The organism is Terrimonas pollutisoli (genome assembly GCF_029360765.1).
GTDB lineage: Bacteria > Bacteroidota > Bacteroidia > Chitinophagales > Chitinophagaceae > Terrimonas_B > Terrimonas_B pollutisoli.
Genome location: NZ_JARKNA010000015.1, coordinates 57,672 through 115,342, shown reverse-complemented (window position 1 = coordinate 115,342; position 57,671 = coordinate 57,672). Strand labels below are relative to the sequence as shown.

Genomic DNA, 57,671 nt, shown 5'->3' with positions numbered 1-57,671 from the left:
AAAAGAAAAAGGCCATTGGTGTAAGAGTAATTGATGCCAATACAAAAGAAGCCACTGAGTTTTTTGCCAAAATAATTTTTGTCAACGCCTCTGCCCTAAACAGCAATCTTATTTTACTCAATTCGACTTCCAATCGTTTTCCGGATGGCTTGGGTAACGATAATGGATTGTTGGGAAAATATATTTGCTTTCACAACTATCGCGGCAGCATGGGTGCCCGGTTTGATGGCTTTCTTGATTCCTATTATACACCTGGTCGGCCTGTTGAATGTGTGATCCCTAATTTTCGCAATCTTAAAAAACAAGAAACAGATTTCACAGGAGGTTACGTCATATTTTCAGCAGCATCACGGGAGAAAAAGTTTTATGGAAGCCCGGAGGGCATTGGTGCTGAATTCAAAGAGGGGCTTTGCGAACCAGGTGGATGGACGATTTATATGTACATGCAGGGTGAAACAATTCCTAAAGCAACCAATCAGGTCCGGTTGAGCACCGATCAAAAAGATCAATGGGGAATTCCATTACTTATCACTTCAGTTGGCTACGATGATAATGATGAAAAACTATTAAAGGATTTTATGCAGGAAGGCGTGGCCATGTTGGAAAAAGCCGGCGCAAAAGACATTAGCACCTATGATTCGAAACAAGCTCCGGGTCTTGATATTCATGAAATGGGTGGCGTGAGAATGGGTAATGACCCCGCTACTTCATTATTAAATAAGTGGAACCAGTTGCATGCCTGTCAGAATGTTTTTGTCACTGACGGAGCTTGCATGACGAGTACCGGCAATCAAAGTCCTTCCATTTTGTATATGGCATTAACCGCAAGAGCGGTTGATCATGCATACAATGAATTAAAAAAAGGCAATTTATAACTGATTCAATTTACGGGAATGATAAAACAAACAATTTTAGCAGGGTGCATTTTGATAAACAGTGTTGTTGTGTTGGCGCAACAAAAAACATATTGCAACCCCATCAATATTGATTATGGTTATACTCCGATTCCCAACTTCAGTGAATGGGGACGACATCGGGCTACGGCAGATCCTGTCATAGTCAACTATAAAGGCGACTATTATTTATTCTCTACCAATCAATGGGGCTACTGGTGGAGTAATGATATGCTGAACTGGAATTTTATTTCAAAAAAATTTCTTCGTCCATGGAATACCGGCACTTATGATGAACTCTGTGCACCTGCAGTAGGTATAATAGGTGACACCATGCTGGTATTTGGTTCTACTTATACAAGCAAGTTTACCTTGTGGATGAGCACCAATCCCAAAGCCAATGAATGGAAACCACTGGTTGATTCCTTTGAAATAGGTGGTTGGGATCCTTCTTTTTTTACCGACGATGACGGAAGGCTTTATATGTATAATGGAAGTAGTAATAAATATCCCATGTATGGTATTGAGCTGAATCGGAAAACATTTCAGCCAATCGGTACCCGCAAAGAAATGTACCTGCTCGAGCATTGGCGATATGGCTGGCAGCGTTTCGGCGAATACATGGACAATACTTTTCTCGATCCGTTTATTGAAGGATCGCATATGACAAAATATAAGGACAAGTATTATTTGCAATACGGTGCACCTGGTACGGAGTTTAGCGGTTATGCAGACGGATTGCTGGTGGGTAGTGGTCCTCTTGGCCCTTTTGAAGCCCAATCTGACCCTCTAAGTTTTAAACTGGGAGGCTTTGTAAGGGGGGCAGGACACGGAGCCACTTTCCAGGATAATTACAAAAAGTATTGGCATATTTCTACTACCGTAATCTCCGTGAAGAATACTTTTGAAAGGCGACTTGGAATATGGCCCGCGGGTTTTGATAAAGATGATGTGATGTATTGTAATACAACCTTTGGCGATTACCCGCATTACGGCCCCCATCCTAACCTTCCCCCCAAAGGGGAAGGAACAGCTAACTCACAGCCCTCGCTTATACAAGATGCTGCCAATAATAAAAACTCTCCGAAAAGCGGGGTTAGTGCGATGGTCTCTTCCCCTTCGGGGAGGCCGGATGGGGCTTTTACCGGATGGATGCTGCTTAATTATAATAAGCCTGTACAGGTTTCGTCCACGCTGGGAGGATATGTTGCCAATCATGCGGGAGATGAACTTGCAAAAACTTACTGGAGTGCAGTGTCAGGAAATAAAGGCGAGTGGATTCAAACAGACCTGGGGAATGTTTCTACCGTCAATGCGATCCAAATCAACTATGCCGACCAGGATGTAGCCTTTCCTAAAGAAATGGACACAATTTTTTTAGGAAAGACGATTGGTACATTTCATCAATACAAACTGTCTTATTCAATCGATGGTAAGAAATGGAAGATGCTGGTTGATAAAAGCAATAACAAAACAGATGTGCCGCATGAATATGTAGAACTGGATAAGCCAGTACAGGCAAAATTTATCAGGTTGGAGAATATTCATATGCCGGCCGGCAAATTTGCTATTAGCGGATTTAGGGTTTTTGGTAATGGAAACGGCGAAAAGCCGGACCCTGTGCAGGGATTTATCGTGCTGAGAACAGAAAAAGATAAGCGCAGCGCTTTCATCAAATGGAAACCGGTTGACAATGCATTCGCCTATAATATTTATTACGGCACTCACCCGAACAAATTGTATAACAGCATCATGATACATGCCAACAATGAATACTGGATGAAAGCGATGGATTCGCAAAAAACCTATTACTACAGTATTGAAGCGGTGAATGAAAACGGCGTATCTGAAAGAACAAAGACGATAGAAGTTAAATAAGTTTGAAGCAGACAAATTTTTGAAGAATGCGAAAGATAAAAGCTTTATTGCTACTGTTTTTATGTTCCGGGGCTTTAATCGCACAGGATCAAAAGCCTGCTTTCTGGAATGATATCCAGGCTTTCAAAAAGACGGACTCCCTTTCTTTTCCGCCAAAAAATGCGATTCTGTTTGTGGGAAGTTCATCATTCACCCGCTGGACAGATGTGCAGCAATATTTTCCATCACATCCAATTATTAACCGCGGCTTCGGTGGGTCAACATTGGTGGATGTAATACGATTTGCGGATGATATCATCTTTCCATATCAGCCCAAACAGATCGTTATCTATTGTGGTGAAAACGATATTGCTTCATCGGATACGGTGACGGCAAAAATGGCACTCGATAGATTTAAAACTCTTTTTCAACTGATCCGTTCAAAGCTACCGGACGTTCCCATTTTGTTTGTTTCGTTTAAGCCAAGTCCATCCCGCTGGGAGATGCGGGATCGCATGACAAGAGCCAATGAACTCATCAGGAAATTTTTAAAGAAAAATAAAAATACAGTATTTGTAAATGTGTGGAACCCGATGCTTGGTCAGGATAAAAAGCCAGAACAGGAATTTTTTGTGGAAGACAATTTACACATGACGGCCAGGGGATATGCTATCTGGCAAAAACTCATCGAACCACATTTATTGAATTGATAAAATCAACCAGTATGAAATTGCTATACAAATTAACCATTGGCCTGCTCGTCATCATTTCATTGAATGTATCAGCGCAGTCTTCGCAGGATGCAAAGATGAAAGCCTTTATCGACGGACTGATGAAAAAAATGACACTGGAAGAAAAGCTCGGTCAGTTGAATTTACCCGGTGCTGGTGATATCACTACTGGCCAGGCAAGCAGTTCTGATATTGCCAAAAAAATTGAACAGGGAAAAGTGGGTGGTTTGTTTAATATAAAATCGGTGGCCAAAATCAAAGAAGTACAAAAGCTGGCGGTTGAAAAAAGCCGGTTGAAAATACCCATGTTGTTTGGTATGGACGTGATACATGGTTATGAAACTGTGTTTCCGATACCGTTAGGTATGAGCTGCGTGTGGGATATGAAATTAGTAGAGCGCAGTGCGCAGATTGCCGCCCGGGAAGCCAGTGCGGATGGCATTAACTGGACTTTTTCTCCCATGGTTGACATTTCCCGTGATCCACGATGGGGCCGTATTTCTGAAGGCAGTGGTGAAGATGCTTATCTCGGTTCGCAAATAGCGAAAGCAATGGTCAGAGGTTACCAGGGAACCGATCTTTCCAAAAATAATACAATCATGGCTTGCGTAAAACACTATGCACTATATGGCGCTGCTGAAGCTGGGCGTGATTATAATACAACGGATATGAGCCGCCAGCGGATGTTCAATGAGTACTTTCCTCCTTATAAAGCGGCAGTAGATGCCGGAGTAGGATCTGTGATGGCATCGTTTAATGAAATAGATGGTGTGCCGGCAACCGGGAATAAATGGTTGCTGACAGATGTGCTTCGCAGGCAATGGGGCTTCAAAGGTTTTGTTGTTACGGATTATACCGGCATTAATGAAATGGTTGACCATGGCATCGGCGATCTGCAGACCGTTTCTGCAAGAGCATTGATGGCGGGTATCGATATGGACATGGTGGGAGAAGGCATTTTAACCACCACTCAAAAATCATTGAAAGAAGGTAAGGTAACGATGGCACAGATCGATGCAGCATGCCGGAGAATTTTGGAAGCAAAATATAAACTGGGTTTGTTTGATGATCCTTACCGCTATTGCGATGAGAACCGTGCAAAGACAGAAATTTTCACCGATGCTCACCGGAAAGAAGCAAGAGCGATAGCGGCTGAAAGTTTTGTATTATTAAAGAACCAGGGCAATATCCTGCCATTGAAAAAAAGCGGCACTGTCGCATTGATAGGGCCATTGGCCGATGCAACAGAGAATATGACGGGAACATGGAGTGTAGCAGCGAATTTTTCAAAATCCATTTCTGTGATCAAGGGGTTGACGGAAGTAGCCGGCAGCAATGCGAAAATTTTATATGCCAAAGGTTCTAACCTGGACGAAGATAGTTTGATAGAAGAAAGAGGAACCATGTTTGGTAAATCTTTGAAAAGAGATCGTCGACCAGCCAGCGAAATACTACAGGAAGCAGTTGCTATAGCCAACCAGGCTGATGTGATTGTTGCCGCATTGGGCGAAGCTGCGGAAATGAGTGGTGAAGCCAGTAGCCGCACTAACATAGAAATACCAGCCATTCAAAAGGAATTACTAAAGGCTTTATTGAAAACGGGCAAACCGGTGGTATTAATGTTGTTCACGGGCCGTCCACTGGCGCTGAAATGGGAACAGGAGAATGTGCCCGCTATTTTCAATGTTTGGTTCGGCGGATCAGAAGCCGGTTATGCGATTGCTGATGTATTGTTTGGTGATGTAAATCCATCCGGGAAATTGAGTACCACTTTCCCGCAGAATGTGGGACAGGTGCCCATTTTTTATAATCATAAAAATACCGGACGGCCCTTGCCGGAAGGAAAGTGGTTCCAAAAATTCCGCTCTAACTATTTAGACGTTTCAAATGATCCGCTTTATCCATTTGGTTACGGCTTAAGCTATACCAGTTTTTCTTACAGCGACATAAAGCTGAGCAGTTCCTCCTTAAGTGCAGGGAAAAAGATTAGTGCCGCTGTTACTGTCACCAATACTGGCAACAAAGATGGAAAGGAAGTAGTGCAGTTATATATCCGTGATTTGGTAGGCAGCAGTACGAGACCAGTGAAAGAGTTAAAAGGGTTTCAAAAAATTGAATTGAAAGCCGGGGAAGCCAAAACGGTTTCATTTGATATTTCGGTTGACGATCTTAAGTTTTATAACTACGACCTGAAATATGTAGCAGAGCCCGGAGATTTTAAAGTCTTTATTGGCGGTAACAGCCGCGACGTAAAAGAAGCGGATTTTAAATTGAACTAAGTGTTGGACAAAGGGCAAAATTATATGTATGCATAAGGTCAGCTACTTTTTATTGGCTTTTATTTTGTTTCATCATTCCGCAGTTGCACAGGCGCCCAAACAAAAGCCGATGAACATCATCTTCATCCTTGCAGATGATCACCGTTATGATGCCATGGGATTCATGAATAAAATAAAGGGATTAGAAACTCCGGGCATGGATCGCATGGCCAAAGAAGGTGCTCATATAAAAAATGCCTTCGTTTCAACGGCATTGTGCTCACCCAGCCGTGCGTCTATATTGACGGGTCAGTATGCTCATACGCATACCGTGGTAGATAATGAAGCTGTTTTGCCCCGCAATCTTGTATTTTTTCCATCCTATATGCAGAAGAAGGGTTATCAAACAGCTTTCATGGGTAAATGGCATATGGGCAATACGGATGACCAGCCGCAACCGGGATTTGATTACTGGCTTAGTTTCCAGGGGCGGGGTGTTTACAATAATCCAACGTTTAATATCAATGGTAAACGCGTAAAACAACCGGAAGGAAGTTATGTGACCGATCTGCTGACTGATTATGCTATTCAATGGATGGATGGGCGAAATAAGAACAAACCATTCTTTCTTTACCTGTCACATAAAGGAGTGCATGCGGAGTTTTACCCGGCCAAAAGACACGCAAATAAATATGCTAACATACCTGTGGTTTGTCCATCGTCTATGTATTTAACAGCAACCGACAGTAGTAAAACATACGGTATTGTTACAACTCCGCACACAAAAGTGAATTATCGTGATATCCCGAAATGGGTACGCAATCAACGCTATAGTTGGCACGGGGTCGATTACATGTATCATGGTTTTATACAGTTTGATGAGTTTTATCGCCGGTATCTTGAAACTCTGCAAGCCGTAGATGAAAGTGTTCAAAAGGTACTCGAATGGGTTACTGCACAGGGACTGCAAAACAATACGATGGTTGTTTACATGGGCGACAATGGATTTTCATTTGGTGAGCATGGATTGATCGACAAGCGGCATGCTTATGAAGAATCCATGCGGGTGCCATTGTTGGTTTGGGCGCCAGGTACGATAAAACCAAATTCAGTGGTGGAGCAGATCATCATGAATGTTGATTTAGCGCCGACCTTTTTAGAGCTGGGAGGTATTAACAAGCCTGGTCAAATGCAAGGTTTTTCTTTTGCCGATATACTGAAAGGAAAAAATAGCCCGTGGTCAAGAGATAAGGTATTTTATGAATATTACTGGGAGGCGGCCTTTCCGCAAACACCAACCATGTTTGCTATTCGCACTGATCGTTACAAATACATTTATTACAATGGTGTTTGGGATATTAATGAATTATACGACCTGCAGGCTGATCCCTATGAAATAAACAATCTTATACGTGATACCAGCTATCAAAAAACTGGAACAACCTTGCGAACTGAGCTCTTCAACTGGCTGCAGCAAACCGGCGGATTACAAATTCCTTTAAAAAAAGCTGCCGGCACGAGGTTCGATAATTTATATAAAAACACCTATTAATACCGATATAAGAACGACGTGATTCTCTTAACATATAAATTTTGCCGATGCTCCAAAAATTCGTTTCTATGCAACTACGATTATTTATAATTACTATCATAGGTTTGATAAGTATATATGGAGGCTGTTCGAAGGACAAGGGTAGCACTGGCGGAACAACACCAACGCCACCCGCAGGTATAAACGAAGTTGATTTTTGGCTGACAAAAGGTGATCAAAGCATCCTCCTGCAAAAACAGGCCGGTGTTTTGGCCTTTAATACAGTTGCTAACTCAAACCCCGAAATAACAGTTGATACCACCCTGCGATACCAATCTGTGGATGGATTTGGCTATACACTAACCAGCGGGAGTGCGACATTGATTTATAGTCTGCCCGCAAATTCCAAAGCCAGTTTACTACAGGAGCTTTTTGGAAAAGATGCGAACTCAATTGGCATCAGCTACCTTCGAATAAGTATCGGTGCTTCTGATCTGAGTGCATCGGTTTATACTTATGATGATATGCCTGTGGGGCAAACGGACCCTGGCTTGGCCAACTTTAGTCTCGACCCGGATCGTGCAGGAGGCACAGGGCTAATTCCCTTGCTGAAGGAAATTCTAGCCATCAATCCAGGCATCAAAATTTTGGGAAGTCCCTGGACGCCGCCTGTTTGGATGAAAGATAATGGTAGTTCTATAGGGGGAAGTTTAAAAGCAGAATACTATGATGTATATGCCCAATACTTTGTAAAATATGTACAACAAATGAAAGCGGAGGGCATAACCATTGATGCGATTACACCACAAAATGAACCACTGCATCCGGGTAATAATCCCAGTTTATTGATGACAGCAGAGCAACAAAGAGATTTTATAAAAAACAGTTTGGGACCGGCTTTTCAAGCGGCCAATATTTCCACAAAGATTATTGTGTATGATCACAATTGCGATAAACCGGAATACCCGCTAACGATATTAAATGATGCTGCTGCCAAAGCTTTTGTAGATGGCTCGGCTTTTCATTTGTATGCAGGCGATATCAGCGCCTTGTCCACGGTTCGCAATGCACACCAGGATAAAAATGTTTATTTCACAGAACAATGGACATCGTCAACCGGTGGGTTTGAAGGTGATTTGAAATGGCATATAAAAAATATCGTTATCGGTTCCATGCGGAACTGGAGCCGGATTGCACTCGAGTGGAATTTGGCCAACGATCCTAACTTTGGTCCGCACACACCCGGTGGTTGCACACAATGCAAAGGTGCTTTGACGATCAGCAGTTCTGTTTCAAGAAATGTATCTTACTATATTATTGCACATGCTTCTAAATTTGTGCCCGCCGGATCCGTAAGAGTAGCCAGCAACAATTATGGAAGTCTTTACAGCGTAGCTTTCGAAACACCTGAGAAGAAAAAGGTTTTGATCGTATTAAATGATGGTAGTTCGGCAACAACTTTCAACATCAAATTCAAAGGCAAGTGGACATCACCGGTATTGCCGGCAAATAGTGTGGGAACATTTGTCTGGTAGTCGTAGTAAAGAAGTTTTACGAAAATAGATTTATCTCGTGGCACAGTTCCGTGCTGACTTTTAGAAAAAATTTCGGACATGCAACCGCTTGGCAGATTCAAAAACAGTTCAACAAATAAATATGACTATGAAAACTAATAAGCTGACACCGATGATTTATACTACCGATCTGCAAAGAACGGTGGACTTTTACGTGCAGATACTTGGATTTACCTGCTTAGCAAACGAACCTGATTACGGTTGGGCAAGGGTGCAACTTGACAATGCAGACCTGATGATTAGCAAACCAAATGACCACATACCATTTGACAAATCCACTTTTACAGGGTCTTTTTATTTCAACACAGACAACGTTGATGAAATTTGGAATACGGTAAAAGATAAAGTAAAAATTTGTTATCCGATTGAGAACTTTGAATATGGCATGAGAGAATTTGCAGTTTATGACAACAATGATTACTTGATACAATTCGGACAGGATATTGTTGAAACTGTAAGGTAACACAGACTCTTCTGATCATCTTTCATCAAAATCAACCACCACTTTATCGGTTTTGGGATGCGACTGACAGGTAAGTATATAACCTTCTTTAATTTCTTCATCTTCCAATCCCCAGTGTACTTCCATTTCCACTTCGCCTTCTACCAATTTGGCTTTGCAGGTGCAGCAAACACCACCTTTGCAGGCATAAGGAAGGTCAGCCCCTTGTTTTAAGGCTGCATCCAGGATGGCTTCGTCACTAAAGCCCAAATCAAAATCAAATGCTCTGCCATCCAACTTAACGGTTATTTTGCTCTTTGGTGACTCAGCAGGGAGTTCCCTTTTTTCCCCTTTCACTTCTGACTTCTTCGCTCCGGGTGTCGTAAACAATTCAAAATGGATATTCTTTTTATCCAGTCCTTTTTGTTCCAAAAACTCTTTGGCAGCAAAGATCATTTCTTCGGGACCGCAGAGAAATGCTTCATCCATGCGGGAGTAATCAACTAGTTTTCCGAGCTCCACCAGCTTATCCATATTTATGCGGCCATAATGGAGAGGAATATCTGTCCTTTCGCGGCTCAGGATATTAATGAAATTGAAGCGCTGCAGGTATTTATTTTTTAAGCTTTCCAGTTCTTCAAAAAAAATAATAGACGACCTGTTTCGATTGCCATATACCAGTGTAAAATGACTATGCGGTTCTGCAGCCAATGTTGTTTTAATTAATGAAAGAACAGGAGTGATGCCACTGCCGGCTGCAATAGCGAGATATTTTTTTTTATGGAGTGGGTCAAGCTCGGTATAAAATTTTCCGACAGGCTCCATTACTTCCAGCAGATCACCGTCCTTCAACCGGTCGTTAGCAAAAGTAGAGAACTGGCCGCCCGATACTTTTTTGATGGCTACTCTTAGTTCATTATCAAAAGGACTGCTGCATATAGAGTAAGTTCGCCTTACTTCTTCATTGCCACCGCCTATTCTCATGGTCAGGCTTTGTCCTTGCTTAAAGCGAAAATTTTCTTTTAGCCGTTCAGGAATATCAAACACCACTGACACGCATTCGGGAGTTTCTTTCCTGATTTCTTTTATACGGAGAGAGTGAAAATGAATGGACATCAATCAACCTTGTTTACGCAAGCCATCGATCATGATCATGACCATATTGTCTTCCAGCTCTGATGCGCTGATCTTCGCTTTGGACCGGTGCCATGATTCGATACCGCTAACGGCGTGCAGCATGATCAAAACAGCAGTAGGGGCATCAATTCTACGGATTTCATTTTTTTGCATACCCTCTTCAATGATGGAAGCAAATCTTTTCCGGTAAGTGCTACGCTGGTTTTGAAAATTGGAGAGATAAGGTTCTTCGAGGTGCTTCCATTCCCGGTCACTTACATACACTTCTTCATATCGCTCCACCATTTGCTGGATGTGAAACCGTAAAAGCGTTTCGATCTTTGAAATCGAATTTTGCTGGCTGGCTTCAATCAATGCCATATTGGTGTTAAACCGGTTTGCTACATCGAAACAGAGGGCTTCCAATATTTCGTTTTTTGAGCGGATGTGATTATACAAGCTGGCAGCTTCAATACCAACTGTTTCGGCAAGGTCACGCATTGATGTGGCAGCAAATCCTTTTTGGCGAAACATGGCAGCCGCTTTCTCGAGAATCAGTTCTTTTTTGGACGCTTTGCGTCGCTGTGCTTTGGCCATACCCAAAGATAAGTAGTTGATGGTAATTGAAGTCAATAATGGCAATTGAAAGTGGCTCTCCGGCTTTATCCGGAGTTTTGGCATTATTGCCAATTCTCAACCCCTCTTTGCCGTATTTGCTGTAATATTGCCCGCTGAAATTTTTTATTCATTCTTAATAATTTAACCGCATGTCCCTGATCGCCGTTGGTACCATGGCCTTTGACGCAATAGAAACCCCTTTTGGCAAAACCGATAAAATTGTGGGCGGATCCGCTACTTATGTTGCTTATGCAGCAGCCAATTTTGTAAAGCCTGTACAACAGGTTTCCATTGTTGGGTTTGATTTTCCACAAGAAGAAATGGAAGAGCTGAAAAGACGTGGTGTTCAATTGGAAGGAGTGGAGATCGTACCGGACAAAAAATCGTTTTTCTGGAGCGGCCGCTATCATGAGGATATGAACAGCCGGGACACACTCATTACCGACCTGAATGTGTTGGCGGATTTTAATCCTGTTATTCCGGATTCATACCAGGGTGCCGAGTTTCTGATGCTGGGAAACCTGGTGCCGGCAATCCAGCTGAATGTAATTAAACAACTGAAGCAAAGGCCAAAGCTGATTGTCATGGACACCATGAACTTTTGGATGGAGTCCGCAATGCCTGATTTGGAAGAGGTGTTGAAACATGTAGACCTGCTGATGGTAAATGATGCGGAAGCCCGCCAGTTGACCGGCCAGTTTTCTCTGGTGAAAGCCGCCAAAACTATTTTGACCATGGGCCCGAAATACCTGATCATTAAAAAAGGAGAACATGGAGCCTTACTTTTCCATGGCGATAACGTCTTTTTTGCTCCTGCTTTACCGCTGGAAGATGTGTTTGACCCAACAGGAGCCGGTGATACTTTTGCCGGTGGCTTTATTGGTCATTTGGCAAAGACGGGTGATATCTCTTTTGAAAATATGAAGAGAGGAATTATCGTGGGCTCCGCGATGGCAAGTTTTTGTGTAGAAAAATTTGGCGCCACAAGATTGAAGGAGATCACCAAAGAAGATATTGAAAGAAGGATACAGCAGTTTAAGGAGTTGGTTAATTTTGAGATTGAGCTGGTGTAGGAAAACAATTTGATAAAGTATTATGAAGCCTGGTACTAACCGGGCTTTTTTGTTAAATTTGGAAAAATGTGAAGCATGCAGGTGTCATTGCAAAATATAGTGTGGCAGGAGGGAAAACATTTTGTAGCTCAATGCCTGAATGTTGAAGTTTCAAGTTTTGGCGAAACAAGAGAGGAGGCTTTGGCAAACCTTACAGAAGCATTGGAATTGTATTTTGAAGATGTCTCTCCGGACCAGATTCAGCAGGTTGAAAACCCAGAGATAGTGGCTACATCTTTTGATCATGCCTAAACTGATAAAATCAGGCGTACATCAATTTACCTTTAGGTTCAGGAATAGATCTGCCAAGAGATTGAGCTGTTTCTATCCATTCTGCAATGATCATTTGCACATTTTCCAAAGCTTCGGCATAAGTTTTCCCGTCTGCCGCACAACCTGCTAGTTCAGGCACTTCGGCTATAAAAGCATTATCTTCTTTGCTCCAGTATAAAATAATCTCGTATTTGCTATTCATCTTTTGCAGGTACTAGTTTGTATTTAATAAGTAGTTCTCTTACTTGTTTGACCTGGTAAGGTTTTGCTTTGTTATTTTCAGGCTGCAGGTTTATTATTTTTGTTACTCCGTCCTTAAATATGGTGACTGCCTTTGGTCCGGTTATTAAAACCTAATGTTTCAAGCAGGTTACATAAATCCTTAAATTCGATATTCCTGTCTGAAACTCCAGAAAGAACTTTCTGTACCAACTTATCAAATTTACTCATTTCGGCTCTGGATTTTAAGACTTAGTTTAATTTTCGTACCAGCACCACTGTATTCTTAAACCTCTCTTTCTTTCCCCGCAGGTTGAATATTTCAGTAAATAAAATATAAGTGCCAATGGGAAGCTTTAAGCCCTTATCATTCAGTCCATCCCAATTCCAGTATCCTGTTATCGCCATCGTTCCATTGCGAACAAGATTTCTTACCGGCCGACCTGCTGCATCAAAAATAGTGATATTGGCAACATAGCCCGGCTCGCTGATTTTATAATGGATGGAAGCGATATCATCGAAACCATCATTATCCGGTGAAAAGACTTTGGGTGTCACCTGAATGGTTGCTGAAATAGCCTGCTGGTTTTTGAATTGAGAATTTTTATAACCCGGTGTCCCAAAACCAGCCGTGGAAGCTGCCGAATGCCAATTGTCTGCATATTGAGATGCACCATCCGCATCTACTCTTTCCAAAGAAATGCCTTCTGCGTTATCGATTAATTTAAAGTGCCAATCGGCTGAATAGTTAACCTCATCAATTACCTCGCCTTGTTGATTTAATACCACCACAAAACCTTCGTCATCCGGAAAAGAGGGTAGCGACGAAACGCCAAGAACTGCATCCGGATTTTGAACAAGATAATTGAGTGCGAGGTTATCCGCATCTTCCGTGATTACAATATAATCGCCTGGAAAAAGATAAAAAGGACTGATGCTTAACTGGGTTATGGAGTTAATCCCGCCACTGTTATTTCGGTTTGAGACATATAGCTTAGCGGCATCTACAATTTTGTTGCTCTTGTTATACAATTCAACATAGTCATAACCAGTCGAACGGGGATTAAACAAAATCTCATTAACAATAATATCGCCGGCAATAGCGTCTACCGGCAGGCCAAACTTCGCTGTGTTTTTTACACTTATTGTATTGCCCTTACAATCGGTAATGCTGTTGACGGTGGCGACATAAACTTTATCTTGTTCAATAGGATTGATTGTTTTTAACATTACCTGGTAAAATGATGGTGATAAAACTTCTGCACTGCTTAGAGCGAGACCTCCATCCATCCCATAATTGGCCAGCGAAATACCACTCAAACTATCAATGGGTTCATTAAATGAAAGAATGATTGTTGAGTTATCTTTTACAAATGCATTTATTAACTCCGGCGACTGCTGGTCATTATTCACCGCATCAACTGAATTGATCGTTCCGGGAGTTCCACCTTGTGTATTGATACTTGCTTTCCAGTTAGAGATACCAGAGCAGGGATTATGCGGATCAATCATTTCGAGTGTCCAACCACCTTGTTTTTTTAATTCGTTTTGGTACCAGCCAGCTTTATAACTTACTGCATGAATGATCGTACCATCTGAAGATTTCAGCACTACTTCTTCGCCGTCATTATCTAATGAGGGGAAACTGGTCACCGAAATGGTGTTCCCAAAGGTTGACATTGCTGCAACAGCGCTGCCGGTACAAATGATTACTATACTATCGGGTTGTAGTAGAAAATTGGGAATCGGTCCACTTTGACCATTGCTGTCACCTATACGCCAGCCCTGCAGGTTAATGGGCAGAGAACTTGTATTTTTCAATTCAACCCATTCGTTACCCGGTAATCCAATTGATGGCGAAGGGTCAGCCATTATTTCATCTATTACTACATCATAGCGGTTTTGGGCAAATACAACAGTTGTAAGTAAAAGAATAAGGCTAAGCAGCAGCGAAGATTTCATGAGCCCTAATTTAATCAATCCCTTTTTAGAAAAATAGCCAGGAAGAATTTGGACTTAATGAAATGGCAACCTATTTTTGCGCAGCATGAAAATGATGAAGCATACAAAACGCATAAAGAAACATTCCTGATGGAAGGTTTGCGGCGTTATGTATGTAACCATATAAAAGTTTAGCAGGCCTTCCATCCGGAAGGCCTGCTTTTTTATGGCATGTAAAATTTGAAGACATTTTTATTAAATAACAAAAAACCTTCTCCCATGGGAGAAGCTGGGGGAACCAAAAAATGAAAGTTGCAGTAGTAGGGGCCACTGGACTAGTAGGCACCAAAATGTTACAGGTATTGGCTGAAAGAAATTTCCCGGTAACGGAGCTGTTGCCGGTTGCATCTGAAAGATCAGTTGGGAAAGAAATTGAATTCAAGGGAAAGAAATACAAGGTCGTTAGCATGACCGATGCTATTGCTGCCAAGCCTGCTGTAGCATTATTTTCTGCCGGCGGCGGCACTTCATTGGAATGGGCTCCCAAATTTGCAAAAGCCGGGATCACGGTTATTGATAACTCATCTGCATGGAGAATGGATGCGACAAAAAAATTGGTGGTTCCCGAGATCAATGCGGATGCACTGACCAAAGAAGATAAGATTATTGCGAATCCTAACTGCTCCACTATTCAAATGGTAGTGGCATTAAATCCGCTGCATAAAAAATATGGTATTAAAAGAATCGTGGTGAGCACTTATCAGAGTGTTACCGGAACCGGTGTAAAAGCCGTGAACCAATTGATGAACGAACGCAACGGTGTGCAGGGGGAAATGGCTTACAAATATCCAATTGATCTGAATGTGATTCCTCAAATCGATGTTTTTCTGGATAATGGTTATACCAAGGAGGAAATGAAAATGGTGAACGAAACAAAAAAGATCATGCGGGATGATAGCATCCGCGTTACTTCAACCACCGTTCGTATACCGGTAATGGGTGGTCACAGTGAAAGCGCCAACGTTGAGTTTGCTAAAGATTTTGATTTGAATGAAGTGACCTCTTTACTTTCTTCGGCGCCAGGCGTCGTTGTAGTGGATGATACAGCAAATGCAAAATATCCAATGCCGATGGATGCGCATGAAAAAGACGAAGTATTTGTAGGAAGATTAAGAAGAGATGACACTCAGCCCAACACGTTAAATATGTGGATCGTAAGCGATAACCTCAGGAAAGGCGCTGCAACCAATGCAGTTCAGATCGCTGAATACCTGGTAGAAAAAGGATTATTGTAAAAAGAAAAGACCAGCCTGGCTGGTCTTTCTCTTTTTTATCTTCTTTTTTTGTAAGGAAAGTATCTTCCAAAATTATCGGTGATATTTTCTATGATTACATTGGAGGGATTATCCCAGTCGGCTGCGGCTTTATAATTGTTATTCCAAAGCGTGACGCTATTGCTCACCACACTACAGTAAGCATAAATATCTTCAGTCTTACCTAAGCTGCGTGGAATCGGTAGTTTATTGCCCAGCGGCGTTTGTCGGATAACATCACGTGCAATAGTTACCCCATACGAAGCATAGTCGCTCATATAACGTTTCTTTCTTACCTGCATTCTTACAATTGCATCTACGTCCAGCAGATCCGCCAGTTTTTTATCATCCATTTTCCAGGAATCACGTAATGAAATGTGATTTTCATCCAGGGTTGCCATTGTTTTATTGACATCCTGCACGCCAACAGACATATAATATTTTCTTGAATTAGCATATTGAAGAATATTACTGTAAAGCGATAACTGGAAAGCCCGGCTTTCCTCTTCTTCAATTTTTGCAATTTGCTCTTCTGTCAATTGCTCAGGCTTCTTACCGGTCAATACAATTTCAGAGGGCAATACTGCAATGATTTTGTGCCCGGCTGTTTGCTGATCAAAAAAGGAAGAAGTATAATGTTTGCGGCTGCAGGATACGGAAATGATAAGGGTGATAGAGAGCAGAAAAGGTATAGTTTTTTTCATAAGGTTGAGTTATTTGAAAACAAAATACAAACCCGTATGAAGGGTTGCAATTCACTTAACGATTTATTTAGATATTAAATTGTGAAAAGATAGTAATGATTGTCCTGATTAGTTGAAAATCAAGTATTGGGGTGAATAACCATTGTGCCTATTTAGCCCTAGTCATAGACTTTAAGGTTCTATTTTCAAAATTTATCACTGTACACACTTAGAGCTGCTCTCAAACTGAAGATGTTGAGGATCTTAAAGATAGCTGAGAACACGACAAAGGGCAATTCCCAAAACTGTATTTCAGGTCTGTTGGGCTTCTTAATAAAAAAAAGAATGCCTTATTTAGCAAGTGGCATTCTTTCTTCTTATCAAATCCGGAGAATTTGTTCTTAGTTCTGTTTTACCAACTCTGCATCGATAGCCAGCTTCACATCATCACTTACTACAAGTCCACCAGCCTCAGTAACTGCGCTCCAGGTAAGACCGAAGTCCTGGCGGTTGATCTTTCCGGTAATTTCAAAGCCGGCAACAGTTTGTCCGTAAAGATTATTTTCAATGCCACCAAAGTCGACATTTAATGTCAAAGGCTTAGTGGTATTCTTTATAGTCATATCGCCTGTTATCTTATACTCACTTCCGCCTTTAGGCACTATTGCCGTTGATTTAAAGCTAAGTTTTGGATGACTGGCTGCGTCAAAAAAGTCTGCCGATTTCAAGTGGCCATCTCTTTGCTCATTGCCAGTAGTAATGCTGTCGATATCAGCAGTAAAGGAGATTTGTGTATTTGTCAAATCTGCGGGGTCTCCTTCCATTTTGCCTTCAAACGAATTAAATTTTCCAGAAACGGTAGAGATCACCAGGTGTTTTACTTTAAACCCGATCTCAGAGTGTGCGGTATCAATTGTCCAGGTTGCCATATGTTTTTATTTTAGACTGTAAAATTAATGTTTAAACATTGATATACAAAAACTATATTGTTAATTAAAAGAAAATCCCGGGCACAAGCCCGGGATTTCAAAAATGAATAGCCTGTTTTTATCCTTCAATGCTTTGATTTATAAAGGCTAACATGGGCTGCAATGTTTCAAAGGCCGTTGATACCTTTTTTAAAAGTTCTTTCGAACCGAGTTCTGCATCCTTTATGGGTGTCATCGCAACAAAGCTTTTCATTTTCAAAAACTCCGCGGCCGGGTTATCCGGATCATATCCTTTCGGAACCCTGGTCAGGACATATTCTGCATCTTTCGACAATCCGCCATACACCTCTTTGAATTTTTTTGAGCCAATGATCTTCTTAAATGCATCGAGGTTATAATCGATCTCTTGCCTCACTTTTTTTAGTTCCGGTGGCATTGGCATCCAGAGACCCCCACCTACAAAACTTTGACCCGGCTGGCAGTGAAAATAGTAACCCCCTAATAAAGACTTTTTTCCGCCCTGGTTTATGTAAGCTCCCATATTGTTTTTATAAGGCGATTTGTCTTTTGAAAATCGGACATCACGATTAATACGGAAAGTGCAGTCCTTTGCTTTGAGGTGACCAATCGCCGGATCTTTTTTTGCATGCTTATCAATCACCGTTTGAATGAACTGCGCAAAATCATTTTTGGCATCTTCATATTGCTGGCGGTGCGCATCAAACCAGGGCTTATTATTATTCCTACTCAGATCTTTCAAAAATTTCACCGTTGAAACTTGTAACATGATTTTAGCTTTTAATTATTTTTAAGAACTCCGCCTCCGAAATGATTTTGACGGTATTTATCTTTTTTGCTTTTTCCAATTTACTGCCGGCATCTTCACCTACTACCAGGTAGTTCAGCTTGCTGCTTACGCTGCCGACTATTTTACCGCCATTTTTTTCTACCATTTCCTCTGCATCGCTTCTTTTAAGCGTCGGCAATGTGCCGGTAAACAAAAAGCTCAATCCTTCGAGGTTGCCTCCTGAGGCATGCTCCTTTTTTTCATTTTTTAGTTGCAGTCCAATGGATTCCAGCTTTTGCAGCATACTAATATTGTCTTCATTACTGAAAAAATGGACAATGCTACCGGCTACTTTGGGGCCGATGTCTTCAAGGTTCAACAGATCTTCCAACGAATACTTTTTCAGATCGAGTAAATGGTGAATAGCCTGTGCCAACGTTTTTGCGGTTGTTTCGCCGACAAAACGGATTCCTAACCCGAATATCAACCTGTGCAAGGGCTGTTTTTTTGAATTATCAATGGCTGATTGCAGGTTATCAATCGATTTTTTACCAAAGCCTTCCAGTCTGCCGATCTTTTCAAAATCCAATTCGTAAATCCCTGGGATATCTTTCAGCAAACCCATTTCATAAAACTTTCTCACATTGGCCTCACCAAAACCCCGGATATCCATGGCATCTTTACTGACAAAATGGATAATGCGTTCCACCACCTGGGCAGGGCATTCTATATTGATGCACCGCCACACTGCTTCACCTTCTTCCTTGAATAATTGGCTATCGCATACCGGGCAGGTCTTGGGAAATTCGATTTTGGTTTCTTTGCCTGTTCTTACATCCGCCAGGGATTTTACAATATATGGAATTACATCGCCGGCTCTTTCTACAAGCACCGAATCGCCGATCATCAGGTCTTTTTCTTTAATAATATCTTCGTTAAAAAGAGAGATAGAGGAAACCGTGACACCACCGATAGGAACGGGTTGAATTTTTGCCACCGGCGTGATGGAACCTGTTCTACCAACCTGGAATTCGACATTCAACAATTTACTGGTAGCCTGTCTTGCCTTGAATTTATAAGCAATAGCCCATCGGGGGTGATGCGCTGTCATGCCCATTTTATCCTGCAGGGCTACTTCGTTCACCTTGATCACCATCCCATCTATTTCGTAAGGAAGATCATCTCTTTTTGATTCAAAAGCGGTACAGTAAGCTATAACATCGTCTATTCCTTTTAAAACTTTCTTTTCCTGTTGTGGACTTCTGAAACCGCATTCCCATAACATCTCCAAAGAACCGGAATGTGTTTGCAATTGCTGAGGAATAATTGCTTTGGGTAGTAATGTCACATCACTGATATTGTACACAAAAGCTTCAAGGCTTCTTTTGCTTACTTCTTTTGGATCTTTTATTCGCAGGGTCCCCGAAGCTGCATTCCGGGGATTCGCTAATGGCGGCAGACCTTGTTCAATCAGCTGCTCATTGTATTTTGCAAAATTCTTCTTATTGATCAGCACCTCGCCCCGTATTTCAATCTGCTGTATACCATATTGCGAAAATTTGGCGGAAAGAGGGATACTCCTGATCTGCCTAATATTGGTAGTTATATTATCTCCTTCCACGCCGTTACCGCGGGTGGCTCCACGAACCAGGAAATCGTCTTCATATATCAGGGAAATGCTGCCGCCATCAAATTTTGGCTCTACACAGTATTCAATTTCTTTCAACCCGGTAAGCTCTCTTGCCTTTCTGTCAAAGTCAATCAGATCTTCAGAGTTATATGAATTGTCAAGGGAAAGCATTGGAACAAGGTGTTGAACCGTCGGAAAATCCTTGGTTAATCCTTTTGCCACCCTTTGCGTAGGAGAGTCGGACGTGATGAGCGACGGATCTGATTCTTCCAATTTTTCAAGGGCTTTATATAATTGGTCGTATTCAAAATCTGAAATAAGGGGATCATTCAGGATATAATACCGGTATTCATGGAAGCGCAATACATTTCGCAAATCCTCAATTTCGTTACTGTCTATCGAATCGGTCTCCAATCTCTTAATAAATCCCGTTGCCTGTTTCTGAATTTTTAATGTTGCTTCTTTTGAATACATACCCGCTTGTTTGGTTGTAAAGTTAGGAAGCCGGTCTTAATGAGATTTCGCGAAAACCTGGACAAGAAAAATTAATGTGTTATAAGTACATATTTGTACCTTCGATTTATATATACGCCAAAACGAGCTTTATGAAACGATTGCTGCTGGCCATAGTATGGCTTCATTGTGTTCTCCTTGTTCATTCTCAGTTGTTGACCTGGACTCCCGCCTTCCCCAAGGATGATGATAATATTACCATAACTGTCGATGCATCAAAAGGCAACCAGGGGTTAATTGGTTTTTCCGGAAATGTTTATGTGCATATCGGGCTTATTACAAGCAGCAGCACGAACGCAGGTGATTGGAAATATGTTCGTTTCACGTGGGGCATGGCTGATGTCGCTGGGCAGGCTACCGCTGCCGGCACTAATAAATGGTCCTATTCAATAAATAATGCCCGAACTTTTTTTAATGTAAATGCGGGAGAAACAGTCAAGGCCATCGCCATACTTTTCAGGGATGCTGCGGGTAACAAGGTGCAGCGAAATGCTGATGTTTCGATTGATAATGGTAATATGTATGTGCCTGTGTACGATAGCAACGTTGCTGTTCGCTTTACTGTTCCTGTTTTTCAGCCTGAATACATTCCCAAACCAGAACCTTTTACTAAAACGGCCGGCGATAATATTGCACTGACCGCTACTTCGAATAAGCCGGCTACTCTGAACCTGTACTTGAACGGGACGTTGATACAAACTGCAGCTTCGGCTACAACTATTTCCGCGAATCCAACTATAACAACAGGCGGTAACACCGTGATATATGCGGAAGCTATCGATGGCTCTTTGATCAAACGGGATTCTCTAAAGTTTTTTGTGGCCGGCGGGGTTGCCATTGCGCCATTACCGGCTGAGGTTAAGGACGGCATTAATTACAATGCTAACAATACAGAGGTCACACTAGTATTATATGCACCAGGGAAGAACAGGGTATCGGTGATAGGTGAGCTTGCGGGAAACAATTGGGATGAACAAGCAAACTACCAGATGAATAGAACTCCTGATGGAAACTACTGGTGGATCACTATCAAAAATCTTACACCGGCGCAGGAATATGCTTTTCAATATTTGGTGGATGGTACGTTGAAAATAGCCGATCCATATTCGGAAAAAATTTTATCTCCCGAAGATCAATATATCGATGCAACCACTTACCCGGGATTAAAAGTTTACCCAACAGGGCTTACAACAGGAAATGTGACGGTAGTACAAACCAATGCCCCAACTTATAACTGGCAGGCGACTTCATTTACCCGGCCCGATAAACAAAACCTGATTATCTATGAATTGCTGATGAGAGATTTTACGAATGTGCATAACTGGCAAACGGTTATCGATACACTAAGTTATCTGCAACGTTTAGGAATAAATGCCATAGAACTAATGCCAGTCAGTGAATTTGAAGGTAATGATAGTTGGGGTTATAATCCTTCTTTCTACTTTGCACCGGATAAATATTATGGAACGAAAAATAAACTGAAAGAATTTATAGACTCCTGTCACAAAAAGCAAATGGCAGTTTTGCTCGACATGGTGCCCAACCACAGCTTTGGTCAAAGCCCTTTAGCACAACTATATTGGAATAGTGCATTGAACAGGCCCGCTGGCAACAATCCCTGGTTCAATGAAGTGCAACCACATGCTTTTGGCTTTGGGCAGGATTTTAACCATGAAAAAGCGGTTACAAAATATTATTGGCACCGGGTTTTTGATCACTGGTTGAAGGAGTATAAAATTGATGGCTACCGGTTGGATTTCACAAAAGGTCTCACGCAAAAGCCCTCGACAAATGATGGTCAATTCAGTGCATATGATCAAAGCAGGATCGATATTTTAAAAGAATATGCGGATACGATCAATAAGTATCACAGTGGTGCCTATCTCATTTTAGAACATCTTGCTGCAAAAGACGAAGAGCAGGCTTTGCAAAACCTTGGCTTTTTGCTTTGGAGTGGAGCAGGTTTGAACAGAGCCTATAATGAAGCAACCATGGGTTATCATGACAACAATAAATCTAATCTTTCATCTGTCGTTTATAATAGTAATGAAAGAGGATTTACCAATCCCTATCTTGTTGGCTACATGGAAAGTCATGACGAGGAAAGACTCATGTATAAAAACCTCACCTTTGGAAATTCTTCAGGTGCTTATAGTGTAAAAAATAAAGCCACTGCTTTACGCAGAATGGAAGCAGCCAACTCGCTGTTTCTAACTATCCCCGGGCCTAAGATGATCTGGCAGTTTGGCGAAAGGGGATATGACAAGTCAATTTTTGCCTGCACAGACAATACTATTCCACAACCATATGGTACAAATGATGGTTGTAAGCTTACACCCAAAGAACCACGCTGGGAGTATATGCAGGAAGTAGAAAGGAAACGCCTGTTCGAAGTGAATGCAGCTTTAATAAAGCTGAGAAAAACACAACCGGCTTTATTTAATAGTACCAGCTTTGAGTATAACCTGGTCAATGCTGTCAAATACTTTAAAATTTCTGAACCAAATTTAAGTGCTTTGATTGTTGCCAATTTTGATGTGACAGCTCAGACAGCGTCTGTTTCTTTTCAAAGTGCCGGAACCTGGTATGACTATCTTACAGGCGAAACAATCACGGCAACAGGCACTGTTCAAAGTCTGCCATTACTGCCAGGCGAATATCACGTATATGTAAGCAAAAATATTGTCAATGCTATCACAACTCCTGTGATTGATGTCAGCGGCCCCCGCCATGCACTGGCTTCAATAGCGTATCCAAATCCTGTTTCAACTTCGACAGTATTGGAAGTAGATATCCCTGAAACAGGCAAAACGCAAGTTCAACTAATCAACCCACTAGGGCAGCAGGCAGGAAGTATTTATTCCGGTATGCTGACGAAAGGTAAACATCGGTTATCTCTTACTGATAAAATCAATAATTTGCCGGCGGGAATTTATCTGCTAAAAATTCAATCCGGGAACCAGACTGGATTGGTAAAAATCATGATCCAATAATCAAATAGAATCGACATGACAAAAGCATCGCAATTAAAAACGGCCGAGTTAGAAAAGATAAGTCACCTTGATTATTTTAATATTGCCATTTCAGTAGACTGCGTGATCTTTTGCTATGATAATAAAGAATTAAAAGTATTATTGATAAAATCTGACCTGGAAGAGTTTTCAGGCTTATATTCTTTGCTGGGTGACCTGGTTCGTCCCGATGAAGATCTGGATAGTGCTTCATACAGGATATTGCTTGAGAGGACAGGAATGGAAGATGTCTATCTCGAACAGGTACATACTTTTGGTAGCATCAACAGGCACCCATCGGGAAGGGTTATCACCACGGCATATTATTCATTGATTGATTCCACGCATCAAAACCTAAAGCTGGACAATAACGACCTTCACTGGCACCCTGTAAAAAACATTAAGGAACTGGCTTTTGACCATAAGGTAATTGTAGATACCTGCCTCAACCGGTTGAGAGAACAGGTAATGGATCATCCCGTAATATTTAACCTGTTGCCCGAAAAATTCTCATTGAGGGAGCTACAGGAGCTTTATGAAGCCATATTAGATATCAACCTGGATAGGCGGAATTTCCGCAAGAAAATTGCAATAAAAGATTGGCTGACAGACCTTAATGAAATGGAAATCGATGTGCCACATCGCCCCGGCAAATTATACTCACTCAACCCGCGATTCAAAGAAAAATCCCTTCGAAGAGAGGATGCCAATCTCAAAAAATTTCCTGCTTCAGATCAATAACAAAAAGGCAGGATTTTTTTTGAATGTGTAGAAAATACACTAACATTGTGTTCTGAATACACGACATCGTGTATTGGAGAAAACTGAATTGCTTAACAAATCAACGATTGCTTATGTGCTGTAAAAAGCTGCTAAGAGTAATGGCATTATTGGCCATGCTTTTTCTCTCTCTCTTTTCGTATTCGCAAAACAAGATGGTTTCCGGGAAAGTAGCTGACTCCAAAGATGGTTCGAGTCTTTCAGGTGTTAGCGTATCGCCAAAAGGTGGAACGACTGGTACTCAAACGGGCCCGGATGGAAGCTATCAAATTTCGGTTGCCAGTTCTGTGACCACATTGGTTTTTTCTTCCGTTGGGTATAGCACCCAGGAGGTAAACATTACCGGTAAGACTTCGGTTAATGTGTCCATGGCTGCCAACACTACTTCTCTTGGAGAAATAGTAGTAATTGCGTATGGTACCCGCAGGAAAGGAGACCTCACGGGTTCGGTTACTTCGGTTTCGGCAAAAGATTTTCAGAAAGGAAATATCAATTCTGCTGAACAACTATTACAAGGAAAAGTAGCCGGTCTACAGATCACAACAGGAGGTGGTTCTGCTGGTGGTGGCAGTCGTATCCGTATTCGTGGCGGGGCGTCACTTAATGCCAGCAATGATCCATTGATCGTGATTGACGGCGTGCCCGTAGAGAGTAATGGAATAGCCGGATCCGCCAACTTATTAAATACAATCAATCCCAACGATATTGAATCAATCAGTGTACTAAAGGACGCGTCGGCAACTGCGCTTTATGGATCGAGGGCTTCTAATGGCGTAATGATTATTACTACTAAAAAAGGAAGTAGCGGGAAACTTCGGTTTAATTATAACAATCAATTTTCGACAGGTATCGTTGGCGAAAAAGTGGATGTGCTTACAGGAGACGAAATCAGGAGTATTATCAAAGCTGATTCAGCTGCTACCGGTAACAACACTTATACGAAATTATTAGGTAAAGAAAATACAGATTGGCAGGATGAAATATATAGGGCAGCATTCGGATTAGATAATACAATCAGTGCAACCGGAAGTCTTGGTAATATTCCTTTCCGTGCATCCCTGGGCTATTTAAACCAGGATGGAACATTAAAGACAAATAATTTTCAACGTTTTTCTTCTTCGCTGAACCTTAGTCCAAAGTTTTTTAATGATCATTTATCAGTAAATCTTGCAGTAAAAGCAAGTCATACAAAAAATATTTTTGCCGATGAAGGGGCCATAGGCTCTGCTATTTCATTTGACCCAACACAAACCAGCGCAGTTGAAATTCCCCTAATTAACCCAACTAAATGGGGCGGATATTATGAATGGCTTCAAAGCAATGGTATGCCGATTGATTTGTCAACCCGTAATCCCCTTGCCTTGCTGTATTTACGGGATAATACGTCAAAAGTTAACCGGGTGATTGGAAATATTCAGCTGGATTATAAACTCCATTTCTTTCCTGATCTGCATATCCTTGCAAATTTTGGTCTTGACGATAGCAGGGGAAGTGGAAATGACAACGTAGATTCGACATCTGCCACAAACTACAAAACTGGAGGAAGAAGACTTTATTATAAACAAGGAAAGGAAAACAGGCTGGCAGATGTGTCGCTGTTTTATACAAAAGAATTGAAGGATATAAAAAGTAAGGTAGACGTTTTAGTAGGACATAGCTACCAAAGTTTTTTGACGAATGTTTATAACTACCCCGCGTTTAGTTACAGGGCTATTGCCAACCCGGCCAAGCCGCAGTTAAAAGATACAATTGAAGACTCCAAGCCAACCTTTCTTACTGACAAGCCCGAGTATCGGCTGGAGTCTTATATCGGACGGGTAAATTTTACTTTGGCTGATAAATACCTTTTAACTGCATCGATAAGAAGAGATGCCAGCTCTAAGTTTGCGAAAGAAAACAGCATTGGTTATTTTCCTGCATTTGCTGCTGCATGGAAGTTAAGAGAAGAATTTTTTCAATCCGTTTCTTTCATTTCTGACTTGAAATTACGATTGGGCTGGGGAAAAACTGGCCAGCAGGATGGTATAGGTTATTATGACTACCTGGCCCGATATAGCAGGAGCAATTCAACCGCACAGTACCAGTTTGGAAATGACTTTGTAAGTTATCTTCGTCCGGAAGGATATGACAGGTCCAGGCAATGGGAAAGCACTACTACCTCTAATATCGGTCTGGACTTTGGGTTCTTAAATAACCGCATCTCTGGTTCGCTTGATTTTTATAAAAAGAAAACAAGTGATTTGCTTGCAGAGGTTACTGTTGCCCCAGGTGCCAACTTTGTAAATAAGATTGTAACTAATGTTGGTAATACGGAAAACAAAGGTGTTGAATTGACAGTGAATACTGTTCCGGTTAGAACGCAAGACCTGACCTGGGAATTTGGCTTTAACTATACTTATAATGAAGCAAAGATTACCAATTTGCTCAAATATCCTGATCCCACGTTTAAAGGAATTGATGTAAGTGGAATTGGCGGTGGTACAGGTAATACTATCGGCAAATTTGCTGTTGGTTATGCCCCTTATGTATACAATGTTTACAAACAGATCTATGATAAAAATGGTAAACCCATTGAAGGGCTTTATGAAGATATCAATAGGGACGGAGTAATAAATAATGACGACAGATACCTTTATAAAAAACCTGCGGCAGATGTTTTGATGGGTTTCAATACGCAGGTTAGCTATAAGAAATTCAACTTCGGCCTGGCCGGGCATGCCGCATTCGGTAACTATTTATACAATAATTATTTTTCCAATGCCGGTGTGATAAGAAGTATAAAGAATCCGATCAACTTTATTGGAAATGCTTCTAAAAACTATTTGGAAACAGGATTTGAAAACAATCAATACCTGTCCGATTACTATATCGAAAATGCATCATTCTTTCGTCTCGATAATATCAATCTTGGTTATAACGTAGGGAGAATCATCAACAACAAGGCGTCATTGAGAATTTCAGCCAGCGTTCAAAACGTATTCGTGATCACAAAATACAAGGGGCTGGATCCTGAAAATGCAGGCGATACCGGTGTGGATGGTAATATCTATCCAAGGCCAACAATTTTTTCACTGGGCTTCAATTTTGACTTCTAAAAAACTATTTCAATAATGAAATGAGTCATAAAATTTTTGAGCTACTATCGGGGGCGATGAAAGTTTTATGACGAATTCCATCTGACAAAGTAGAAAAATAAAAAATATGCAGATGAAACAAATATCAATAAAACATATAGTTGCCATTGTTGCAGTAGTTGCTGTGACATCCTGCGCCAAAAAGCTTGAACTGCTGCCCCAAAACGATCTGACATCAGAAACTACCTACGCTACGTATGCCGGATACAAATCTGTTCTCGCAAAAGTATACGGAGGATTGGCTTCCACTGGTAATGCAGGTCCCGCGGGAGCTTCAGACATTCAGGGATTAGATGAAGGTTCACAATCGCCGTTTATCCGCGGTTTTTTTAATTGCCAGGAGTTGCCGACTGATGAGGCCGTGGTAGCATGGAATGACCAAACCATTAAAGACTTTCATAACCTTAACTGGTCAAGCTCCGATCCTTTTTTATTGGGAATGTATGCAAGGCCGGTATACAATATAATGGTTGCAAATGAGTACCTCAGGGAGTCAACGGATGATAAAGTAGCTGCCCGCGGTATCACTGGTACTGACGCCACAGAAATTAAAAAATCGAGAGCGGAAGTTCGCTTCCTGCGTGCTTTTAATTATTGGACGATGATGGACATTTTTGGTAAATCAACTTTTATTGATGAAACAAATGGTGTAGGAACCGCATTGCCCGGCGAAAAAACAAGATCCGAGTTGTTTGCTTATATCGAATCAGAATTAAAGGTTATCGAGAATGAATTGGCGCCGGTAAAAACAATTGAATATGGAAGGGTGGACCAGGGTGCAGCCTGGGCTTTATTAGCGAGATTGTATCTCAATGCCCAGGTGTATACTGGTACGGCAAAAAATACGGAAGCAATTACCTATGCTAAAAAAGTTATAGACGGTGGTTATGCACTTCACTCGAACTATGGACAATTGTTTATGGCCGATAATGACAAGCATAAAAATGAAATAATTTTTGCTATTAACTGTGATGGCTTGCGAACTAAATCCTACGGAAATACTACCTTCTTTGTTCACTGCGCTTCTGGTGATGATCATGATGAGTTTGGCGTTGGTGGTGGTTGGTATGGATACCGGGCTACGAAAGGCCTGTCAGATTTGTTCAGCGATCTTTCGGGCAATACAGATAAAAGAGCACTTTTCACTACGTCTAAATATAGTACAAGCGCCGAGCAAATTACTATCAACGATATAAGTGTTTTTGATAATGGGTTGCATGTAAGAAAGTACAGGAATATCCGTTCCGATGGTGCGGCTGTATCGGATCCCAACAAAGATTTTTCAGATGTTGATTTTCCTGTTTTTCGGTTATCAGAAATGTACCTGATCTACGCAGAAGCAGTGCTTCGTGGCGGTGCGGGAGGAGATGCGACTACGGCGCTGAATTATATGAATACGATCAGAACAAGAGCATATGGAAACGCAAACGGAAATATTACAGCAAACGACCTGACGTTGAAATTTATTTTAGATGAGAGAGGAAGGGAGTTGTATTGGGAAGGTCATCGCCGCACTGATCTTGTTCGTTATGGATTGCTAACCACCGGCACGTACCTGTGGCCGTGGAAAGGGGGAGTGGCTTCCGGTACAGCAAAAGCAAGCAAGTATAATATCTTCCCGATCCCCGCAGCTAATCTGACAGCCAATCCCAATCTGACCCAAAACGATGAATGGAAATAATCTCTTAGTATTTAAAATGATTGCAATGAAAAATATAACGAAACTATTGTTTGGATTCTTTCTTTTGACGGGAGCACTGTCGTCCTGCAAGAAAGATGAAGACAAGATATTCCTGGAAAGCAGTACAGCGCCTGTTCTTACCGCATCTTCCACCGATGCCATGGTACTGACCAATGCTGATAAAGACAAAACTGCCATCACATTGAATTGGACAAACCCTGATTATAAGTTTACAACAGGCATAAGTTCACAAAATGTGACATATACTCTCCAGTTTGACACACTAGGCTCAAACTTTACCAAAAACCGCAATATCCAGGAAATGGCAATAGCCAACGATCTGGGTGTTACATTAAGCGTAAAGGAATTAAATTCCTTTCTTTCAAAAATGGAGCTGCTTGCCGGCAAAGCATATAATATGGAAATGAGGGTTAAAGCCACATTAGTAAACAACAGTGTTCCGCTTTATTCTAATGTAATTCAAATAAAAATTACACCCTATCTCGATTTTGCTGTAGAGCCTCCCGGCACTGCTGCTAATAACTATGATGATGGTAACTTATGGGTTACCGGCGATTGTTTTCCCTCTCCCGATTGGGCAAATCCTTTGCCTTCGCCCTATGATGGAAGTTTAAAATTCACAAAAATTGATAAACTCCATTATGAACTTGAGGTGAATTTTGATAAGACCGGTGGCTACAAAATGATACAGGAACAGGGAAATTGGGATACACAATACCATGCTATTACAGCGGGTGCTGCCCTTTCAGGGGATTTTAAGAAAGAAAATGCTGACCCTCAATTCGCCTCCCCAGGTGCTGGCAAATATAAAATTGAAGTAAACTTTCAAACCGGTAAGTATAAACTTACACCACAGTAACTCAAATAAACTGCTTTTGAAATGAAAAATATCATCAATAAGATAATGATTGTAATAGCGGGTCTAACGATTTTTTCAGCTTGTCATAAAGTTGACGACCTGCCCTTTTACAGTGAAGGCAAGGCCGTGACGCTTACTGCTTCTAAAAATGCCGTGGTCGCAAGCCCTGCAGACTCTGCAAAAGGGGTTGTCGCATTTTCATGGACAAGTCCTGGCTATGCCACAGATTCAACCACCTATAAGTTTAATATCGAAATCGATTCTGCCGGCAGAAATTTTTCCAAAAAAATAATCAGGACAGTTACCGGCAAGCTGAGTGATACATTAAAAGGAAAAGAACTAAACGCCATTTTATTAGATTACGGATTTGCACTGGGTGTTCCCTATGATATGGACATCCGGGTGGTTTCATCTTACAGCAACAATAATGAACAGTACGTTTCCAATGTTGTCAAACTGGCCGTTACACCCTATAATGATCCATCTGTTTTAACAACGGAGAAAACATCTGTTACGCCGGCAATAGTGACTGCCACGCAACATTCCAATAAGTTTAGCTGGACCCCTTCTTTTAATGGCTACACCGGCACTATTAACTATGTGCTGCAATATGACTCTGCTACAAAAAATTTTGCAGCACCACAAGAGATTGCAATCGGATCGTCAGTTTACAGCAAGTCTTTGACGGAAGCAGAGATGAACGAAACGGCATTGAAGGCAGGTATTGTTGGTGGCAGTCTGGGAAAAATAGAATACCGCATAAAAGCGACTACCGTGCAGGGAGCAGTCTCTTATTCCAATGCTGTTAGCGTCACTATTGCAAGCTATGTTCCCGTCCCGGCTAATCTTTTTATAGTCGGCGATGCAACACCCGGTGGCTGGTCTAACCCGGTTCCAACACCCTCGCAACAATTTACTAAAGTAGATGACTATTCCTTTAGCATTACGATTGGACTGACCGCCGGCAAGAGCTATTTATTCTTACCTGTTAATGGAAGTTGGGATCATAAGTATGGTGGATCTACCGATGGTGTATCAACAGCAGGTGAACTGCTGAAGGATGGCGCTGTGCCAGGCTCCAATACGCCGGCGCCGGCTACAAGTGGGGTTTATAAGATTGTTGTAAACTTCCAAACCAGTAAATACACTGTTACACAAATACCTGTTCCTTCCAATCTCTATATTGTCGGAGATGCGACACCGGGCGGTTGGAGCAATCCTGTTTCGGTGCCGTCTCAACAATTTACCCCGATCGATAATGTATCGTATGGCATTGTTATTAATCTTACCGCAGGAAAAAGTTATTTGTTCCTGCCAGTAAATGGAAGCTGGGATCATAAATATGGTGGTACAAGCGCAACCGGCGGTGCATTACTGGCAGATGGTGCCGTACCGGGTTCCAACACACCTGCTCCGGCAACAGATGGCCTTTACAAGATTGTGGTGAATTTTGCCACCAATACTTATTCCGTTACTCCCTATGATGGGCCTTCTAGCCTATATATAGTTGGGGACGCTACGGCTGGCGGATGGAGTAACCCGGTTCCTGTACCGTCTCAGCAATTCACGCAAACAGGAAATGCTTCATTTAAAATAACGATACCACTAACGGCTGGTAAATCTTACCTGCTCTTACCCGTAAATGGAAGTTGGGATCACAAGTATGGGGGTACCAGTTCTACCGAGGGAACATTATTAGCCGACGGAGACGTGCCGGGATCTAATACTCCTGCCCCCAGCCAGGATGGTACCTATGAGATTAACGTAAACTTTATAACCATGCAATATTCTGTCGTTAAGCAGTAGTCAGTATATAAATCTTTCGAAAGAGGTCGTGTCCTAATTTTGCAAACATAGGGGACGACCTCTTTTTATTTGTCCGGAAAATTTATAATTGATTATAAAGAGATGAAGTTAAAAACTCAACAGAATACTAACATCCAAACTCTTCTTTCTTACATTGACTTTCCCTCTACCAATCGGGATGGTAAAATAATTGAACGGGTAAATGTTTGACCACCCAGGTAATCTATCATTCGCTGAATGGCCAGTTTACCTAATTCGTAGCCGCTGGTTTCAACATGAGTGATGGCAGGATTAAAAATTGTCGGTAAAAATCCGTTGCTGATGGCTGAGACTGACACTTCATCCGGAATACGAATTTTGAGCTGGTACAAAGCTTTCATTACGCCAACCAGTATCTCGTCACTCATCGCAAATACATGATCGATACTTTTTGGTGAGCCAAACTCAAGCATGATCTGCATCGCTTCATTGGAATTGTCGCAATGCCTGGTAGAAACTTTTGTCTGTGGTGATGCTTGTTCAAACGTGTCCATAAACGCTTTCCATCTTTTTTGCGTAATGGATAGGTGGCTATTCCCGAATAAAGCCAATACGCTTTTCTTGTGATGGCTAATGATAGAGTTAGCAGCAAGAATAGCCGCTTCTTTATCGGCCAGGCAAACCTTATTGTAGGCGTCTGTGTCTGGTACCTTGTCAAAGAAGATGAAAGGAATACCTGCGTCTTCAATCTTTTTAAAGGGTTCAGGTAAAGAGCCAGGAACGATAGAAATTATTATGCCTGCAACGCGGTTGGCCTTACATAGCCGGAGATTTTCTGCTTCCATCAAAGGATCGTCACCAGACTGCAGAATCATTAACGAAAATCCAAACTCTCTCGCTTTTTGTTCGGCTGCTTCGATAAAAGAATCGTAGAAGGTGTTTGATATTTTAGGAACAATCAAACCAAAGATTTTACTTGAATTTGTCCGCAGATTGATAGCATAGGTGTTGGGCTCGTATTCGAGAAGGGAAGCCAGTGCCTTTACTTTTTGTTTAGTCTCGTCTGAAATATCGGGATGATTTTTCAAAGCCCTTGATACCGTTGCGATACTCAAGTTTAGATTAGTTGATATTTTTTTCAGGGTTGTTCTCGATTTCATAAGCAAGCAAGAGGAAAGTTTTACACCGTAAATATTATCGCAAACGATTGCGACAACGGTTTAATTTTTTTTAAATAGAAACTTCCGCAGTGATAAATGTCTGAAAAATAACTTTATAATCCTTTTATACCAATAATCACTGCTAAGAATTTTAAAAAATAGCATGCAGCTATTTCAGCAAATTGATGGCCTTTCATTAGTTGGTGGTTATTGATACATAGGAAAAAGATTTTTTTTGTTAAGAAACTAATAATTTTTTAAATTGTGTCAAGGCTACACATTTGTAGTCTTCTTATATCTGCTAAACTCACAAAAACGAATGCTTATGTCAATGAAACGATTGCTCTATGCATTCTTGTTGCCATTCCTGCTCTTTTCCTTCTCTGCGCTGGCGCAAGAAAAAGTTGTAACTGGTAAGGTTACTGATTCAAAAGACGGCTCACCCGTTATCGGTGCATCGGTTCAGCCTAAAGGCTCAAAAACTGGTACTTCCACAGGCGCCGATGGTACATTTAGAATTGCTGTCCCTGCTGGAATTAACACGTTAGTGATATCTTCTGCCGAATTTGAAAGGCAAGAATTGGATATTACTGATAAGACTTCAATTGATGTCTCATTGGTCGCTGCTTCTGCGGGGTTAAGCGAAGTGGTTGTTATAGGATATGGTACGGCAAGAAAGAAAGACTTGACCGGATCCGTAGCATCTGTACAGGCAAAAGATTTTAATAAAGGAACTTATACTTCACCCGATCAATTGATCCAGGGTAAAGCAGCAGGGGTTCTGGTTATTAACAACACAGGACAGCCAGGCGGATCGACTACGGTTCGGATTCGGGGGTCCTCTTCAATCAGGTCAGGTAACCAACCTTTATTTGTATTAGACGGTGTTCCTTTGTCGGGTGGTTCTGCTAGACCGGGCGGTCAGGGCCGAAACATTGGAAACGATGGCGGTAATCCTTTGAACTATATTAACCCAAATGATATTGCCAGCATTGAAATTTTAAAAGATGCTTCTGCAACTGCGATTTATGGATCAAGAGGCGCTAACGGAGTAGTAATAATAAATACAAAACGCGGAAAATCAGGTATTCCTACAGTGGATGTAAGTGCATCTACCGGCATTTCTAATGTTTTAAAGAAATTAGAAGTATTAAGCGCAGCAGAATACAGGCAGGCATTGAAAGACTATTCAGTGACCACTGGTGATTTTGGAGGAAACGTTGACGCATTTGATGAAATCAGCCGTACAGGGCTTACCCAAAACTATAATGTTGCAGTTGGCGGTGGTACAGACAATGGCCGGTATCGTTTATCAGTTGGTTACCTCGACCAGGAAGGCATTATTAAAACTTCTGAATTGAAGAAAATAACCGCCAACTTAACAAGCAGCTTCAAATTTTTAGAAAGTAAAAAGCTTGGACTCGATATAAACGTGTTAGTCACGCAGACTAATGAACAAATTGCGCCGATTTCTGCTTTTGTGGGTTTTGAAGGTAATTTGATATCACAGGCATTACAATGGAATCCAACGCACCCTTTAATTAAACCTGGCACAGACTCAGCCTGGATTCAACACGGATTGGGTTTAACAACGGTTAACCCTCTTGCTACATTGGATTTTTTTGATGATAAAGCAAAAGTCAATACCATTATAGCCAGCATTTCTCCTTCTTACAAAATCACCAGGGACCTGGAATATAAATTTCTTTACAGCGTTAATCGCCAGGTGGGTAACAGAAAAGGACAGATAAACAGGGTGATTAATGAACCAGGTGTTGAGGGCCACGGCGCAGCATTTGTAAGAAACCAGGAGCAAACAAACACCCAGATCACCAACACATTAAACTTTAATAAACAAATCACTTCAGATTTTAACTTAAATGCGCTGTTAGGGCACGAATGGCTGATTTTTGATTCAAAAGGGAGCGGGATGTTTGGGCAGGATTTTCCAAATAACGGCTTGGATTATTATGACATAATGCATGTTTCATCACAATCCAGCCGTATTCTGTTCAACTTTGATGACCCTACCACAGAGCTACAGTCTTATTTTGCGCGGGCTATTGTAAATTATAAAGACAAGTATTTATTGACAGGAACCTTCAGGGCGGATGGTTCTACCAAATTTGGCGAAAACAATAAGTATGGATATTTCCCATCTGTGGGCCTTGCATGGAATATTACTAAAGAAGATTTTTTAGCAGGCAACAGTTTTTTCAATAATCTTAAACTACGCCTGGGTTGGGGTAAAACAGGTAACCAGGAGTTTCCTTCAGGTGCTTCATTAAACAGGGTTTCTATAGGACAGTACAACCCTTCCAGGCAAGAGTGGGGCCTTGAGCAGGTGAACTATGGAAATGAAGATTTAAAATGGGAAACTTCAGCCACGACAAATGCAGGGATTGATTTTACAATTCTTGATAACAGGATTAGCGGGTCCATTGATTATTTCTATAAAAAAACTACCGATGTTTTATTTGAACAAAATCTTGTTTATCCAGCCCCGCAAGTCGGAAGAATATGGATCAACCTGGATGGGTACGTTTTAAATAAGGGTGTCGAAATAACTTTAAATGGCACTATAATGAGCAGGAAGGATTTTAACTGGAATCTCGGCGGTAATGCTTCTTTTCTTAAAAATACAGTAAAAGGCTTAGCTGGTTTTTATGAAACCGGTGAGCTTAGGGGGCAGGGCTTTTCCAATGTAAGAGGACAAAGATTGGTTGCAAATCAGCCTTTAAATGTATGGTATCTTCAAAAGTGGGAAGGTCTTGATAAAACGACGGGCAAGGATATTTTAGCCAATGGTGGTGCTAAGTTTTATTCAGGAAGCCCCAACCCTAAAATGCTCCTAGGATTATTTACTGATTTAACTTATAAGAAATTTTCGGCAGCACTGAATTTTAACGGCACATTCGGTCATTACTTGTACAATAATACAGCAGCAACCGTGGTGGGTATAGGTAATCTGGGAACAAGAAATATTGCAAAAGACTTATTAGGTGGCGATGTACAGGAATCCAGGGCCAATGCCGCTTCTCCATCAACCCGATTCCTTGAGAAAGGCAATTACGTCAAATTGGCCAATGCCAGCATAGGCTACCGAGTGGGAGATATCGGAAAAAATATAAGAAACCTTTATATTTCCCTGACAGGGCAGAACCTGTTTGTAATTACAAAATATAACGGGTTTGATCCTGAAGTTAATACGGATGGTGGTTTTGGTGGCATTCCTTCATTGGGGATTGAATATGTACCATATCCTTCTGCACGGTCATTTCAATTGGGGATAAACCTTTCCTTATAACATTAAATAATTAGCGATATGAAACTTATAAGAATTTTTCTGATTTTAATCCTGGCGGTCTGGTTATTTTCCTGCACCAAGCTGGACGAGAGTTTCAGAGGAGAACTGGAACAGGCCGATAATAGCAATATTACCGCTTCCGGGTTATTGATCAATGCCTATAATTCTATTGGAGGGTCCTTCCAGGGCAATGGAAATGTTTGGTCAACCACCAATATTACTACTGATGAAGCAATTGCACCTACCCGTGGCCCCGACTGGTATGATAATGGGTTATGGCAGGCCCTGCATGCCCATACCTGGAATCCTGACCATGAATTTGTCGCCGGCGCTTTTACGGAAATGCTGGTTGCACAGTTCAACGCTTCAAATGTGTTACAATATAACCCTACGGCACAGCAAGCAGCCGAAGCAAGGTTTCTTCGGGCTTTATCTATGTATTGGGTTTTGGACGGCTACGACCAGGTGCCTTACAGGGAAGATCTGACTGATTATAAAATATTACCAATAACCCTTAAAGGATTAGAAGCGGCAGACTTTATCATTAGTGAACTAAATGATATTATCGCTACTCTTCCGGATACAGGACCTGCCTATACGGCCAATAAAAACGCTGCACGTGCATTATTAATGAAAATTTATCTGAACAAAGGGGTATATGCAAACAGGGCAACACCCACATTTGATCCTGCCGATATGAACAAGGTAATTTCCCTGGCAGATGAGATCATAAACAGTAACAAGTATACATTGAATGATAATTTCTTCGATATTTTTGCGCCCGACAACGATGTAAAGTCAAAAGAAAGTATCTATAGCTTTTATAACAGCTCCAGTGACAACAGGGGGGCTAATGTTCGTGGTTTTGCTTTCATGGTGTCACATTACAACATGAACCCTTCGGGGTGGAATGGGTTTGCAACACTTTCTGACTTTTATGATAAATTTGATCCAACTGATAAAAGATTAGGAGGATATTATCCATATCCTGCCGGCCTGCCCAACCCAGGTAAAAGAACAAATGTTGGATTTCTTATAGGACGGCAGTATAATTTGACCACCGATGCTCCTTTGAATGCCAGGAATCCTTCTACTGCTCCACTAAGTTTTACCAGAGAAGTGAAAATAAATGAGCCTGACCCGAATACTTTGGAATTTACAGGTATAAGGGTAATGAAATATCCTTATGATTATGCTGCACCCGGGGATCAAAAGAACAACGATTATGTTATGTTTAGATTAGCTGATGTTTTGCTGATGAAAGCAGAAGCAATTCTTCGGGGCGGTACCGGCACAGCTGCCGGATCTTATGGAAGCACTCCTGCAGACCTTGTAAATTCTATACGTGCAAAACGTGGTGCATCAGCGTTGGCTTCAGTTGATTTAAACGCTCTTTTGGATGAAAGAGGAAGAGAAATGTATTGGGAGTGCTGGAGAAGAAATGACCTGATACGGTTTGGTAAATTTTTGCAAGCCTGGCAGGAAAAAGCAGCAGATAACGGCACTACAAACCTGTTATTCCCTATCCCCAGCAATCAATTAGCGGTGAACCCGAACCTTACTCAGAATCCGGGATATGCTAATTAATTAGAGATTTTAAAATAAATTTAAAAGGTCATTTTAAAAATGGCCTTTTTTTGCTTAACAAATATGTCGTTCAAGTTTTGCTCCTCCGTTGCCTTTTTTTACATTTTTTGTTTGTGTTCATGTACTTCAGAAACAAAGCAAAAAAAACTGTTCGAGTTAAAGGAATCTACTGGCATTGACTTTTCCAATAATATAACAGATACAAAAGACTTCAACGTTCTTACCTACCGGAATTTTTATAATGGTGGAGGTGTAGCCATTGGAGATGTCGACAATGATGGACTCGCTGATGTTTTTTTTACTGCCAATATGGGCGCCAATAAGCTCTATAAAAATAAAGGGAACTGGCAGTTTGAAGATGTTTCGCAAAAAGCAGGATTTGTAGATAAACAAGATTGGAGTACAGGTGTGGTGATGGTTGATATTAATCACGATGGATGGTTGGATATTTATGTTTGCAGTGCCGGCTATATAAACGGAGTAGCTCCACAAAGCAAGCTGTATATCAATAGCGGAATTTCCACTTCCAAAAAGGAAATCAGTTTCACCGAGGCAGCCGAAGCCTATGGACTCGCCAATAAAGGAGGATATGCAACACATGCTGCATTCTTTGATTATGACCTTGACGGCGATTTAGATGCCTTTATAATAAACAACAGTTTTATTCCTGTTAACACACTTAACTATGCAAATAAGCGGGATTTGAAAGCGGCGGAGTGGCCAGTCGCTGATTTTTTAAAAGGAGGAGGTGACCGGCTATTCAGAAATGATGATGGTAAGTTTGTTGATATCAGCAAGGAGGCAGGTGTACATGGAAGCTTGATAAGCTTTGGACTGGGTGTTACTATTGGTGATGTTAATAATGATTCCTATCCCGATATATATGTATCCAATGATTTTTTTGAAAGAGATTACTTGTACATCAATCAAAGAAACGGGACATTTAAAGATGAGCTGGAGGACTGGATGGGGCATACAAGTCTGGCTTCAATGGGTGCTGATATCGGCGATATTAACAATGATGGTCTTGTGGATATTTTCACCACGGATATGTTGCCGGATGATGACTATCGTTTGAAAACTACATCTTCCTTCGACAATATTGATGTTTATCGGTATAAAGTAGAGCAGGGGTTTTATCACCAATTTATGCAGAATACACTGCAGATTAATAATGGAAACAACAAGTTTTTAGAAACCGGATTTTTCAGCGGAGTTGCCGCATCTGACTGGAGCTGGGGTGCGTTGATGTTTGATGCAGACAATGATGGATTGACAGATATCTATGTTTGTAACGGCATTTATCACGATGTGACGGATCTTGACTTTATTGACTTTTTCGCCAATGATGTTATCCAAAAAATGGTGCTGACAGGTAAAAAGGAACAAGTGGATGAAATTATTTCAAAAATACCTTCGGTTCCGGTGTTGAACAAAGCATTTAAAAATGAAGGCAAACTTAAATTTTCTGATGCAGGAAATACATGGGGTTTCACCAAACCATCTTTTTCAAATGGAGCTGCTTACGGTGATCTCGATAATGATGGCGACCTTGACCTGGTGATTAACAATGTCAATGAAAAGGCATTTGTTTATAAGAACAATAGCCGGGAAAATAACACACATAAATACATTGGTGTCTTATTAAAAGGAAGGGATAAGAATACCTTTGCCATAGGCAGTCAAATTAAAGTTTATCTGAAGGACCAGGTTTTATATCGCGAAATTGAGCCAAGCCGCGGCTTTCAGTCCTCCGTAGATTATAAACAAATGATTGGCTTGGGAAATACGGCAGTTATTGACTCAATGGTTATTATTTGGCCCGATGGGACATATACCAAATCCGAACGGCCTGAATTAAACAAGGTTTATGAGTTGAAACAACCTGATCCCGGAAAGAAAAGACTGTTGATTAGCGATACCATTTCTTCGCCGGCTTTACGCCTTGTTGAGAGTGGCATGATCAAACACGAAGAAGATGATTATGTGGATTTTTATTACGAGAGAAATCTGCCGGAGATGTTATCGAGAGAAGGCCCACAGATAGCAAAGGGAGATGTAAACGGCGATGGAATGGAAGACGTTTATATTGGCGGAGCAAAAGGACAGCCAGGGCAGTTATATTTTCAAACTAGTAAGGGCTTCACTTTACAAAAGCAAAAAGTTTTTGATCAGTATGCCGGCTTTGAAGATGTAGCTGTATTATTTTTCGATGGTGATGGCGATCATGATTTCGATTTATTCATTGGATCAGGCGGTAATAATGTTCCGCCGGGGGCGAGGCAATTGCAGCACAGGCTCTATAAAAATAATGGCAAAGGAGTGTTTGAAGCAGATACTACAGCATTTCCTCCTAACAGCATGAATATTGCTGTTGTTGCAGCAAACGACCTTGATAATGATGGGGACCAGGACCTGTTTGTCGGCAGCCGCAGCATTCCTTATAGGTACGGAGAAACACCCGTCAGCTATTTATATCTTAATGATGGCAAGGGCGGTTTCACGGATGTTACCAAAAAAATGAGTGAATCTATTTCTTCTGCAGGAATGATTACCGGTGCTGCGTGGGCGGATGTTTATGGCGATGAAAGAAAAGAGTTGATCGTTTCAGGAGAGTGGATGAGCCCAAGAATTTTTACTTATAATGGAAAAACATTTGATGAGCTGAAAAATACAGGACTCACAGACTTGTATGGGTGCTGGCAAACTGTAGTGGCCAGTGATTTGAATGGAGATGGAAAAACAGATCTTGTTTTAGGTAATATTGGTGAGAATTTTTATCTGCGTCCTGATTCTGCCCATCCGGTAAAAATGTGGTTGAACGATTTCGATCAAAACGGCGTTGTCGACCAGGTGAGAACGAGTACCATTAATGGCAGGGACATGCCCGTATTGACAAAAAAGGACTTGACGGATCAATTTCCGGGATTAAAAAAAGAAAATTTAAAAAACAGTGATTATGCCGGAAGACCCATCCAGCAAATTTTCAATAAAAAGATGATTGACGAATCAGTGGTAAAGGCGTTTAACTACTCCAGTTCGATTATTGCTATAAATAATGATAACGGGTCATTTCAAATTAGAAAGTTGCCTTTTATGACTCAATTATCCAGCATCCATGCCATTGCCGTACTGGATGTGAATAATGACCGGCACCCGGATCTGGTAGTCGGGGGTAACAGTTTTCAATATCCTCCGCAATTTGGCAGGTTAGATGCCAGCTGCGGTGATGTACTTATCAATAATGGAAAAGGTAATTTTGAACGGACAAAACCAGCTGAGTCAGGGCTGAAAATTAGCGGAGAAGTCAGGGATATTGAAGAAATACACAGCAATAGCCAGCGATTTATTCTTTTCACCAGGAATAATATGTATCCCGTTTTGTATCGGTTAGAAAAGAAGTTTTAATTATCCCAATGATTTCTCAAAAATCTTATAATCTTATTCTTATACTTTTCCTGCTTTCAGGGGTGATTCTTTGTGGATGCACCTCGAAGAGCAAGGTAAAAGATCCGTTATTTATTGCACTTGATCCTAAAATAACCGGGATTGATTTTATTAATAAACTGGAACCTACCTCTGAGTTTAACATGTTTAATTACATGTATTTTTATAATGGTGCGGGTGTTGGCGCCAGTGATTTTAATAATGATGGAAAAATTGATTTGTTCTTCTCGTCCAACCAGGGAGAAAATAAATTATACCTAAACAAGGGTAAATTGGCTTTTACGGATGTAACCAAAGAAGCGAGAATACCACAGGATAAGAGCTGGTCAACCGGTGTTTCGGTGATAGATATTAACAACGATGGATTGTTGGATATTTATGTTTGCAAGGTTGGTAAATACGAGGTGTTAAACAGCAAAAATCAATTGCTTATTTGCAAGGGAATAAAAAACGGTATTCCTTTTTATGAAGACAGGGCCAGCCAGTATGGGCTGGACTTCTCAGGGTTTAGTACGCAGGCAGCTTTTTTTGACTATGATGGTGACGGAGACAACGACATGTTTTTACTAAATCACTCTGTTCACCAAAATGGTTCATTTAGTTCAAGACGCAATTTTCTAGGAACATTTAATAGTCTTTCAGGTGATCGTATTTTTCGTAATGAAGGTCCCAATGCAGCGGCACCAGGCGACTTAGTATTCAAAGACATTACTTCATCAACGGGTATCAACAGTTCGGCAAATGGTTATGGATTAGGTGTAGTGGTGTCCGATATTAATCTTGACGGACATCCTGACCTCTATATAGGTAATGATTTTCATGAAAATGATTACCTGTACATCAACCAGGGCAATGGAACTTTTGCAGACGAGAATGACCAGCGTTTGATGCATACCAGTAAGTTTTCTATGGGTGTTGATGCCGCAGATGTGAATAATGACGGATTCCCGGAAATCATTTCAATGGATATGCTTCCGGAAGATCCTTATATTTTGAAACGTTCATTCGGCGAGGACGAATATGATATTTTCTTCGACAAGATTGCTGCTGGTTACAACTATCAATATCCCCGGAATAATTTCCAATACAACAGGCGGAATGGGATGTTCAGCGAGTTGGGGTTATACGCAGGAATATATGCAACTGATTGGAGTTGGGCCTCTCTCTGGCTTGATTTTGATAACGATGGGTTGAAAGATCTTTTTATCTCAAACGGTATTCCCAAGAGATTGAATGATATGGATTATGTGAATTTTGTATCCGATAGAAGTCGCTATCAAAATCTCAAGCTGGATGAAAACAGTATGGCGTTGATAAGCAAGTTTCCGGAGATAAAAATTCCAAATAAGTTTTATAAGAATCTCGGCGATTTAGAGTTCCGGGACGCAAAAGACAGCATTGATAATAATAGGCCAACGTATTCTAATGGTGCGGTATATGCAGACTTTGATAATGATGGGGACCTCGATATAGTGGTAAATAATATTGATGATTTTGTTTTACTTTATGAAAACAAGAGTAATGGCCATAACGGTAAACGGTACGTTGAGATAAAACTCAAGGGCCCTGAACAAAATATAAATGCGATAGGGGCTAAAATCATCCTTTTTACAAAAGATGGTATCAGCACTTATGAAAACAGCCCTGTGCGGGGATTTCAGTCAAGCATGCTGGCACCTATCCACATTGGGCTTAACAATATAAAACCGGATTCCGTTTTCCTGGTATGGCCGGATAATACTTATCAGCGGATCTCCTTGAATGACTCATCCAACCTTTCATACACTTATTCAAAAGGTCTTCCCAGGTTTGATTATAAAACAATCACCTCTTTTGACAGGAATCCTACAAAACCGATGGAAGATATTACTGCCTCTACCAATATTAATTATAGGCATACCGAAAATCCATTTATAGAATTTAACAGGGAACCTCTCATTCCTCACATGGTTTCAACTGAAGGCCCTGCGTTAGCTGTAGCTGATATTAATGGTGATGGACTGGACGATTTTTTCATCGGGGCTTCTAAGACATTTCATAATGCAATTTATCTACAACAGGCCGGCGGAAAATTTAGCCGCGCCAGTCAGCAGGAAATGGGAAAAGACAGCATGTACGAAGATGTGGATGCAGTATGGGCTGATGTTAATAACGATGGTTATACCGACCTCCTTGTAGCAAGTGGCGGTAACGAATATTATGGAACAGATCGTCATTTGTTACCCCGGGCATACCTCAATGATGGAAAGGGACAATTTAAAAAACTGGAAGGGGCCTTTCAAGGATTGTATGTAACGGCCTCTTGTATTGAAACGTATGATTTTAACAATGATGGATATATGGATATATTCCTTGGAGGCAGAGCTGTTCCCTGGGAATATGGTGAAATTCCGCAGTCATATTTATTGCAAAATGATGGTTCCGGAAAATTTACTGATGTTACACAACACTATGCAAAGCAATTGTCGAATGTAGGAATGGTTACAAATGCAGTGTGGTTTGACATTGATAAGGATGGTGATAAAGACCTGGTAGTATCCTGCGAATGGGGCGGCATTGAGGCATTTATTAATAACAAAGGAAGCTTTTCCAAAAAGACACTTGCAAAGGAAAAAGGCTGGTGGAATTTTATATTGCCTGTTGATATAGATAATGATAATGATATAGACTTTGTCGCCGGAAATCTCGGGTTAAACAGCCGGTTGAAAGCTTCAGTTGAGGAACCTGTCAAATTGTATTGTAATGATTTTGACAATAATGGGAAAAAGGAGCAGGTGCTTTCATATTATATACATGGAAAAGAAATCCCCTTTGTCAATAAGGATGAACTCCAAAAACAGCTGCCCTTTATAAAAAAGAAATTTTTGTATGCGGGAGATTTTGCCAACGCTACCATTGGCGAAATATTTGGATCGGATAAATTAGAAGAAGCGGAGGTGTTAAGTACGGATTATTTTTCCAATGCAATCCTGATCAATGATGGCAAGATGAATTTTAAGGTACAGGCAATGCCATGGGAGGCTCAGCTAAGTTCTTACCGGGACGCGGTTGTTTTGCACGCAAACGATGATAACCAGCCAGACATTTTATTAGCTGGAAACTACTATGGTAACAATATCCAGATGGGAAGATATGATGCTGACTTCGGAACCATACTTGTAAATAAAGGAAAAGGAGCTTTTGCCTGTGAAAATATAAACGGCCCTGCTGTTAAAGGGCAAGTCCGTCATATACGGGAAGTTTTAATTGACCGTCAAAAGAGATACATCCTTGCCAGGAATAATGATAGCACTATGGTAATTGGGTTCTCTAAGCTGAAATAGTAATTCTTATTAATTAACCGGGTAATAAATTTTAGTCACCCATTTGCTTGAATCTTTTTCTTTTGTCCTGTCGGTTATAAGTGACAGAAAAGGCAACGCAATATTAAAAAGTTTGTGATCGCTTGCAAATAACTCTATTTTCTTCATTGCGGAATCGGAAACGTTCCTGCCGCCCTTCATTTCGGTTACCAGGATATTCCCGTTTTTTAGTAATCGTTTTAAAAAAAACTGATCTTTTTGGGGTATTTCCCTGACAACAGGAACTCCTACCTGCGCCAGGTAGCGTGCACTGTCCTGCGAGGTGATGTTTACCATAGGATAGTCTTCCTCCATTCCCTGCGATTGACTAATATATTTTTTTATACTGTTGATCATTTCATAGATAGCTTCTGTTTCAGGATACTTCGAAAAAACTTTCTTTGTTGACACCACATATTCAATCTTTACTTGCTCTTTTTTTATATCAAGGCCATAAATATTTTTATTATTGCTGATGAATGACTGCAATGTTGCCAGGATCATATCCAAACTATTACGCAGTTTCCTTGCTTCGTAGTATTGGCTAATTTTGAGAAATGGGTTATTGCCGGTATTCAGTAGAGCATCCCAAACTATTTTAATGCTATCCGTTCCTGTGGGAACCAAGTGTAAAACTGAAGTATCTATGGGTTGATTTTTTCCTAATGTAATTCTAAATGCATTATACCGGATATCATCTAATTTAAATTTATACTCACCGAATTCCAATACTGAATCTTTTTCCTCATCAGTGCTAGCCTCCCCCGGCCACCACTTTTTCCAGTTATTCTCTTCACTCAAAAATCGGAATACTCCTGCCTGGTTTGCATTGGCATTGACGGTTCTTATTATCGATATTTTTTTAGGAATGAAAAAATAAGTGCCAATTGAAAAAAGAAACAATAACGAGATAAGCCCAATCAACCATTTTTTCATATCAGGAAACTTTCTGTTGATGAATAAATGAATGCGCAAATAAAACTAAATTCACTCATATAATTTCACCAAAACAAGATTTGCCATGTGGAAGTCCATTTTTACTTTTTGCCTGTCCTTATTTGTTTATAGTTCGCAAGCCCAGGATCCCTGGAAGATTAGCGCAGCCACAATTGACCCCAATAATTACTATGGAATTACGGTAGCCAACGGAATGATCGGCATCGTCTCATCACCCGAACCATTTAAAGTAAAAGAAGTAGTGCTGGCAGGAGCCTACGACCTGTATGGGCGAGGCAGGGTAAGTAATTTTCTCAAAAGTTTTAACCTGTTAAATATGTACCTGGAGGTGGATGGAAAAAGAATCGGTAGTAAGGACGCTACAAATATGAAACAAGAGCTGGACATGCAAAGGGCCGATTTTACAACACAGTTTGATTACGCCGATAAGGCATCAGTCTCCTACACTTATTATTCACTACGGCATTTACCCTACACAGTTTTGATGGACATAAGTGTCGTAGCCAAAAAAGATATCGCCATTACCGGGGCCAGTGTGATGGAAGCTCCTGATGCATTAAAGGATGTGCAGAATTATTACAATGAAATAGACAGACCCCATGTTGTAATCAGCCTGTTGACATCCTCGGCTAAAAGCCCCACCGGAAAATTGTTGATGTGTGCCAGCAATACTTTTTTATTTAATGAGAAACACGGTGAAGAGCCCCGGGTGATACACGAAATGTGGGATAACAATATGCACCTGATGAAGTTTGGCAAAAAGATCAAGGCGGGCGAAACATACCGCTTTACTATTGCGGGATCATCTATCACTTCGGCTCATCACGATGATCCGTTGAACGAAGCGGAACGGGCCACCATATTTGCGAAACTGGAAGGGAGGGAACGATTGATAAATTTTCATACCAAAGCATGGACAGAACTATGGAAAAGCGACATCATCATTGATGGTGATCCGCAGAGTCAGCAGGATATACACAGTATGCTTTATCATCTTTATTCATTTTCACGGGAAGGAACGGCACTTTCTCCATCGCCTATGGGATTAAGTGGACTGGGCTACAATGGACATGTATTCTGGGACACTGATCTTTGGATGTATCCCGCTATGCTGGTGCTTCATCCAGAGATAGCAAAAAGTATGGTAGAATATAGGTTTCAACGATTGGAAGCTGCCCGCCGCAACGCTTTTAGTAAAGGATATAAAGGAGCCATGTATCCCTGGGAGAGTGCCGAAACCGGGGTAGAAGAAACACCGGTGTGGGCACTAAGCGGACCATTTGAACACCATATAACTGCCTGCGTGGCTATTGCGGCCTGGAATTACTATTGTGTCACACAAGACAAAAACTGGTTGCGGGAAAAAGGATGGCCAATTTTGTCTGCTACTGCTGATTTTTGGGCAAGCCGTGTAGAAAGAAATGGACCGGGACACTACGATATCAAGAATGTAGTTGCAGCAGACGAATGGGCGGAGAATGTCGACAATAACGCCTTTTCCAATGCAGCGGCTAAGGCCAACCTGCAATTTGCTACGGAAGCAGCAAAACTTTTGGGTTTACAGGCAAATGCCGATTGGATACATGTGGCCAATAATATTCCTGTTTTAAAAATGGATAATGGCGTCACAAGAGAACATGCTTCCTACAATGGAGAGGGAATAAAACAGGCCGATGTCAATCTGTTGGCTTATCCGTTAAAAGAGGTGAGTACGGCATCCCAAATAAAAAAGGACCTGGAGTACTATGAGTCAAGAGTACCAAATGAAGGAACGCCGGCGATGACCCAGGCGATTTTTACACTACTATATGCAAGACTGGGCGACAAAGAAAAAGCCTGGCATTGGTTTAAGGATGCTTACCTGCCTAACCTAAACCCTCCTTTCCGCGTAATAGCTGAAACTAAAGGCGGTACCAACCCTTATTTTGCTACCGGCGCCGGCGGTATTTTACAAAGCGTATTGATGGGTTTTGGCGGGCTGGAAATAACATCTAGAGGTATCATCCAGCTTAAGTCTGTTTTACCGCATAGCTGGAAATCCCTGACTTTAAAAGGAATTGGTCCGGAAAGGAAAACTTACACAGTAAAATGATTTCAAATTCCCCTTCAGGGGATGGGGCCAATCTCTGACTTTGACCGGGATTGGCATGGACAAGAAAACCTTTACGGTGAAATAAATTCGGGAGCAGCTGTTACAATTCATAAATTGTCTTAAATTGTAGCCTACTATACTGTTTTGAAGAAACTTGCCGCTATATTATTAATAGTCATCCTCTTTTTTAATTGGTATGGCTATCGTATTGTTACAAATATGTTAGCCAAAGATGCGGACAAGCAATTAGAGGTCCAATTGGACAATAACGATTACGATGAATCTCAATTAATAGAGGTTCGTGTTGCTTTGAATGTTCCCTATCAAAATGATCAGTCAGACTTTGAAAGGCATTATGGTGAAATGGAGGTGGATGGAAAATATTACACCTATGTAAAGCGTAAAGTAGAGAATGGCTTCCTGGTATTGAAATGTATTCCCAACGACTCCAAGCAAAAGATAAAAGCGGCCGGTAATGATTTTTTTAAAATGGCTAACGGTCTCGACCAGGACCAGCCCGGAAAAAAACAAAATAATTCTACCAACCTGGCTAAAAATTTCTGGAGTGAATATGACGGCCAGGAAACAAATTTCACTATTGATATTTTTTCTCACCTGATTAAAAAGCAATTCACTCAGAACTCTACCTTCCTGTATAATATCTGTCAGGCTACACCCGGCCAACCACCGGAAAACAAAAAATCTCTCTCTTTTAGTTAAGGTTATTTCTTCCGGCTTTTCCCGGAAGAACGATTGTGTTCATTCAAATTATCGTCGTGAAAAATATTTTAGGGGTTGCCCTGCTGGGCATCGTTGTTCTTTCGTCGTGTAAAGAAAAGGCAGGCGATTACAAAAAATTTACAGAGGATCCGCTGTTGTATTCTAGAACAGTTAAGAAGCTAAATGATGTGGTGCTGGAAAATAATTTTCCGCCAATGATCGCCACAAGGAATTATGCGTACGCCAATATAGCGGCCTATGAAACAATGGCGGCAGGTAATAGTAAATTTCAAAGTTTATCCGGCCAGGTAAAACATTTACCGGCTATGCCAAAGCCTGAAGCAGGAAAAGAAATAGACTTTTCACTGGCGTCACTATTCTCATTCTGTAAGGTAGGCAACGCTGTTACCTTCCCGGAAGGCAGTATGATGGGCTATTATGATGAGCTAAAGGAAAAGGCAAGAAAGGCTGGGATGACCTCTGAAATTTTGAAAAATACCATTGCTTTTTCTGATACTGTTGTTGCTGTTGTATTAAAATGGAGCAAAGGGGATAATTACGCTCAAACAAGAAGTGCAGAAAAATATACAGTGAAAGATGAGGAAGGCCGCTGGATTCCAACACCACCGATGTATGCACAGGCCGTGGAACCAAAATGGAATTCAATCCGGTGCCTTACGCTTGATTCCTGTTCACAGTTCATGCCTCCCCGCCCGCCATTATTTAATATTAAGGATAAGAACAGCGAATACCTGAAATATTTGAACGAGGTAAAAAATATCGGGGATAGCCTGACAGAAGAACAAAAACACATAGCTGATTTCTGGGACGACAATCCGTTTAAGTTAAATGTAAGCGGGCACGTCATGTTTGCTACTAAGAAATTTTCACCCGCCGGTCACTGGATGAACATTGTGGGTATCGCAGCCAAAGAATCAAAAGCTGATTTTGCGACTACGGTAGCTGCCTATACTGAAACATCCGTCGCCTTATTTGATGCATTTATCAGTTGCTGGGATGAAAAATTCAGAAGTAATTATGTGCGGCCCGAAACAGCTATCAATAAATATTTGGATGAAGAATGGCGGCCCTATATTCAGACGCCTCCGTTTCCTTCCTACACCAGTGGTCATGCTACTATTTCGGCGGCAGCGGCCGAAGTAATGACAGACTGGTTTGGCGATAAGCTTTCTTTTACCGACACCTCGTCATTGGAGTTTGGGATAGAAAGCAGGCGTATTGTCTCATTCCGTGAAGCGGCAAAGGAAGCAGCTATGTCCAGATTGTATGGCGGTATTCACTATCGCTTCGATAACGAGCAGGGCAATGTTGCGGGTCGCAAACTGGGTGACTTTATTATTCAACGATTGAAACTCAAAAAAGAAAATCAACTTACAAACAACAACTAACTTTTTATGAAACGCTTATATATAGTTATAATCATAGCAACTCTTTTTATTCAGCAAAAAGCAACCGCACAAGGCTGCGTAGCAGTCCGTCAAATGGGCGGTGTTAATACCCTGTGTTCATCAACAAATTCATATAATCTTTCCAAAGGCGATTTCCAAATCGGCGCCAATTATCGTTATTTCCACTCCTGGAGACATTTTGTGGGTAGAGAAGAACAAAAGCACCGGCAAAACACTCGTGGCGGATTAGGAACGGATGGAGTTGACCGTGGCAATGCTGTAAATATTTATTCTCACTCATTGGATTTAAATTTAAATTATGGATTAACCGATCGCCTGCAATTATATCTTTCAATTCCTTATGTTCACAATGAAAGGTCTCAGGTTTTGCGTCAGACGGCACCAGTGGTAGACACCTTTCGTTACAGTGTTTATGCAAAAGGATTGGGAGATATACGCATAGGAACTAATTACTGGTTGTTTGATCCTGTTAAAGCCCATAAAGGCAACTTAAATGTAGGTATAGGAATAAAATTGCCAACCGGAAGTCATTCTGAAGTAGATCAGGCCCCTCAATCGAATGGAACGTATCGTTACACTATGATGGACCAGGCCATTCAACCCGGTGACGGAGGACTTGGATTTTCATTAGAGATGCAGGGCTTCGCTCAGGTATACAGAGGCATTTATGCTTTTGCTAATGGCTATTACTTGTTTAATCCAAAAGAATCTAATGGTACATTTAAATCTGAGCCAACCGTTGTCAAAGACAAAGACGGGAATGTTCTTGGAACATTAACGGGTTATAACGTTTATGCTTGTCCGGATCAATATTTCGGACGTGCCGGCTTAATGACTTCGATATTGAAATCAAGAAACCTGACCTTGTCGCTGGCTGGAAGAGTAGAAGGCATCCCCGCTTATGATGCATTGGGCGGTCAGGCAGCTTACCGCCGCCCGGGTTATGTAGTTGCTATAGAATCCGGCGTATCTTATACTACCAAGCAGCATAGTTTCAGCTTATTTGTGCCATACAATATTGTAAGAAACCGTATTCAAAGCGCTGCCGATATAGCAAGACAAAATTTACAAAACTCAGTTATTGCCGATAAAACTCAGCTAACACATGTACAGGGTGATGCGGCTTTTGCTGATTACTCAATTAACCTTAGCTATTCTTACAGGATGCCCAAAAAACAAAAAAGAACTCAATTACTTTCTCACTAATTCCGGGCGAAGAAAAAATAATTAACCCTTCGTAGTTAAAGCGAAGGGCGAACAAACCCAAAAAAATATTTATGAAACGCTTTTATATAATTCTTTTTATCGCATTTCTTTTTGTACAATTAAAATCTAACGCACAAGGCTGCGTGGCTATTCGCAGCAATGGTACTACCTGCACATTAGGCAAGCCCGGTGAAGCTAAAGGATGGCAGTTCAATTTCAATACCCGTTATTTCAGATCATATAAACATTTCGTGGGTAAGGAAGAACAACATGAGAGAGTAGAAAACGGTACAGAAGTTATTAATTATTCACTCAACTGGGATCTTACATTTACCAAAGCTTTAAGCAATCGTTGGTCGGTAGCATTCAACCTGCCGCTTATTTCCAATGTACGTTCATCTATGTATGAACACTATGGTAATAATAACAGTGCCAAGCAGGGAGCAAGAAGAAAAACGGAGTCTTTTGGCATTGGTGACATCCGCATAGCAGCGTATCGCTGGTTATTAAATCCTGTCAATTCTCCTAATGCAAACATTCAGGCAGGACTTGGTATTAAATTGCCAACAGGGGATTATAAATACCAGGATTATTTTCATAAGTTGTCATCAACGGAGGCAGATAGTGCAGTATTGGGGCCCGTAGATCAATCTATACAATTAGGCGATGGAGGCACAGGGTTTACTGTTGAGCTGAATGGTTTTTATAATATCATTCACAACGGCGATTTTGGCTTTGGAGTGTATGGCAATTTTTATTATCTCATCAATCCGAGAGAAACAAATGGGACCTCTACAGCAAGAGGTGGCGCGGTATCAGCTACCAATCAAAAATATTTTACTTCTGTTATGAGTGTGCCTGATCAGTATATGGCAAGAGGAGGTGTGAACTTTATGTTAGACAAATTCAACTTATCAGCCGGCATCCGTACTGAAGCTATTCCTTCAAGTGATTTGTTTGGAGGAGACAGAGGTTTTCGCCGGCCAGGTATCGTTACTTCAATAGAACCTACTATTTCATATACCACAAAAAAAGGAAACTTTTATGTATCAGTGCCGGTAGCTATAAGCCGCAATCGTACGCAAAGCTATTCGGACAAATTAAGAACCATTGATGATGGTGTTAAAAGACAAGGTGATGCTGCTTTTGCCGATTACCTGATCAATGCCGGATTTTCTATAAGGCTTTAAATTATCAACGAGGTTTGAATTGACCATTTGATTCTTTGTGTTATTCTGCTGCTTCGATGGTAGGATAACACAAAGAATCCATTGCAGGGGTTCTATTATCAAAAACTGTTTTAATCATGAAAATCTTATTCAAGGGAATGAGAGCCTCATTCGCAGGCTTCTTCGTCCTGTCTTCATTTATTGTAACTGCCCAAACAGACATAGACGCCATCATGATGGAAAAAAATGCTCTCTGTGTGGGTCCTATGTACAGCTATAGTAGCTGGAAAGATTATTGGGAAGGAACATTGAAAAGAGAAAACCTGAATATCGGAAAGGTTACAACTCAGATGTACAGTATCATGGGTAACTATGGCATTACCCGGAAACTGAATGCATTGTTCAGCGCACCTTATGTAAAAACAAAAGCATCGGCGGGTACGCTGCATGGCATGGATGGTATCCAGGACCTGAGTTTGTTTCTGAAATGGCGGCCCTTTCAAAAAAATATTGGACCAGGCAAACTTTCTTTATTCGGAATAGCAGGTGTTTCTTTTCCCTTATCTGATTATGTGGCCGATTTTCTTCCGATGTCAATTGGTCTTCGCAGCAAAACTGCTTCGGCAAGAGTGATGGCAGATTACGAGTGGAGCAATCTTTTCGTCACAGGCTCGGCAACCTATGTATTGCGTGACAATATAAAAATAGACCGGGACGCTTACTATACTACTGAAATGCATTATAGCAATGAAGTGGAGATGCCCAACGCCGCCAATTATAATATTCGGGCAGGATTTCGTAATCACAGGTTGATAGCAGAAGGAGTGCTCAATATCTGGAATACATTGGGTGGCTTCGATATTACCCGCAATAACATGCCTTTTCCAAGCAATAATATGGATGCCACGCAGGCTGGCGTGAATCTAAAATATGTTCTTCCGCCATTGCCCCAGTTGTCAATAGTTGCCGGCGGCATGTACACTATCAAAGGCAGAAATGTAGGTCAGTCAACTACTGTGTATGGCTCTTTCTTTTATGTGTTTGATCTGAGCAAAAAAACAAAATCATCTGATCAACCTGCAAAAACGAATTGATATGAATAAGTCATTTTTTTGTTCAATAATTATATTGGCCGTAATAGCAACTATTGTTATTGCCTGTAATAAACATGTGGAAGGAAGAACAGATGATGCGCCTGCACTGCAACCCTCCAATAATGATCTGAATGCCGGTACCTGGAAACCGATACTGTTAACGGGGCCGACTGAATTTACGGTGGCGGCTCCGTCGGCTACCAACACACCCGATTACGTTGCACAGATCAATGAAATAAAATCATGGCAGGCTAAGCTGACCGATGAGGAAAAGAACATGGTGAAATATTGGAGTGCCGGCGCTGTATTTCGCTGGAATGAGATCATGCGGGAATTGGTATCAAAATATAATTTGCCGCCGTATCAAAATCCTGACGGCACCTATCCTGCACCCAGTGCTGCTAACCCGTTGGCGTATCCTTATTTTCCTTTCGCCAACCCGCCTTATGCAGCAAGGGCTTACGCCTATTTCAGCGCTGCACAATATGATGCATTGGTAGCAGCATGGCATTATAAAACATTATACAACCGTGCTGCTCCTTACAAAGTTGATAGCACAGTGAAAACGCTGATTCAAAAATCAGATCTTCCGTCTTATCCTTCTGAAGATGCTGTAGTGGCGGGTGTATGTGTGGAGCTGATGAAATTATTATTTCCCGGCGAGCAGGAGTTTATTCAGCAGAAAGCAGAGGAACATAAACGGTCACGTATAATTGCCGGGGCCAACGTCCGCAGCGATATTGAAGCCGGTGAAGCATTGGGTAGATCAGTTGCGCAAAAATTTGTGGCCCGTGCAAGAGGTGACCGGGCTGGTACTGCGGGCGGAAATGCTGCTATCTGGGCTCAGTTTGAAGCAGACTGCGTTGCAAGAGGAGAGATTCCCTGGAAAAGTTATGAGATACCTAAACGTCCTCCCATGCTGATGATGTTTGGAAAAGTAAAATGTTTTTTATTTGATTCACTCACAGCTTTGTCATTGCGTCCGGCTGCGCCTCCATCCACTTCGAGTGAACAGATGAAGAAAGAACTGGCTGAAGTTTATTCTTATACAAAAGATCCCAAAAGGGAACACATTGCCATAGTTCATTTTTGGGCCGATGGCATTGCAACGCCTACGCCTCCAGGTCATTGGAATGAGATTGCTGCAACCGATTTTTTAAAGAAAAATTTCAGCGAAGTGAGATGGGCCCGCAATATGGCTTTATTGAATTTGGCTGAGTTTGATGCAGCGGTGGTAACCTGGGATACAAAAATGTTTTATTTCAATCCAAGACCTTCCCAACTTGATCCAAGAATAAAAACACTGACCGGCTTACCTAATTTCCCTTCTTATATTTCGGGGCACTCCACATTTAGTGGTGCTGCTGCCACTATTCTCGGGCATATTATACCTGAGAGAAAAGCAGCTTATGAGGCGATGGCACAGGAAGCCGCCATGTCAAGATTATATGGAGGCATACACTACCGGGCAGATTGTGAAGTAGGGTTGACAGTTGGGAAAAACGTAGGAAACTATGCTGTTCAACGGGCAATAACAGATGGAGCAGAGTAACGTTTATATAAGCATTCAACGGCGTTGTAATTCTTTACGGGCGCCTCTTCTTTTGATCTTGCTTAAAATTTATTAAAGGAGTTAGTTAGCATTATATAAGCATTCAACGGCGTTGTAATTCTTTACGGACGCCTTTCTTTTCTTTTGTAGCAGGTAATGATTTTATTGTAAAAAATTTGTGTGGATCAGCCCGTTTTCAATCCGTTTAAAAATTAACCGCTGCATTGTCCATAACTGCAAGAAATATAAGCTTACTCAATAGGACGTACCGTTTTGTATTTCTTTAAAAATCATTAAACTTCTTATATGCCTCATATCGAAGTCGAAAAACATTTACCCGGTATTACAGGTTTGCTGGAGTACCGCAAAGACTCTGCAGCGCCAATCCGTGCATTGACTCAATACTTGCTTCGCGGGCCTTCTACGCTTACCGAGGGAGAAAGAGAACTGATAGCCACTGTTGTCTCATATAAGAATGAATGTAAATTCTGCACTACCGCCCATACTGCTGCTGCCGATCTTTTATTGGGCGAAAAGGAAACTTCAGAAAAAGTAAAACAGGATGTCAACACTGCACCCATAAGCAGCAAAATGAAAGCCCTGCTGACCATTGCTGCGCAAGTGCAGGAAAGCGGCAAGAGTGTCACGGAAGAATCCATTGCAAAAGCAAAACAAGAGGGCGCAACGGGTATAGAAATTCATGACACGGTATTAATTGCTGCTTTGTTTTGTTTGTACAATCGTTATGTTGACGGGCTGGCAACAGCGTTGCCGGATAGCTCAGCCTATTTTGATACGCTGGCCGAACGGTTAGTTAACCATGGGTATACCCGCCTGCCACAGGGTTATGATCATTTAAAAAAGCAATCATGAATATTTCCGGGCAAGATGAAAAAATAACAAACTATCATTGGGTTTTATTTTTTATTTGCTTTCTTGGTACAGCTTTCGCGGGAGTTGTGTCAACGTTAATGTCTGTCTATCTCCCTGTTGTGGTAAGGGAATTGCTTGGCAACCGAAGTACAGATGAAATAAATAATACCGGAGCCTGGATCAACAGTATTTATTTATTTGGCGCTGCCTTCGGAGGAATTATTTCCGGAATAATATGCGATAAAGCCGGCAGAAAAACGGCGGTTATTTTTTCAATTACATGTTATGGAGCATTTGCTGCTATTACTTCATTTATGCCAAATTGGTGGGCTGTAATGATCTGCCGGTTCTTCAGCGGCTTTGGACTTGGAGCAATATTAGTTTCTTCTACTACTTTAATAAATGAAGAATGGCCTGCAAAAACAAAACCAATTTTTATCGGAATACTATCTATCGCTATACCCGTTGGAATTTTTTCTGCCGGTTTGATTGATTATTTCGTTTCATCCTGGAGGCAGGCATTTCTTGTGGGTATTATTCCGCTTTGCATTGCAATACTTTCTATCCGGCTTTTAAAAGAATCTGCTAAATGGAAAAACCGTGACGTTAAACTTAAACCTGTAAAAATAGTTACCGGCATCTTTTCTAAACAATATAGCAGCAACCTTATTACAGGTACTTTTATATTCGGAACCATGTTAATCGGCTTATGGGCTATTTTTCTATGGATACCTACATGGATTCAAGGATTGATCGCTGAAGGAGTTGGCCAAAAAGAAAGAGGATTAAGTATGATGATGCTGGGCATGGGCGGATTGACGGGCGGATTTTTTTCTGGTTGGTTAATGAGGGCAATTGGTATTCGCAGATCGCTTCTGCTTTGTTTTTCAGTTTGTTCCCTGCTTTCTTTTTTGTTGTTTAAAACAAATGTTGCTTTTTCCCTGATCATCTATCCTGAAATCGTAATTCTGGCTTTGTTCTTTGGCGCAAGCCAGGGTGTCTTATCAGTATTTATTCCTGATTTATTTCCTGTTGCTGTTCGTGGTACTGCCACAGGCCTTTGTTTTAATATTGGCCGGCTTTTTACGGCTACTGCTGTGCTATTTGTGGGTATTCTGGTTAACACATTGGGTGGCTATGGTAATTCTCTTTTTATTTTTTCGCTTGTTTTTTTGCTGGGGCTGGGTATTACTGTTTTTCAAAAAGAAAAGGGAATACCTGTTAAAGCCCGCCAGTCATCTGCTGCGGAATAAAAATATTTTGGTATGGCACATATTGACGTTGACGAAAATATAGCGGGTATTAGAAGTCTTGCATTATTCAGGCCTGAGACTGGCCAACATCTTTATGAATTAGCACAGGTATTATTAAGAGGCGAATCGCCCTTGACCTGGGCTGAAAGAGAATTGATCGCAACTTATGTTTCATATAAAAACAATTGCATGTTTTGTATGAACAGTCATGCTGCCGCTGCCCGCTGTTTATATGGTGATGAAAAAGATATCGTGGATGATGTGTTAAAAGACATGCAGCATTCGCAGATAAGCGATAAGATGAAAGCCTTACTAAATATTGCCGGTAAAGTGCAGATATTGGGTAAGGAAGTGAATGAAGAAGATATAGCCGAAGCAAGAAAGCATGGCGCTGATGACCGGGCAATACATGACACGGTATTGATTGCAGCCACCTTTTGCATGTTCAACCGCTATGTTGACGGGTTAGCAGCATTTACACCAACAGATCCGGCGGCATATGAGGAAATGGGAAAAAGGATGACAACCCTGGGATATGTTTTACCTCAAAAAATACAATAAACTATGGCGCATATTGATTTAAAAAATGATCTTCCGGGTATCCGCGGCCCCATGGCCTACAGCCCTGAAACAGCGAAGCCATTAAATGAATTAGCGGAAGTTTTATTGCGGGATGACAATAACTCCTTAAGCCGTGGCGAACGAGAATTGATCGGAGCCTATGTTTCATCGCTCAACGATTGTTTCTTTTGTCAAAATGTACATGGTGCACTTGCGCAACATTATATGCAA

General features: G+C 41.2%; 41 protein-coding genes (2 of these 41 cut by a window edge). 31 read left to right on the top strand and 10 right to left on the bottom strand.

Annotated features, from left to right (window positions below; all coding sequences use genetic code 11):
* The 7 genes from P2W73_RS19895 to P2W73_RS19865 all read left to right on the top strand — a co-directional run.
* Positions 1–875: the 3' portion of a GMC oxidoreductase gene (locus P2W73_RS19895; RefSeq protein ID WP_276503853.1), read on the top strand. 850 nt of this gene lie to the left of the window's left edge; 875 of the gene's 1,725 nt are visible here — the last part of the coding sequence; the start codon falls outside the window, past its left edge; it ends in the stop codon at positions 873–875.
* An 18-nt stretch (positions 876–893) separates the two neighbouring features.
* Positions 894–2,771 carry a family 43 glycosylhydrolase gene (locus P2W73_RS19890; protein WP_276503852.1) on the top strand — a complete coding sequence of 626 codons (1,878 nt, stop codon included), beginning with the start codon at positions 894–896 and terminating at the stop codon, positions 2,769–2,771.
* 26 nt (positions 2,772–2,797) lie between these two features.
* Positions 2,798–3,460 (top strand): GDSL-type esterase/lipase family protein, encoded by a 663-nt coding sequence (locus tag P2W73_RS19885; RefSeq protein ID WP_276503851.1) that lies wholly within the window; start codon positions 2,798–2,800, stop codon positions 3,458–3,460.
* A 14-nt stretch (positions 3,461–3,474) separates the two neighbouring features.
* Positions 3,475–5,760 carry a beta-glucosidase BglX gene (bglX, locus tag P2W73_RS19880; RefSeq protein WP_276503850.1) on the top strand — a complete coding sequence of 762 codons (2,286 nt, stop codon included), beginning with the start codon at positions 3,475–3,477 and terminating at the stop codon, positions 5,758–5,760.
* 28 nt (positions 5,761–5,788) lie between these two features.
* Positions 5,789–7,291, top strand: a complete 1,503-nt coding sequence (locus P2W73_RS19875) for a sulfatase family protein (protein ID WP_276503849.1) — start codon at positions 5,789–5,791, stop codon at positions 7,289–7,291.
* Between the two features lie 68 nt (positions 7,292–7,359).
* On the top strand, positions 7,360–8,805 hold the full coding sequence (locus P2W73_RS19870; protein WP_276503848.1) for a glycoside hydrolase family 30 protein: 1,446 nt from the start codon (positions 7,360–7,362) through the stop codon (positions 8,803–8,805).
* A gap of 127 nt (positions 8,806–8,932) precedes the next feature.
* Complete coding sequence (locus P2W73_RS19865; RefSeq protein WP_276503847.1) at positions 8,933–9,307, top strand: VOC family protein; 375 nt, start codon at positions 8,933–8,935, stop codon at positions 9,305–9,307.
* A 15-nt stretch (positions 9,308–9,322) separates the two neighbouring features.
* Here the strand turns inward: P2W73_RS19865 and paaE are convergent, their stop codons facing one another.
* Positions 9,323–10,402, bottom strand: a complete 1,080-nt coding sequence (gene paaE, locus P2W73_RS19860) for a 1,2-phenylacetyl-CoA epoxidase subunit PaaE (RefSeq protein WP_276503846.1) — start codon at positions 10,400–10,402, stop codon at positions 9,323–9,325.
* A 3-nt stretch (positions 10,403–10,405) separates the two neighbouring features.
* Positions 10,406–11,083 carry a TetR/AcrR family transcriptional regulator gene (locus P2W73_RS19855; RefSeq protein WP_276503845.1) on the bottom strand — a complete coding sequence of 226 codons (678 nt, stop codon included), beginning with the start codon at positions 11,081–11,083 and terminating at the stop codon, positions 10,406–10,408.
* An 86-nt stretch (positions 11,084–11,169) separates the two neighbouring features.
* Between P2W73_RS19855 and P2W73_RS19850 the strand changes: the two genes are divergently transcribed.
* Together P2W73_RS19850 and P2W73_RS19845 are read left to right on the top strand one after the other, a co-directional pair.
* Entirely contained in the window at positions 11,170–12,093 is a 924-nt protein-coding gene (locus P2W73_RS19850) for a PfkB family carbohydrate kinase (protein WP_276503844.1), read from the top strand.
* A 75-nt stretch (positions 12,094–12,168) separates the two neighbouring features.
* Entirely contained in the window at positions 12,169–12,384 is a 216-nt protein-coding gene (locus tag P2W73_RS19845) for a type II toxin-antitoxin system HicB family antitoxin (protein ID WP_276503843.1), read from the top strand.
* Positions 12,385–12,394: 10 nt separating this feature from the next.
* Here P2W73_RS19845 and P2W73_RS19840 read toward each other — a convergent pair whose 3' ends face one another.
* Both P2W73_RS19840 and P2W73_RS19835 read right to left on the bottom strand, forming a co-directional pair.
* Positions 12,395–12,607, bottom strand: a complete 213-nt coding sequence (locus P2W73_RS19840; protein ID WP_276503842.1) for a type II toxin-antitoxin system HicB family antitoxin — start codon at positions 12,605–12,607, stop codon at positions 12,395–12,397.
* 269 nt (positions 12,608–12,876) lie between these two features.
* A complete protein-coding gene (locus tag P2W73_RS19835) occupies positions 12,877–14,586 on the bottom strand; it encodes a lamin tail domain-containing protein (protein ID WP_276503841.1) in 1,710 nt (569 codons plus the stop codon).
* Between the two features lie 284 nt (positions 14,587–14,870).
* Here P2W73_RS19835 and P2W73_RS19830 point away from each other — a divergent pair, with 284 nt between their 5' ends.
* Entirely contained in the window at positions 14,871–15,860 is a 990-nt protein-coding gene (locus P2W73_RS19830; RefSeq protein WP_276503840.1) for an aspartate-semialdehyde dehydrogenase, read from the top strand.
* Between the two features lie 35 nt (positions 15,861–15,895).
* Here P2W73_RS19830 and P2W73_RS19825 read toward each other — a convergent pair whose 3' ends face one another.
* The 4 genes from P2W73_RS19825 to ligA all read right to left on the bottom strand — a co-directional run bounded on the left by P2W73_RS19825 (position 15,896) and on the right by ligA (position 20,381).
* On the bottom strand, positions 15,896–16,582 hold the full coding sequence (locus tag P2W73_RS19825) for a hypothetical protein (protein WP_276503839.1): 687 nt from the start codon (positions 16,580–16,582) through the stop codon (positions 15,896–15,898).
* 380 nt (positions 16,583–16,962) lie between these two features.
* Positions 16,963–17,490 (bottom strand): YceI family protein, encoded by a 528-nt coding sequence (locus P2W73_RS19820; protein WP_276503838.1) that lies wholly within the window; start codon positions 17,488–17,490, stop codon positions 16,963–16,965.
* A gap of 118 nt (positions 17,491–17,608) precedes the next feature.
* Positions 17,609–18,277 (bottom strand): DUF2461 domain-containing protein, encoded by a 669-nt coding sequence (locus P2W73_RS19815; RefSeq protein ID WP_276503837.1) that lies wholly within the window; start codon positions 18,275–18,277, stop codon positions 17,609–17,611.
* A gap of 4 nt (positions 18,278–18,281) precedes the next feature.
* Complete coding sequence (ligA, locus tag P2W73_RS19810; RefSeq protein WP_276503836.1) at positions 18,282–20,381, bottom strand: NAD-dependent DNA ligase LigA; 2,100 nt, start codon at positions 20,379–20,381, stop codon at positions 18,282–18,284.
* 131 nt (positions 20,382–20,512) lie between these two features.
* Here ligA and P2W73_RS19805 point away from each other — a divergent pair, with 131 nt between their 5' ends.
* The 6 genes from P2W73_RS19805 to P2W73_RS19780 all read left to right on the top strand — a co-directional run bounded on the left by P2W73_RS19805 (position 20,513) and on the right by P2W73_RS19780 (position 31,712).
* A complete protein-coding gene (locus tag P2W73_RS19805) occupies positions 20,513–23,413 on the top strand; it encodes an alpha-amylase family glycosyl hydrolase (RefSeq protein WP_276503835.1) in 2,901 nt (966 codons plus the stop codon).
* 15 nt (positions 23,414–23,428) lie between these two features.
* The gene (locus tag P2W73_RS19800) at positions 23,429–24,172 is read left to right on the top strand and encodes an NUDIX hydrolase (RefSeq protein ID WP_276503834.1); all 744 of its coding nucleotides are present in this window, start codon (positions 23,429–23,431) and stop codon (positions 24,170–24,172) included.
* A gap of 113 nt (positions 24,173–24,285) precedes the next feature.
* Positions 24,286–27,306, top strand: a complete 3,021-nt coding sequence (locus P2W73_RS19795; RefSeq protein ID WP_276503833.1) for a SusC/RagA family TonB-linked outer membrane protein — start codon at positions 24,286–24,288, stop codon at positions 27,304–27,306.
* Between the two features lie 112 nt (positions 27,307–27,418).
* Positions 27,419–29,026 carry a RagB/SusD family nutrient uptake outer membrane protein gene (locus P2W73_RS19790; protein ID WP_276503832.1) on the top strand — a complete coding sequence of 536 codons (1,608 nt, stop codon included), beginning with the start codon at positions 27,419–27,421 and terminating at the stop codon, positions 29,024–29,026.
* 25 nt (positions 29,027–29,051) lie between these two features.
* The gene (locus tag P2W73_RS19785; RefSeq protein WP_276503831.1) at positions 29,052–29,906 is read left to right on the top strand and encodes a SusE domain-containing protein; all 855 of its coding nucleotides are present in this window, start codon (positions 29,052–29,054) and stop codon (positions 29,904–29,906) included.
* 21 nt (positions 29,907–29,927) lie between these two features.
* Positions 29,928–31,712, top strand: a complete 1,785-nt coding sequence (locus P2W73_RS19780; protein ID WP_276503830.1) for a SusE domain-containing protein — start codon at positions 29,928–29,930, stop codon at positions 31,710–31,712.
* Positions 31,713–31,861: 149 nt separating this feature from the next.
* Here the strand turns inward: P2W73_RS19780 and P2W73_RS19775 are convergent, their stop codons facing one another.
* Positions 31,862–32,851, bottom strand: a complete 990-nt coding sequence (locus P2W73_RS19775; RefSeq protein WP_276503829.1) for a LacI family DNA-binding transcriptional regulator — start codon at positions 32,849–32,851, stop codon at positions 31,862–31,864.
* A 331-nt stretch (positions 32,852–33,182) separates the two neighbouring features.
* Between P2W73_RS19775 and P2W73_RS19770 the strand changes: the two genes are divergently transcribed.
* The 4 genes from P2W73_RS19770 (at position 33,183) to P2W73_RS19755 (ending at position 44,515) form a co-directional block, all read left to right on the top strand.
* Complete coding sequence (locus tag P2W73_RS19770; RefSeq protein WP_276503828.1) at positions 33,183–36,158, top strand: SusC/RagA family TonB-linked outer membrane protein; 2,976 nt, start codon at positions 33,183–33,185, stop codon at positions 36,156–36,158.
* An 18-nt stretch (positions 36,159–36,176) separates the two neighbouring features.
* Positions 36,177–37,745 (top strand): RagB/SusD family nutrient uptake outer membrane protein, encoded by a 1,569-nt coding sequence (locus P2W73_RS19765; RefSeq protein ID WP_276503827.1) that lies wholly within the window; start codon positions 36,177–36,179, stop codon positions 37,743–37,745.
* Positions 37,746–37,856: 111 nt separating this feature from the next.
* Positions 37,857–41,153: a VCBS repeat-containing protein gene (locus P2W73_RS19760; RefSeq protein ID WP_276503826.1), complete on the top strand. Its 3,297-nt coding sequence runs from the start codon at positions 37,857–37,859 to the stop codon at positions 41,151–41,153.
* An 8-nt stretch (positions 41,154–41,161) separates the two neighbouring features.
* Positions 41,162–44,515: a VCBS repeat-containing protein gene (locus P2W73_RS19755; RefSeq protein WP_276503825.1), complete on the top strand. Its 3,354-nt coding sequence runs from the start codon at positions 41,162–41,164 to the stop codon at positions 44,513–44,515.
* A gap of 9 nt (positions 44,516–44,524) precedes the next feature.
* Here P2W73_RS19755 and P2W73_RS19750 read toward each other — a convergent pair whose 3' ends face one another.
* Positions 44,525–45,469 (bottom strand): GyrI-like domain-containing protein, encoded by a 945-nt coding sequence (locus P2W73_RS19750; RefSeq protein ID WP_276503824.1) that lies wholly within the window; start codon positions 45,467–45,469, stop codon positions 44,525–44,527.
* An 85-nt stretch (positions 45,470–45,554) separates the two neighbouring features.
* Here P2W73_RS19750 and P2W73_RS19745 point away from each other — a divergent pair, with 85 nt between their 5' ends.
* From P2W73_RS19745 to P2W73_RS19695, 11 genes are all read left to right on the top strand, one after another.
* Positions 45,555–47,582 (top strand): kojibiose hydrolase, encoded by a 2,028-nt coding sequence (locus tag P2W73_RS19745; protein ID WP_276503823.1) that lies wholly within the window; start codon positions 45,555–45,557, stop codon positions 47,580–47,582.
* A 144-nt stretch (positions 47,583–47,726) separates the two neighbouring features.
* Positions 47,727–48,302, top strand: a complete 576-nt coding sequence (locus tag P2W73_RS19740; RefSeq protein WP_276503822.1) for a hypothetical protein — start codon at positions 47,727–47,729, stop codon at positions 48,300–48,302.
* A 56-nt stretch (positions 48,303–48,358) separates the two neighbouring features.
* Positions 48,359–49,711 (top strand): vanadium-dependent haloperoxidase, encoded by a 1,353-nt coding sequence (locus tag P2W73_RS19735; protein WP_276503821.1) that lies wholly within the window; start codon positions 48,359–48,361, stop codon positions 49,709–49,711.
* 6 nt (positions 49,712–49,717) lie between these two features.
* Positions 49,718–50,938 (top strand): hypothetical protein, encoded by a 1,221-nt coding sequence (locus P2W73_RS19730; protein WP_276503820.1) that lies wholly within the window; start codon positions 49,718–49,720, stop codon positions 50,936–50,938.
* A 71-nt stretch (positions 50,939–51,009) separates the two neighbouring features.
* Positions 51,010–52,128 carry a hypothetical protein gene (locus P2W73_RS19725; protein ID WP_276503819.1) on the top strand — a complete coding sequence of 373 codons (1,119 nt, stop codon included), beginning with the start codon at positions 51,010–51,012 and terminating at the stop codon, positions 52,126–52,128.
* A 116-nt stretch (positions 52,129–52,244) separates the two neighbouring features.
* Positions 52,245–53,201: a hypothetical protein gene (locus P2W73_RS19720; RefSeq protein ID WP_276503818.1), complete on the top strand. Its 957-nt coding sequence runs from the start codon at positions 52,245–52,247 to the stop codon at positions 53,199–53,201.
* A gap of 1 nt (position 53,202) precedes the next feature.
* On the top strand, positions 53,203–54,753 hold the full coding sequence (locus P2W73_RS19715; protein WP_276503817.1) for a vanadium-dependent haloperoxidase: 1,551 nt from the start codon (positions 53,203–53,205) through the stop codon (positions 54,751–54,753).
* A 306-nt stretch (positions 54,754–55,059) separates the two neighbouring features.
* Complete coding sequence (locus tag P2W73_RS19710) at positions 55,060–55,626, top strand: carboxymuconolactone decarboxylase family protein (protein WP_276503816.1); 567 nt, start codon at positions 55,060–55,062, stop codon at positions 55,624–55,626.
* Positions 55,623–56,879 (top strand): MFS transporter, encoded by a 1,257-nt coding sequence (locus P2W73_RS19705; RefSeq protein ID WP_276503815.1) that lies wholly within the window; start codon positions 55,623–55,625, stop codon positions 56,877–56,879. The genes P2W73_RS19710 and P2W73_RS19705 overlap by 4 nt, the downstream gene beginning before the upstream one ends.
* A gap of 12 nt (positions 56,880–56,891) precedes the next feature.
* Positions 56,892–57,440, top strand: coding sequence for a carboxymuconolactone decarboxylase family protein (locus P2W73_RS19700; RefSeq protein WP_276503814.1), 549 nt, complete (start codon positions 56,892–56,894; stop codon positions 57,438–57,440).
* 3 nt (positions 57,441–57,443) lie between these two features.
* A protein-coding gene (locus P2W73_RS19695; RefSeq protein WP_276503813.1) for a carboxymuconolactone decarboxylase family protein crosses the window boundary here: on the top strand, positions 57,444–57,671 show its 5' portion. Its footprint extends 324 nt past the window's final position; the window shows 228 of its 552 coding nt (coding positions 1–228); its start codon is at positions 57,444–57,446; its stop codon lies off the right edge, out of view.

Bases quoted from the DNA above. Each gene is read 5' to 3' on its own strand.
- P2W73_RS19890 (WP_276503852.1), top strand. From the start codon at position 894: ATGATAAAACAAACAATTTTAGCAGGGTGCATTTTGATAAACAGTGTT.
- P2W73_RS19885 (WP_276503851.1), top strand. From the start codon at position 2,798: ATGCGAAAGATAAAAGCTTTATTGCTACTGTTTTTATGTTCCGGGGCT.
- bglX (WP_276503850.1), top strand. From the start codon at position 3,475: ATGAAATTGCTATACAAATTAACCATTGGCCTGCTCGTCATCATTTCA.
- P2W73_RS19875 (WP_276503849.1), top strand. From the start codon at position 5,789: ATGCATAAGGTCAGCTACTTTTTATTGGCTTTTATTTTGTTTCATCAT.
- P2W73_RS19870 (WP_276503848.1), top strand. From the start codon at position 7,360: ATGCAACTACGATTATTTATAATTACTATCATAGGTTTGATAAGTATA.
- P2W73_RS19865 (WP_276503847.1), top strand. From the start codon at position 8,933: ATGAAAACTAATAAGCTGACACCGATGATTTATACTACCGATCTGCAA.
- paaE (WP_276503846.1), bottom strand. From the start codon at position 10,402: ATGTCCATTCATTTTCACTCTCTCCGTATAAAAGAAATCAGGAAAGAA.
- P2W73_RS19855 (WP_276503845.1), bottom strand. From the start codon at position 11,083: ATGCCAAAACTCCGGATAAAGCCGGAGAGCCACTTTCAATTGCCATTA.
- P2W73_RS19850 (WP_276503844.1), top strand. From the start codon at position 11,170: ATGTCCCTGATCGCCGTTGGTACCATGGCCTTTGACGCAATAGAAACC.
- P2W73_RS19845 (WP_276503843.1), top strand. From the start codon at position 12,169: ATGCAGGTGTCATTGCAAAATATAGTGTGGCAGGAGGGAAAACATTTT.
- P2W73_RS19840 (WP_276503842.1), bottom strand. From the start codon at position 12,607: ATGAATAGCAAATACGAGATTATTTTATACTGGAGCAAAGAAGATAAT.
- P2W73_RS19835 (WP_276503841.1), bottom strand. From the start codon at position 14,586: ATGAAATCTTCGCTGCTGCTTAGCCTTATTCTTTTACTTACAACTGTT.
- P2W73_RS19830 (WP_276503840.1), top strand. From the start codon at position 14,871: ATGAAAGTTGCAGTAGTAGGGGCCACTGGACTAGTAGGCACCAAAATG.
- P2W73_RS19825 (WP_276503839.1), bottom strand. From the start codon at position 16,582: ATGAAAAAAACTATACCTTTTCTGCTCTCTATCACCCTTATCATTTCC.
- P2W73_RS19820 (WP_276503838.1), bottom strand. From the start codon at position 17,490: ATGGCAACCTGGACAATTGATACCGCACACTCTGAGATCGGGTTTAAA.
- P2W73_RS19815 (WP_276503837.1), bottom strand. From the start codon at position 18,277: ATGTTACAAGTTTCAACGGTGAAATTTTTGAAAGATCTGAGTAGGAAT.
- ligA (WP_276503836.1), bottom strand. From the start codon at position 20,381: ATGTATTCAAAAGAAGCAACATTAAAAATTCAGAAACAGGCAACGGGA.
- P2W73_RS19805 (WP_276503835.1), top strand. From the start codon at position 20,513: ATGAAACGATTGCTGCTGGCCATAGTATGGCTTCATTGTGTTCTCCTT.
- P2W73_RS19800 (WP_276503834.1), top strand. From the start codon at position 23,429: ATGACAAAAGCATCGCAATTAAAAACGGCCGAGTTAGAAAAGATAAGT.
- P2W73_RS19795 (WP_276503833.1), top strand. From the start codon at position 24,286: ATGTGCTGTAAAAAGCTGCTAAGAGTAATGGCATTATTGGCCATGCTT.
- P2W73_RS19790 (WP_276503832.1), top strand. From the start codon at position 27,419: ATGAAACAAATATCAATAAAACATATAGTTGCCATTGTTGCAGTAGTT.
- P2W73_RS19785 (WP_276503831.1), top strand. From the start codon at position 29,052: ATGAAAAATATAACGAAACTATTGTTTGGATTCTTTCTTTTGACGGGA.
- P2W73_RS19780 (WP_276503830.1), top strand. From the start codon at position 29,928: ATGAAAAATATCATCAATAAGATAATGATTGTAATAGCGGGTCTAACG.
- P2W73_RS19775 (WP_276503829.1), bottom strand. From the start codon at position 32,851: ATGAAATCGAGAACAACCCTGAAAAAAATATCAACTAATCTAAACTTG.
- P2W73_RS19770 (WP_276503828.1), top strand. From the start codon at position 33,183: ATGAAACGATTGCTCTATGCATTCTTGTTGCCATTCCTGCTCTTTTCC.
- P2W73_RS19765 (WP_276503827.1), top strand. From the start codon at position 36,177: ATGAAACTTATAAGAATTTTTCTGATTTTAATCCTGGCGGTCTGGTTA.
- P2W73_RS19755 (WP_276503825.1), top strand. From the start codon at position 41,162: ATGATTTCTCAAAAATCTTATAATCTTATTCTTATACTTTTCCTGCTT.
- P2W73_RS19750 (WP_276503824.1), bottom strand. From the start codon at position 45,469: ATGAAAAAATGGTTGATTGGGCTTATCTCGTTATTGTTTCTTTTTTCA.
- P2W73_RS19745 (WP_276503823.1), top strand. From the start codon at position 45,555: ATGTGGAAGTCCATTTTTACTTTTTGCCTGTCCTTATTTGTTTATAGT.
- P2W73_RS19730 (WP_276503820.1), top strand. From the start codon at position 49,718: ATGAAACGCTTATATATAGTTATAATCATAGCAACTCTTTTTATTCAG.
- P2W73_RS19725 (WP_276503819.1), top strand. From the start codon at position 51,010: ATGAAACGCTTTTATATAATTCTTTTTATCGCATTTCTTTTTGTACAA.
- P2W73_RS19720 (WP_276503818.1), top strand. From the start codon at position 52,245: ATGAAAATCTTATTCAAGGGAATGAGAGCCTCATTCGCAGGCTTCTTC.
- P2W73_RS19715 (WP_276503817.1), top strand. From the start codon at position 53,203: ATGAATAAGTCATTTTTTTGTTCAATAATTATATTGGCCGTAATAGCA.
- P2W73_RS19710 (WP_276503816.1), top strand. From the start codon at position 55,060: ATGCCTCATATCGAAGTCGAAAAACATTTACCCGGTATTACAGGTTTG.
- P2W73_RS19705 (WP_276503815.1), top strand. From the start codon at position 55,623: ATGAATATTTCCGGGCAAGATGAAAAAATAACAAACTATCATTGGGTT.
- P2W73_RS19700 (WP_276503814.1), top strand. From the start codon at position 56,892: ATGGCACATATTGACGTTGACGAAAATATAGCGGGTATTAGAAGTCTT.